At 72.1% G+C, this 56,818-nt stretch carries 50 protein-coding genes, 3 tRNA genes and 2 pseudogenes (1 of these 55 running past the window's edge); 20 read left to right on the top strand and 35 right to left on the bottom strand.

Annotated features, from left to right (window positions below):
* Together ACLQ22_RS03700 and ACLQ22_RS03695 are read left to right on the top strand one after the other, a co-directional pair.
* A protein-coding gene (locus tag ACLQ22_RS03700; RefSeq protein ID WP_425691050.1) for a YbaK/EbsC family protein crosses the window boundary here: on the top strand, window positions 1–105 show its 3' end. Its footprint begins 393 nt before the window's first position; only the last 105 of its 498 coding nucleotides appear in the window; the start codon falls outside the window, past its left edge; its stop codon occupies window positions 103–105.
* A gap of 3 nt (window positions 106–108) precedes the next feature.
* Window positions 109–597, top strand: a complete 489-nt coding sequence (locus tag ACLQ22_RS03695) for a pyridoxamine 5'-phosphate oxidase family protein (protein ID WP_425691049.1) — start codon at window positions 109–111, stop codon at window positions 595–597.
* A 28-nt stretch (window positions 598–625) separates the two neighbouring features.
* On the opposite strand, the gene ACLQ22_RS03690 is transcribed toward ACLQ22_RS03695, so the two are convergent.
* The 7 genes from ACLQ22_RS03690 to ACLQ22_RS03660 form a co-directional block, all read right to left on the bottom strand.
* Window positions 626–1,258: a transcriptional regulator gene (locus ACLQ22_RS03690; RefSeq protein WP_121396277.1), complete on the bottom strand. Its 633-nt coding sequence runs from the start codon at window positions 1,256–1,258 to the stop codon at window positions 626–628.
* Between the two features lie 3 nt (window positions 1,259–1,261).
* Complete coding sequence (locus ACLQ22_RS03685; RefSeq protein ID WP_425691048.1) at window positions 1,262–2,986, bottom strand: acyl-CoA dehydrogenase family protein; 1,725 nt, start codon at window positions 2,984–2,986, stop codon at window positions 1,262–1,264.
* Between the two features lie 98 nt (window positions 2,987–3,084).
* On the bottom strand, window positions 3,085–4,134 hold the full coding sequence (locus tag ACLQ22_RS03680) for a methyltransferase (RefSeq protein WP_425691047.1): 1,050 nt from the start codon (window positions 4,132–4,134) through the stop codon (window positions 3,085–3,087).
* Entirely contained in the window at window positions 4,131–4,874 is a 744-nt protein-coding gene (locus ACLQ22_RS03675) for an N-acetyltransferase (RefSeq protein WP_425691046.1), read from the bottom strand. The genes ACLQ22_RS03680 and ACLQ22_RS03675 overlap by 4 nt, the downstream gene beginning before the upstream one ends.
* A 17-nt stretch (window positions 4,875–4,891) precedes the next feature.
* Window positions 4,892–5,650, bottom strand: coding sequence for a leucyl/phenylalanyl-tRNA--protein transferase (locus ACLQ22_RS03670; RefSeq protein WP_425691045.1), 759 nt, complete (start codon window positions 5,648–5,650; stop codon window positions 4,892–4,894).
* A complete protein-coding gene (locus ACLQ22_RS03665) occupies window positions 5,650–8,664 on the bottom strand; it encodes an amino acid adenylation domain-containing protein (protein ID WP_425691044.1) in 3,015 nt (1,004 codons plus the stop codon). The genes ACLQ22_RS03670 and ACLQ22_RS03665 overlap by 1 nt, the downstream gene beginning before the upstream one ends.
* 245 nt (window positions 8,665–8,909) lie before the next feature.
* Window positions 8,910–9,776: a LuxR C-terminal-related transcriptional regulator gene (locus tag ACLQ22_RS03660; RefSeq protein WP_425691043.1), complete on the bottom strand. Its 867-nt coding sequence runs from the start codon at window positions 9,774–9,776 to the stop codon at window positions 8,910–8,912.
* Between the two features lie 178 nt (window positions 9,777–9,954).
* Between ACLQ22_RS03660 and ACLQ22_RS03655 the strand changes: the two genes are divergently transcribed.
* Complete coding sequence (locus ACLQ22_RS03655; RefSeq protein WP_425691042.1) at window positions 9,955–10,884, top strand: isopenicillin N synthase family dioxygenase; 930 nt, start codon at window positions 9,955–9,957, stop codon at window positions 10,882–10,884.
* Between the two features lie 89 nt (window positions 10,885–10,973).
* On the opposite strand, the gene ispH is transcribed toward ACLQ22_RS03655, so the two are convergent.
* Window positions 10,974–11,918, bottom strand: coding sequence for a 4-hydroxy-3-methylbut-2-enyl diphosphate reductase (ispH, locus tag ACLQ22_RS03650; protein WP_425691041.1), 945 nt, complete (start codon window positions 11,916–11,918; stop codon window positions 10,974–10,976).
* 198 nt (window positions 11,919–12,116) lie between these two features.
* Window positions 12,117–12,701: a TetR/AcrR family transcriptional regulator gene (locus ACLQ22_RS03645; RefSeq protein WP_366640364.1), complete on the bottom strand. Its 585-nt coding sequence runs from the start codon at window positions 12,699–12,701 to the stop codon at window positions 12,117–12,119.
* Window positions 12,702–12,806: 105 nt separating this feature from the next.
* Here ACLQ22_RS03645 and ACLQ22_RS03640 point away from each other — a divergent pair, with 105 nt between their 5' ends.
* Window positions 12,807–14,186, top strand: a complete 1,380-nt coding sequence (locus tag ACLQ22_RS03640) for an MFS transporter (RefSeq protein ID WP_425691040.1) — start codon at window positions 12,807–12,809, stop codon at window positions 14,184–14,186.
* A 114-nt stretch (window positions 14,187–14,300) separates the two neighbouring features.
* Here the strand turns inward: ACLQ22_RS03640 and ACLQ22_RS03635 are convergent, their stop codons facing one another.
* Both ACLQ22_RS03635 and ACLQ22_RS03630 read right to left on the bottom strand, forming a co-directional pair.
* Complete coding sequence (locus ACLQ22_RS03635) at window positions 14,301–14,618, bottom strand: hypothetical protein (protein WP_425691039.1); 318 nt, start codon at window positions 14,616–14,618, stop codon at window positions 14,301–14,303.
* Window positions 14,619–14,876: 258 nt separating this feature from the next.
* Window positions 14,877–15,236 carry an ArsR/SmtB family transcription factor gene (locus ACLQ22_RS03630; RefSeq protein WP_425691038.1) on the bottom strand — a complete coding sequence of 120 codons (360 nt, stop codon included), beginning with the start codon at window positions 15,234–15,236 and terminating at the stop codon, window positions 14,877–14,879.
* A 67-nt stretch (window positions 15,237–15,303) separates the two neighbouring features.
* Here ACLQ22_RS03630 and ACLQ22_RS03625 point away from each other — a divergent pair, with 67 nt between their 5' ends.
* Window positions 15,304–16,374: a cation diffusion facilitator family transporter gene (locus tag ACLQ22_RS03625; protein WP_425691037.1), complete on the top strand. Its 1,071-nt coding sequence runs from the start codon at window positions 15,304–15,306 to the stop codon at window positions 16,372–16,374.
* Window positions 16,375–16,672: 298 nt separating this feature from the next.
* Here the strand turns inward: ACLQ22_RS03625 and ACLQ22_RS03620 are convergent, their stop codons facing one another.
* Together ACLQ22_RS03620 and ACLQ22_RS03615 are read right to left on the bottom strand one after the other, a co-directional pair.
* Window positions 16,673–21,049 carry a trypsin-like peptidase domain-containing protein gene (locus ACLQ22_RS03620; RefSeq protein WP_425691036.1) on the bottom strand — a complete coding sequence of 1,459 codons (4,377 nt, stop codon included), beginning with the start codon at window positions 21,047–21,049 and terminating at the stop codon, window positions 16,673–16,675.
* Entirely contained in the window at window positions 21,046–21,396 is a 351-nt protein-coding gene (locus tag ACLQ22_RS03615) for a CU044_2847 family protein (RefSeq protein ID WP_366640375.1), read from the bottom strand. The genes ACLQ22_RS03620 and ACLQ22_RS03615 overlap by 4 nt, the downstream gene beginning before the upstream one ends.
* Window positions 21,397–22,206: 810 nt before the next feature.
* On the opposite strand from ACLQ22_RS03615, the pseudogene ACLQ22_RS03610 reads away from it, so the two are divergent.
* Window positions 22,207–22,386: pseudogene (locus ACLQ22_RS03610) on the top strand (VOC family protein); the annotation flags it as partial.
* Between the two features lie 36 nt (window positions 22,387–22,422).
* On the opposite strand, the gene ACLQ22_RS03605 reads toward ACLQ22_RS03610, so the two are convergent.
* From ACLQ22_RS03605 to ACLQ22_RS03590, 4 genes and pseudogenes are all read right to left on the bottom strand, one after another.
* Complete coding sequence (locus ACLQ22_RS03605; RefSeq protein ID WP_425691035.1) at window positions 22,423–23,313, bottom strand: bile acid:sodium symporter family protein; 891 nt, start codon at window positions 23,311–23,313, stop codon at window positions 22,423–22,425.
* A 522-nt stretch (window positions 23,314–23,835) separates the two neighbouring features.
* Window positions 23,836–24,404, bottom strand: a pseudogene (locus ACLQ22_RS03600) (kinase).
* A 14-nt stretch (window positions 24,405–24,418) separates the two neighbouring features.
* Window positions 24,419–25,081 carry a pentapeptide repeat-containing protein gene (locus ACLQ22_RS03595; RefSeq protein WP_425691034.1) on the bottom strand — a complete coding sequence of 221 codons (663 nt, stop codon included), beginning with the start codon at window positions 25,079–25,081 and terminating at the stop codon, window positions 24,419–24,421.
* Window positions 25,082–25,440: 359 nt separating this feature from the next.
* Window positions 25,441–25,516 (bottom strand) — tRNA-Lys (locus tag ACLQ22_RS03590).
* Between the two features lie 187 nt (window positions 25,517–25,703).
* Here ACLQ22_RS03590 and ACLQ22_RS03585 point away from each other — a divergent pair.
* The gene (locus tag ACLQ22_RS03585) at window positions 25,704–26,981 is read left to right on the top strand and encodes an Ig-like domain-containing protein (protein ID WP_425691074.1); all 1,278 of its coding nucleotides are present in this window, start codon (window positions 25,704–25,706) and stop codon (window positions 26,979–26,981) included.
* A gap of 301 nt (window positions 26,982–27,282) precedes the next feature.
* Window positions 27,283–28,578: an Ig-like domain-containing protein gene (locus ACLQ22_RS03580; protein WP_425691033.1), complete on the top strand. Its 1,296-nt coding sequence runs from the start codon at window positions 27,283–27,285 to the stop codon at window positions 28,576–28,578.
* Between the two features lie 50 nt (window positions 28,579–28,628).
* Here ACLQ22_RS03580 and ACLQ22_RS03575 read toward each other — a convergent pair.
* Together ACLQ22_RS03575 and orn are read right to left on the bottom strand one after the other, a co-directional pair.
* Window positions 28,629–28,701: transfer RNA gene (locus ACLQ22_RS03575), tRNA-His, on the bottom strand.
* Between the two features lie 125 nt (window positions 28,702–28,826).
* A complete protein-coding gene (gene orn, locus ACLQ22_RS03570) occupies window positions 28,827–29,417 on the bottom strand; it encodes an oligoribonuclease (RefSeq protein WP_366640405.1) in 591 nt (196 codons plus the stop codon).
* Window positions 29,418–29,493: 76 nt separating this feature from the next.
* On the opposite strand from orn, the gene ACLQ22_RS03565 reads away from it, so the two are divergent.
* Window positions 29,494–30,762 (top strand): glycosyltransferase family 87 protein, encoded by a 1,269-nt coding sequence (locus ACLQ22_RS03565; protein ID WP_425691032.1) that lies wholly within the window; start codon window positions 29,494–29,496, stop codon window positions 30,760–30,762.
* A 177-nt stretch (window positions 30,763–30,939) separates the two neighbouring features.
* Here ACLQ22_RS03565 and ACLQ22_RS03560 read toward each other — a convergent pair whose 3' ends face one another.
* The 4 genes from ACLQ22_RS03560 to ACLQ22_RS03545 form a co-directional block, all read right to left on the bottom strand.
* Window positions 30,940–31,998 (bottom strand): hypothetical protein, encoded by a 1,059-nt coding sequence (locus ACLQ22_RS03560; protein WP_425691031.1) that lies wholly within the window; start codon window positions 31,996–31,998, stop codon window positions 30,940–30,942.
* A 140-nt stretch (window positions 31,999–32,138) separates the two neighbouring features.
* Entirely contained in the window at window positions 32,139–32,867 is a 729-nt protein-coding gene (locus ACLQ22_RS03555; RefSeq protein WP_425691030.1) for a YcnI family protein, read from the bottom strand.
* Between the two features lie 16 nt (window positions 32,868–32,883).
* Complete coding sequence (locus tag ACLQ22_RS03550; protein WP_425691073.1) at window positions 32,884–34,548, bottom strand: copper resistance CopC/CopD family protein; 1,665 nt, start codon at window positions 34,546–34,548, stop codon at window positions 32,884–32,886.
* A 141-nt stretch (window positions 34,549–34,689) separates the two neighbouring features.
* Window positions 34,690–35,334, bottom strand: a complete 645-nt coding sequence (locus ACLQ22_RS03545) for a zf-HC2 domain-containing protein (RefSeq protein ID WP_121396306.1) — start codon at window positions 35,332–35,334, stop codon at window positions 34,690–34,692.
* Between the two features lie 107 nt (window positions 35,335–35,441).
* Between ACLQ22_RS03545 and ACLQ22_RS03540 the strand changes: the two genes are divergently transcribed.
* The 4 genes from ACLQ22_RS03540 to ACLQ22_RS03525 are packed head-to-tail and all read left to right on the top strand — an operon-like array spanning window position 35,442 to window position 38,457.
* Window positions 35,442–36,032, top strand: coding sequence for a sigma-70 family RNA polymerase sigma factor (locus ACLQ22_RS03540; protein ID WP_425691029.1), 591 nt, complete (start codon window positions 35,442–35,444; stop codon window positions 36,030–36,032).
* Between the two features lie 31 nt (window positions 36,033–36,063).
* A complete protein-coding gene (locus tag ACLQ22_RS03535) occupies window positions 36,064–36,588 on the top strand; it encodes a MauE/DoxX family redox-associated membrane protein (protein ID WP_425691028.1) in 525 nt (174 codons plus the stop codon).
* A complete protein-coding gene (locus ACLQ22_RS03530; RefSeq protein ID WP_425691027.1) occupies window positions 36,581–37,297 on the top strand; it encodes a DsbA family protein in 717 nt (238 codons plus the stop codon). The genes ACLQ22_RS03535 and ACLQ22_RS03530 overlap by 8 nt, the downstream gene beginning before the upstream one ends.
* Window positions 37,294–38,457, top strand: coding sequence for a hypothetical protein (locus ACLQ22_RS03525; protein WP_425691026.1), 1,164 nt, complete (start codon window positions 37,294–37,296; stop codon window positions 38,455–38,457). The genes ACLQ22_RS03530 and ACLQ22_RS03525 overlap by 4 nt, the downstream gene beginning before the upstream one ends.
* A 35-nt stretch (window positions 38,458–38,492) precedes the next feature.
* On the opposite strand, the gene ACLQ22_RS03520 is transcribed toward ACLQ22_RS03525, so the two are convergent.
* The 4 genes from ACLQ22_RS03520 to ACLQ22_RS03505 are packed head-to-tail and all read right to left on the bottom strand — an operon-like array spanning window position 38,493 to window position 41,127.
* Window positions 38,493–39,248: an energy-coupling factor ABC transporter ATP-binding protein gene (locus tag ACLQ22_RS03520; protein WP_425691025.1), complete on the bottom strand. Its 756-nt coding sequence runs from the start codon at window positions 39,246–39,248 to the stop codon at window positions 38,493–38,495.
* On the bottom strand, window positions 39,245–40,015 hold the full coding sequence (gene cbiQ, locus ACLQ22_RS03515) for a cobalt ECF transporter T component CbiQ (RefSeq protein WP_425691024.1): 771 nt from the start codon (window positions 40,013–40,015) through the stop codon (window positions 39,245–39,247). Before cbiQ ends, ACLQ22_RS03520 begins: the two co-directional genes overlap by 4 nt.
* 6 nt (window positions 40,016–40,021) lie before the next feature.
* Complete coding sequence (locus tag ACLQ22_RS03510) at window positions 40,022–40,414, bottom strand: PDGLE domain-containing protein (RefSeq protein ID WP_425691023.1); 393 nt, start codon at window positions 40,412–40,414, stop codon at window positions 40,022–40,024.
* Complete coding sequence (locus tag ACLQ22_RS03505) at window positions 40,411–41,127, bottom strand: energy-coupling factor ABC transporter permease (protein ID WP_425691022.1); 717 nt, start codon at window positions 41,125–41,127, stop codon at window positions 40,411–40,413. The genes ACLQ22_RS03510 and ACLQ22_RS03505 overlap by 4 nt, the downstream gene beginning before the upstream one ends.
* A gap of 197 nt (window positions 41,128–41,324) precedes the next feature.
* Between ACLQ22_RS03505 and bcp the strand changes: the two genes are divergently transcribed.
* The 3 genes from bcp to ACLQ22_RS03490 all read left to right on the top strand — a co-directional run bounded on the left by bcp (window position 41,325) and on the right by ACLQ22_RS03490 (window position 42,624).
* Window positions 41,325–41,801: a thioredoxin-dependent thiol peroxidase gene (bcp, locus tag ACLQ22_RS03500; protein WP_366640426.1), complete on the top strand. Its 477-nt coding sequence runs from the start codon at window positions 41,325–41,327 to the stop codon at window positions 41,799–41,801.
* A gap of 133 nt (window positions 41,802–41,934) precedes the next feature.
* Window positions 41,935–42,017 (top strand) — tRNA-Leu (locus ACLQ22_RS03495).
* Between the two features lie 67 nt (window positions 42,018–42,084).
* On the top strand, window positions 42,085–42,624 hold the full coding sequence (locus tag ACLQ22_RS03490) for a GNAT family N-acetyltransferase (protein ID WP_425691021.1): 540 nt from the start codon (window positions 42,085–42,087) through the stop codon (window positions 42,622–42,624).
* 191 nt (window positions 42,625–42,815) lie between these two features.
* Here the strand turns inward: ACLQ22_RS03490 and ACLQ22_RS03485 are convergent, their stop codons facing one another.
* From ACLQ22_RS03485 to ACLQ22_RS03475, 3 genes are all read right to left on the bottom strand, one after another.
* Window positions 42,816–43,304, bottom strand: a complete 489-nt coding sequence (locus ACLQ22_RS03485) for a hypothetical protein (protein WP_425691020.1) — start codon at window positions 43,302–43,304, stop codon at window positions 42,816–42,818.
* 399 nt (window positions 43,305–43,703) lie between these two features.
* Window positions 43,704–44,528 (bottom strand): MOSC domain-containing protein, encoded by an 825-nt coding sequence (locus ACLQ22_RS03480; protein ID WP_425691019.1) that lies wholly within the window; start codon window positions 44,526–44,528, stop codon window positions 43,704–43,706.
* 91 nt (window positions 44,529–44,619) lie between these two features.
* A complete protein-coding gene (locus ACLQ22_RS03475) occupies window positions 44,620–45,453 on the bottom strand; it encodes a class I SAM-dependent methyltransferase (RefSeq protein WP_425691018.1) in 834 nt (277 codons plus the stop codon).
* Window positions 45,454–45,619: 166 nt separating this feature from the next.
* On the opposite strand from ACLQ22_RS03475, the gene ACLQ22_RS03470 reads away from it, so the two are divergent.
* Complete coding sequence (locus tag ACLQ22_RS03470; protein WP_425691017.1) at window positions 45,620–46,669, top strand: LCP family protein; 1,050 nt, start codon at window positions 45,620–45,622, stop codon at window positions 46,667–46,669.
* Window positions 46,670–46,780: 111 nt separating this feature from the next.
* On the top strand, window positions 46,781–48,331 hold the full coding sequence (locus tag ACLQ22_RS03465; protein WP_425691016.1) for a sugar transferase: 1,551 nt from the start codon (window positions 46,781–46,783) through the stop codon (window positions 48,329–48,331).
* 33 nt (window positions 48,332–48,364) lie between these two features.
* Here ACLQ22_RS03465 and rfbD read toward each other — a convergent pair whose 3' ends face one another.
* Complete coding sequence (gene rfbD / locus ACLQ22_RS03460; protein ID WP_425691015.1) at window positions 48,365–49,228, bottom strand: dTDP-4-dehydrorhamnose reductase; 864 nt, start codon at window positions 49,226–49,228, stop codon at window positions 48,365–48,367.
* The gene (gene rfbB, locus ACLQ22_RS03455; protein ID WP_425691014.1) at window positions 49,225–50,238 is read right to left on the bottom strand and encodes a dTDP-glucose 4,6-dehydratase; all 1,014 of its coding nucleotides are present in this window, start codon (window positions 50,236–50,238) and stop codon (window positions 49,225–49,227) included. Before rfbB ends, rfbD begins: the two co-directional genes overlap by 4 nt.
* Before the next feature lie 86 nt (window positions 50,239–50,324).
* On the opposite strand from rfbB, the gene rfbA reads away from it, so the two are divergent.
* Together rfbA and ACLQ22_RS03445 are read left to right on the top strand one after the other, a co-directional pair.
* The gene (gene rfbA, locus ACLQ22_RS03450) at window positions 50,325–51,212 is read left to right on the top strand and encodes a glucose-1-phosphate thymidylyltransferase RfbA (protein ID WP_425691013.1); all 888 of its coding nucleotides are present in this window, start codon (window positions 50,325–50,327) and stop codon (window positions 51,210–51,212) included.
* The gene (locus ACLQ22_RS03445) at window positions 51,209–51,832 is read left to right on the top strand and encodes a dTDP-4-dehydrorhamnose 3,5-epimerase family protein (protein WP_425691012.1); all 624 of its coding nucleotides are present in this window, start codon (window positions 51,209–51,211) and stop codon (window positions 51,830–51,832) included. The genes rfbA and ACLQ22_RS03445 overlap by 4 nt, the downstream gene beginning before the upstream one ends.
* Window positions 51,833–51,958: 126 nt before the next feature.
* On the opposite strand, the gene ACLQ22_RS03440 is transcribed toward ACLQ22_RS03445, so the two are convergent.
* The 3 genes from ACLQ22_RS03440 to ACLQ22_RS03430 form a co-directional block, all read right to left on the bottom strand.
* Entirely contained in the window at window positions 51,959–53,218 is a 1,260-nt protein-coding gene (locus ACLQ22_RS03440) for a DUF1501 domain-containing protein (RefSeq protein WP_425691011.1), read from the bottom strand.
* 1 nt (window position 53,219) lies between these two features.
* Window positions 53,220–54,485: a DUF1800 domain-containing protein gene (locus ACLQ22_RS03435; protein WP_425691010.1), complete on the bottom strand. Its 1,266-nt coding sequence runs from the start codon at window positions 54,483–54,485 to the stop codon at window positions 53,220–53,222.
* 163 nt (window positions 54,486–54,648) lie between these two features.
* A complete protein-coding gene (locus ACLQ22_RS03430; RefSeq protein WP_425691009.1) occupies window positions 54,649–56,700 on the bottom strand; it encodes a S8 family serine peptidase in 2,052 nt (683 codons plus the stop codon).
* Window positions 56,701–56,818 lie beyond the last annotated feature (118 nt).

Genomic DNA, 56,818 nt, shown 5'->3' with positions numbered 1-56,818 from the left:
GCCCGGCTCGACGTGTCGATCGCCCTGGACACGCGCGACTACGTACGCCTGGCCGGGCCGAGGATCGCGTACATCGCCGGAACGTCGCTCGCGGAGGTGGGCTGAACCATGGACCTCGTCGACCGGCTGCACCGCGTCCTCGCCGACGCGAAGTACCTGTCCCTGTCCACCGTCTCCCCCGACCGCCGGCCGTGGACGGCGGTGTTGCAGTACGCGTGGCTGCCCGACCCGCTGCGCTTCCTGTTCGGCTCCGCGACGCAGTCCCGGCACAGCCGGCACGTGGCGGCCCGCCCGGCGGTGAGCGGGGCGCTCTTCGTCACCGGCGACGGCGGGCTCACCGAGGTCGACGGCGCCCAGTTCACCGGCACCTGCCGGGAGCTGACCGCCGACGAGGTGCGCGCCCACCACGGCACGTTCTACGACGCGCTGCTGCCGGACGAGACCAGCAGGGCGGAATACACCCTGCCCGTGTCGGCGCTGCTGCCGCCAGCGGAGCACCGCATCTACCAGATCTCGGTGGACCGTGTGTGGCTCGTCGACACCAGCACCTGGATCGAGGACCGGATCGACCGCCGGATCGAGGTGGACCTGCCCTGAGCGGGGCGGGTCCACCCCGGTCCCGGGGTCACTCGGCCATCGTCGCCCAGAACACCGCCTCGTAGGCGTGCACCATTCGCGCCGCGCGCAGGGCCTCCACCGGGTCGTCGCCCGCCGAGAGGCCGGCCGACACCACCCCGGCCGCCTGCTCCAGCACCTCGTCCGGCGTCTCGGCGAAGTAGCGGAAGTGCGCGACCGCCTCGTCGGGGAACCCGTACCGCGCCTGGAGGGCGTCGGCCACCCGGGCGTAGAAGCCGCCCGACTCCTCGACGTTGACGAGCAGGGCCAGCGGGATCGCCGACCGCGGCCCGAACACGGCGGTCCGGACGATGAAGGCGGGGTACGCCTGGGCCAGCGGTCGCGGCTCGTGCGCCCGCAGCTCCTTCTCCCCCAGGCCGACCGCGGCGGCGAAGGCCGGCAGCAGGCCCAGCGCCTCCTCCTCGGCGCCCGCCATGGCCAGGAACAGCGGCTCGGGGAAGCGGGCCGCCAGGAACGCGAAGCTGCTCCGGTCGCTGGACACCAGGTGGTACAGCTCGCCGGCCAGGGCGCGCAGCCGGTCGACCGGCACCTCACCGCGTTCCAGCAGCTCCAGGAACCGGTTGGGCGCCAGCTCCAGCGACCGCCGGCCCTGTGCCACCAGCTCTGCCACGTGCTCGTCCACTAGTCACCTCCGAATCGTGCGGTGCAGGTTCGGGCCGCTCGCCGGTCCCGGTTCGGGCTCGGCGATCCACGGCCCCTCGATGGACGCGTCGAGCACGCCCTCTTCCAACCAGGTGAAGCTGCCGCCCAGCACCCGCCGGGCGACCGCGACGTCGTCGCCGTCGGTGTTGTCCCCCAGCCGCCGGCGGAGCTCCGCCACCCGCTGGCGGGACTGTCGGCAGAACGCGTCGGCCAGCTCGATTGCGGTGCCGCCGAGCGCCTTGGCGTACACGCAGGCGGCGGTCATCGCGTACAGCTCGGCGGCGACGTCCACGACGCGGCCGAGGAAGAGCTGCCGCTGGGCGACCGCCTCGCCCCACCGTTCCCGGCCGTCGGCGAGGTGCCGGGCCAGCTCGGCGCTCGTGGCGTCGACGAACGACAGGTGCCCGGCCAGGTCGCCGAAGCCGGGCGGCGGCGTGAACGGCGTGGACCGGTCGGCCGGGCCCCGTTCGTCCGCCAGCGCGTCGGTCCCGACGAACACCCGCAGCGCCTCGCTGGAGCCGTCGAAGATCCGACCGATGCGCAGGTCCCGGAAGAGCTGCTCGACGGGGACGCCGCGCTCACCGCGCGCGGCGGCCGACTCCGCGGTCTCGTACCCGCGACCGCCCCGGATCTGCATGAGTTCGTCGACGATCCGCCACGCCTGCTCCGACGCGAACAGCTTCGCCAGCTCGGCCTCCGTGTGCGTGTCCAGCACGCCGGCGTCGGCATGCCGGCCGGACACCTCGACCATGGCCTCCAGGGCGAAGGCGGTCGCCGCGATGTAGGCGATCTTGCCCGCCACCGCCTCGTGCTCACCGATCGGCCGGTCCCACTGCACGCGGACGCCCGACCACTCGCGGGCGATCCTGAGGCTCCACTTGGCGGCGGCGGCGCAGACGGCGGGCATCGACAGCCGGCCGGTGTCCTGCGCGGCGAGCGCCACCTGGAGCCCCTGCCCCTCCGGCCCGATCCGGCGGCTCGCGGGCACCACGACGTCGTGCAGCCGGACGACACCGTTCTCCAGGCCGCGCAGGCCCAGGAAGGAGCTGCGGTGCTCCACGGTGACCCCGGGCGCGTCGGCCTCGACCACGAACGCGGACATGCCTCCCGGGCCGCTGTCGGAGGGCGGGACCAGGGCCATCACCACGATCAGGTGGGCGATGGTGCCGTTGGTCGTCCACAGCTTCACCCCGTCGAGGCGGTAGCCGCCGTCGTCGGTGGGGGTGGCGGTGGTCCGCATCCGGAAGGGGTCGTTGCCGATGTCCGGCTCGGTGAGGGCGAAGGCGGAGATCTCGCGTACGCACCTCGGCAGCAGCTCACGCTTCTGCGCGTCGGTGCCGAACAGCCGCAGCGGCTGGATGAGGCCGATCGCCTGGTGCGCGCCGAGCAGCTCACCGAGCGAGGAGTGCGCGGTACTGACGATCATCAGCGCCCGGTGGTAGCAGACCCCCGACAGGCCGAGCCCGCCGTACTCCCGGGGGAGCTTGATGGCGAACGCGCCGAGGTCGCGCAGGCCGTCGACCACCTCGTCGGGGATCCGGTCCTCGCGCTCGATGAGCCGGCCGTCCACCTTGTCGGCGCAGAACGCGCGCAGCCGCGCGAGGAACGCCTCGGCGTCGGCGTCGAGCCCGGCGTCGGGCAGTGGGTCGAGCAGGTCGACCCGCAGCCTGCCGCGCAGGAGTTCGCTGCCGAAACTCGGTCTGGACATCGTTGCCTCCCCGGTCGCCGGGTGCTCTGGATCGGGACACGGACGGGCCACGCCCACCCCGCCCGGGGCGGTGCGGACATGGCCCGTACTCGACGTGCTCAGCTCGCCGGAACGGCCTTGATCAGGGAGAGCGGCCCGGCGGCGCCGTGTCCGCACCACTCGACGGTGAAGCCGGTGTCGGCGAGCAGCGCCCGGAACTCGCTCTCGGTGCGCTCCCGGCCGCCCGCGGTCACCAGCATGTTGATGTCCGTGTAGAACATCACCGGGTTGTCGGTGTTCGCGGTGTCCGGCAGTACCGAGCCGACGATCAGCAGCGTCGCGTCGGCGGGCATGTGCGCACGCACCGTGCTCAGCAGCTTCCGGGCGTTCTCGTCGTTCCAGTCCTGGAAGACGCTCTTGATGATGTACAGCTCGCCGCCCCCGGGGACCGACGAGAAGAAGTCGCCCGCCACGATCTCGCAGCGGTCGGACACCCCGGCCGCGGCGAGCACGCCGGCGGCCTCGGCGACGCCCGCGGCGCTGTCGAAACACACCCCGGTCAGGTGCTCGTGGGTGCCGAGGATCGCGGCGAGCAGCGTGCCGTCGCCGCCGCCGACGTCCACGACGGTACGGACGCCGGAGAAGTCGTACCCGTTCGCGACGAGCTGGGCGGACACCCTCGACTCCTGCCCCATCGCCACGTTGAACAGCGCGGACAGCTCGGGGTGATCGGCGAGGTGCTCGTAGGCGTTCCGGCCGTGCACGTGGTCGAAGGCGCACTCACCGGTCTCGATGGTGTGCCGCACCTGCTGCCAGGACGAGAACAGCGTGGGGTTCGTGAAGAACCGGGTGAACGCCCACAGCGAGTTCGGCGAGTCGGTGCGCAGCTGCTCGCCCACCTCCGTCAGCCGGAACTCGCCCGGCGTCGGCTCGGCCAGCAGGCCGACCGCCACGAGGGTCCGCAGCAGCCGGTGCAGCGACGGCGCGTGGGTGCCCGTCGCCTCGGCGAGCTGCGCGCTCGTGACGCGGCCGTCGTGGATGTGGTCGGCGAGCTTCAGCTCGGCGGCGAGCGCGAGCGACTGCGAGGCCATGTACCCGCCGATGATCTCGATCAGCGCGGCACGGTTGCGGATCTTGGAGGCCAGGGTGGTCGGGACGGTGCTGGTCATGAGGCATGCCTTTCCGCGAGGGAGTGTCGGACCCACACGTTGGGTTCGACGTAGACGGCGTGGTCGTGGTCGACGTTCACCTCGACCGGGGTCAGGGCACCCGGCACGACGACCGGTCCGCTGGTGTCGAAGGGCAGCCCGGTCCAGGCGCGCCACTGCGCGAGGCTGCCGGAGATCGTCATGGAGGCCGGGCAGACGTCGAGGACCTGCCCGCCCGCCCGGACGTGGACGCGCAGCCACGGGTCGGCCGGCAGCCCGTCGTCGCGGGTCCGGGCGGCGTAGCCGGTCATCGGCTCGTGCGGCTCGGCGTGCTTGCCGCTGGGCCGGACCGGCCCGACGACGTCGCGGTAGCCGTGCCGGCGGGCGTTGTCCTTGACCGCCGCCAGGACGCGCCCCGACATGTTCCGGGCCTGCATGCCCGGCACCACGGCGATCTCCAGCGCGCACAGCGCGGTGAGCTCGCGGCCGGCGGAGGTGTCGAGCATGCTCATCCCCAGCACCGCGTCCCAGCCGGTGTCGGGCAGGCTCGCCGGGTCGCCGTCCCACGCGAACGGCACGGCGGCCGCGCGGGCCACCACCTTGTCGTCGGATTCGACGACGACGAGCTGGTGCTCCGGGTACCGGTCGAAGGCCCAGCCGATCACCATCGGCTCGGGCGGGATGTACTCGGGCCACGAGGCCTCCATGTGGAGCATCGCGTCCCGCAGGTCCGGTCGCTCGGCGAGCGTCAACACGCGCACGGGGTCACCTCCGTCGGTCAGGCGGCCAGGCTGCGCGCGGGCAGCGGGTCCGCGGGCATGGCGCAGTGGTCGTCGGCGTGCCTGCGCAGCAGCGCCAGGTATTCGGCGCGGGGCACCGCGACCGCGCCGATGAGCTTCGCGTGGTCGCCGTCGTGCTGGACGTCGACCGCCACGCCGCCGCTCTCCGCGACGCGCCGCACCAGGCACGCGACCGCGACCTTCGCGGCGCCGCTGCGCAGGGCGAACTGGGAGTCGGCGCTGAACACGCCGCCGACCCGTACGCCGAACGTGCCGCCGACCAGCTCGTCGCCCTCCCACACCTCGACGCTGTGGGCGTGCCCCGCCGCGTGCAGCTCGCGCAGCGCCGACACGAGCCGGTCGGTCAGCCACCGGGGCTCGCGGCCCACGCGGCAGTGCTGCACCACCCGGTCGAAGCAGACGTCGAGCGTCGTCGTCCACTCGACCTTGTTGCGCAGCTGCCGCCGCAGGCTGCGCTGGATGCGGGCCCGGTCGACGTGGATCACCGGGCGCGGGTCGGGCGAGCACCAGGCGACGGCGTACGGGTCGGTGCTCCCGGCGAGCACCGCGATCCGACCGGCGGCGACGTCCGCCTCGTAGGTGAACTCGCTGACGATCTTCCGCTCCTCGGTGTCGGCCGGGAACGGGAACAGCCCGTGCCGGTAGGCGCCGAGAAGCGTCGTCGCGGACAGGTCGTCGCCGAACGCGACCGGACCCTCGGTGGGGGCGTGGGTGAGGTCGAGCGTCTCCCAGCCCATCACGCGGCCCGCAGGAACTCGGTGCGGGTCAGGTAGCCGATGTAGCGGTCGAGCATCTCCGCGTCCACAGTGGGGATCTCGATGCCGCTGCCGCGCAACGCGTGCTCCACGTTGGTGCGGGAGAAGACGGGGAACGTCGTCTCCAGGTACATCTCCGCGACGCTCATCTGGCCCGTCGCGCAGCGGTCGATGAACAGCGGCGCGAAGGGGGTCATCGGATGGTCGGGCTGTTCGACCGCGACCCGCACCATCTCGTCGAGCCACTCGGCCCAGGACACCTCCCGGATGTCGTGACCGTGCGCCCGCAGGCGCTCGACCAGCACCGAGATGTTGACCTTCCCGGGGTTGGTGAGGTGGTAGACCTCGCCGGCGGGCCGGGACGACCGGGCGATGTGCGCGACCGCGGCGGCGAACACGTCGACCGGCGTGTAGTCCAGCGGCAGCTCCGCGACCGGGGCGGTGCCGGTGTCCACCACGAACTTCTTCATCGCGCACATCTCCGTGGCGATGTTCCACGCGCCGTTGACCCGGTCGCCGGAGATGTCGGCGGCCCGGTAGATCGCCACCGGCAGCCCCTGCTCGGCCGCCCGGTGCAGCAGCGCCTCGGCCACCCACTTGCTCTCCACGTAACCGACGGAGAGGTGGTCGGCGTACGCCAGGGGGGTGTCCTCGTCGACGTGCCGGACGCCGGCGGTGCCGAAGCCCGCGACGACGGCCATGGTCGACGTGTAGTGGATCGGGACGTTGCGGTGCCGCGCGGCCATCCGGATGATCTCGCGGGTGCCGTCGACGTTCGCCGGCCGCATGTGCGAGTACGGGTAGATGAAGTTGACGGCCCCGCCGGGGTGGTGGATGACGTCGACCGTGCGCGCCAGCTCGTCGAAGGCCGCCTCGGACAGGCCGAGCCCGGGTGCCGCGAGATCGCCGGGGACGGCGACGATCCGACCCGCCGCCTGGTGATCGGTGAGGTCCTCGCCGAAGTAGTGCCGCGCGTTGGCCTGGATGCGGGCCAGGCACTGCTCCGGCCCGTCGGCGCGCACCAGGCAGTGCACCACCCCGTCCGTGCTGGTCAGCAGCTCCCGCAGCAGGTAGATGCCCAGGAAGCCGGTGGCGCCGGTGAGGAACACGTGGCGGGGGTCCCGCCAGCGCGGCTCGTCGGGCACGTCACGCCGGATCTCCACGTCCAGCTCCGTCTCGGCGGCGAAGTCCACCCGCCTGCGGGTGTCGTCGCCGGCGAGCGTGCCCTCCCGGGCCTCGCGCACCGCCCGCGCCAGGCCGCGCGGCGTCGCGTCCTCCAGCAGCAGCCGGATCAGCGGACGTACCTGGGTGATGAGCACGCCGAAGGAGCCGCGGATCTTCGCGAGCAGCTCGGCGGCGAGGATCGAGTTGCCGCCCTGCGCGAAGAAGTTGTCGTCCGGCAGCACCCGGGGCACGCCGAGCACCTGCCCCCACAGCCGGGTCACGCCGCGCTCCACCAGGTCGACGGGCGTGTCGTCGCCGCTGTCCGACGCGACCGCCGTGACCCGCGGCGCGGGCAGCGCGGCCAGGTCGACCTTGCCGTTGGTCTTCAGCGGCAGCTCGTCGAGGGCGACGAACGTCGTCGGCACCATGTAGTCGGGCAGGTGGCGGCCGACGAACTCGCGCAGCTCCGCGACGTCCAGGGGCCGCGGGCCGGTGTGGTACGCGACCAGGCGCCGCTGGCCGTCGTGCTCGTACGTGGTGACGGCGACCGTGTCGACGCCGTCGTGCGCCGCCAGCGCCGCCTCGATCTCGCCGGGCTCCACCCGGAAGCCACGGATCTTGACCTGCCGGTCGATGCGCCCGACCACCTCGAGGTTGCCCTCGGCGGTCCAGGCGCCCAGGTCACCGGTCCGGTACATCCGCGCGCCCGGCTCGGACGCGAACGGGTCCGCGCGGAAGCGGCCGGCGTCATCCTCGGTCAGGTAGCCGCGCGCCACGCCGCGACCGCCGATGTGGATCTCGCCGCGCTCGCCGGGGCCGACCGGCCGGTCGTGCTCGTCGAGGACGTACACGACGGTGCCGGGCAGTGGCCGGCCGACCGGGGCCGCGCCACGGGCGGGCAGCACGTCGGCGGTCAGGTCCATCAGGCAGGAGGTGATCGTGGTCTCGGTGAGCCCGTAGGCGTTGACCAGCCGTACCCCGGGCATCAGGCCCAGCGCCGTGCGGCAGTCCTCCGCGTTGACCGCCTCGCCGCCCACGATGACCATCCGGACCGGCAGGTCGCGGGCCCCCGCGCCGGCCTCGGCGAGGAAGCGGCGCCAGTACGCCGGGGTCAGGTCCATGACGGTGACCCCGTGGTGGCGCAGCCGCTCCGGCAGCTCGCTGGGCGCCCAGCTCAGCTCGGGCAGCACCAGCGTCGCCCCGCCGAGCAGCGCGACCGTGATCTGCTCGATGGAGGTGTCGAAGGAGAGCGCGCCGAACTGCAACACCCGGTCGTCGGGGGTGACGCCGTAGCGGCCGGTCAGTTCCCCGCACAGGTAGCTCAGCGAGTCGTGGTTGACCACGACGCCCTTCGGCGTACCCGTGGAGCCCGACGTGTAGATGATGTAGGCGGCGTCCCCGCCGCCCACCGTCACGGCCGGGGCGGTCGCGGCGCCGTCCGCGGCGCTCACGGTGAGCGCCCTGACCGGCAGGTCGGCGAACCGCGCCACGTCACGCCCGTGGGTGATGACGGTGGTGCAGTCGGTCTCCTTCACGAACGCCTCGACCCGGCTGTCCGGCAGCCCCGGATCCACGGGCAGGTAGGCCGCGCCCGCCTTCCAGATGGCGAGCAGGCCGACGATGGCGTCGATGGAGCGTTCCAGGTGGACCATGACCACGGAGTCCGCGCCGACGCCCTCGTCGACGAGGTGGCGGGCCAGGCCGTTGGCCCGGCGCTCCAGGTCCGCGTAGCTGAGGTGCGCGTCGCCCTGCACGACCGCGGTCCGGTCGGGCTGCGACGCCGCGCGGACGGCGATGAGTTCGTGGACACGCGGTTGCGTACGGATGTTCATGTTTTCCCTCGGGTGTGAGCACGGTCGTACCCGTGGATTTACCTGCCGCTGACCCAACGAAATTCGATACGGGCGACACTACTGCCTGACGGCGGTTCCCCCGACTACCAGAATGAGCACGGGACCCGAATTGACACTACTCATCAGGGTAGTCCTTTGGACGCGGTCGACCCTTCGTCGAATTGAGCGTGAACGGCACCGGAAAACGCAATGTGGCAGTGGTGTCCGGAAGGTCCGGACCGCCCCTACGCCGCGGAGGAGACCGGCACGTGGCGGACGAGTTCCGCCCGCGAGGAGATGCCCAGCCGGCGGAACAGGCCGCGCAGGTGGTAGTTGACCGTGTGCGGTGACAGCCGCACCCGGGTCGCGATCTGCCGGTTGGTCATGCCCTCGGCGACGAGTCGCGCGATGGCCCGCTCGACGCCGCTGAACGACTCCCACGCGCCGCCGGCGTCCGGACGGTGCTCCCGGGCGGCGGGCGCGGAGCGCAGCCCGATCCTGCGCCGCAGGTCGGCGGGGGCCACGGGCTCGGCCGACGGGTCGGCGGCGCGGGACGCACCGGCCACGGCCCGGCGCAGGCGCAGGCGGTCGCGGTCGGCGCGAAGCGCCTGCCGCACGGCGGGCGGCAGGGCGTCGAGCACCGCCCACCACACCAGTTCGTGCCGGAAGGCGAGGTCGTCGCCCACCCAGTCGAGCAGTCCGGCGTCGAGCAGCGCGTCCAGGTCCGGCAGCATCTGGGCGGTGTTCCGCCCGGTCATCGCCGCCAGCTCCGCCAGCTGGCAGGAGCGGCCGAGCACGGCGGCCACCCGCAGCAGCTGCCAGGATCCGGTGGGCGCGCCGCGCAGCGTGGCGCGGACCAGCTCCTGGACCCGCCTCGGCGTCCGTGCCCGGCCGGGCCCGTCGGTGACGCCCTCGACACGGATCCCCTCGCGCAGGGCGGCCAGCAGCAGCGGGTCCCCCTGCGCGGCGGCGACGAGCAGGCGCACGGCCGGCTCCGCCACGACACCCGACGGGTCGGCGACGAGCCGACCCACGGCCTCCCCGGAGAGCGGGCGGCCCGCGTCGGCGAGCGTCCCGACCATCTGCGACAACTGCTCGTCCTCGTACGCCACGACGCAATCGTGCACGTGAATGTCTGCCGGTCTCAACATTGCCTTACCACCAGGTACGCCGAGCAATTACCCGCACGTGGGGGAAGCGGGGCCGCAGCGGCTTCCCGGCGGGTGACTCGGGATTGCTTCGATCGATGTAATGACGTCGCGAGAGAGGCGGGCAGTTGTGGAACCCGTTGTGGTCCAGGATTTCGTACCGGCGATCGACCTGTCGGGCCGCACCACCGCCGAGGGGCGCGCGGCCATCGCGGCAGCCGTCGGCAAGGCGTGCGAGGGTTCGGGGTTCTTCACCGTCGTGGGGCACGGCGTGCCCCGGGACCTGGTGAACCGCATGTACACCACCACCAAGACCTTCTTCACCCGGCCGGAGGAGGAGAAGGACCGGAGCGCGAACCGCGGTTCCGGGGTGTCGGGGCTGCGCCGCCCGGGCGGCCCGTACGAGGCGTTCGCCGCGCACGTGACGGGCGACCTGAGCGACGAGGAGCGCGCGCGGCTCGGCACGCACCCGGCCACCTGGAAGGCGGCGAACATCTGGCCGGACGACGACTTCAAGGCCGTCTGGTACGAGTACATCGCCGCCATGACCGAGCTGTCGGCGGACATCATGCGGCTGTTCGCGCTCGCGCTCGGGCTGCCGGAGGGCTTCTTCGACAGCAAGTTCGACGAGCACGTGTCCCTGATCATCGCCAACTACTACTACCCGACGCCCGACGACGGCGTGCTGCGGCGGGAGATGCACACCGACTGGGGCAGCCTGACGGTGCTCTACGTGGAGGACGAGCTCGGCGGGCTCCAGGTGCGGCGCGGCGACGACGACTGGCTGGACGTGCCCGCCATCCCCGGCAGCTTCGTGGTGAACATCGGCGACCTGATGGCGTTCTGGACCGGCGGTCGGTGGGCGTCGACCGTGCACCGGGTGGTGAACCCGGAGGGGACGGACGCGCCCTCGCGCGTCTCCATCCCCTTCTTCTACCTGCCCAACCACGACACCACGATCGAGCCCATGCGCCCGCTGGCCCAGGAGAGCGCCGAGGCCGGGCTCGACCGGGTGACCGTCGGAGAGTGGTTCTCGCACAAGATGCAGTCGACGTACCAGGCTTCCGCGTAGCCGAGCCGCTCCGCCGCCCCGCCCCGCACGCGCGGTCCGGCGGGGCGGCGGCGCGCCGGTGCGGCAACCCGACAGGCTGCGGTCCGGCGTCAGAGGGAACGCACCGCGCCCGGCATGGTGAACTCGATGGTCTCGCGGGCGACCTCGCGCTCCACCACGGTCACCGGGCCGCGCGCCCGCAGCGCCTCGACCACCCCCTCGACCAGGCGCGGCGGGGCGGACGCGCCCGCGGTGACCCCGACCGTGGTGACACCCGCCAGCCACTCCGGCAGGATCTCCGCCGCGTCCTCGATGAGGTGGGCCGGTCGGCCCGCGCGGCGGGCCAGCTCGACGAGTCGTTGCGTGTTCGCCGAGTTGGTCGAGCCGACCACGAGCACGAGGTCGGACTCCTCGGCGACCATACGCAACGCCGTCTGCCGGTTGGTCGAGGCGTAGCAGATGTCGGCCGAGGACGGCCCGCGCAGCGCCGGGAACCGTTGGCGCAGCACGTCGAGCACCTCGGCGGTCTCGTCCACGGCCAGCGTGGTCTGGGTCAGGTACGACACCCGCTCCGGGTCGGGCACCTCGACCGTGCGCGCGTCCTCCAACGACTGCACGAGGAGCGTCCGGTCCGGCGCCTCGCCCAGGGTGCCCTCGGTCTCCTCGTGCCCCGCGTGCCCGACGAGCAGGACGGTGTCCCCACGGTCGGCGTACCGGCGCGCCTCCGTGTGCACCTTCGCCACCAGCGGACACGTCGCGTCGAACACCTCCAGGCCGAGCCGGGCGGCCTCGGCGCGCACCACGGGCGACACCCCGTGCGCCGAGAACACCACCGTCGCGCCGGCGGGCACCTCGTCGAGTTCCTCGACGAACACGGCGCCGCGCGACTCCAGGTCGGCGACGACGTGCGCGTTGTGGACGATCTGTTTACGGACGTACACCGGGCTGCCCCGGCTGGCGAGCGCACGCTCGACGATCTCGATCGCACGCTCGACACCGGCGCAGAACGCACGCGGTGCCGCGAGCAGTACCGTTACGGACTCGGCTACGGACATCGCGCACTCCTTCCCACGCATCTCCGCAGTATCGAGCCGCGTCCTCGCAATCCGGTGGGGTTCCGGTGGAGCACCAGGGACGACGCCCCGCGCCGACCGCGCCGGGGCCGGTGGTAGCGGGCCCGGCGCGGTCGGACCGCGACGATACGACGGTGCCGCCGGTGGCGCCAGCGCCCGTCGGCCGTGCCGACGTGTCCGCTATCCGTCGACCCGGTAGGCCGCGAGGACCGTCTCGGAGATGAGGCGCGGGGCGTCCGCCCGGTCCACCTGCCCGCTGGCCACGTCGACGGCGGCGCCCTTCATGATGTGGTGCAGGACGCTGGTCAGCCAGCTGGCCGGAAGGTCGGCCCGGAACACCCCTTCGTCCTGACCCCGGCGGATCAACTGGTCGACGCGCCGCGCCGGCTCGGCGTGCAGCTCGTGCACGCGTTCGGGCGGCAGCGACGCCTGCGCCGCCTCCAGGACGGCACTCGACTGGGCGATCAGCAGCCAGCTCGACCGGATCAGCACGCGCAGCGCGTCGCGCGGGTCGCCGGTGAGGTCGAGGCCTGCCAGGAGCTCCTCCCCCTCGGCCAGCACCCGGGTCAACGCGGCCTCGACCAGGGCGTCGCGGGACGGGAAGTGACCGTAGAGGGTCACCCGGCCCACCCGCGCCGCCTGCGCTATCTCGCTGACGCTCGCGTCGGGGTCGCGGCTCAGGCAGCTCACCGCCGCCTCCAGGATCCTCTCCACGTTCTGCTGGGCGTCGGCCCGGCGGGTCGGTTTGGCGAGTGGGCGAGTCATGGAACGTCCCCTAAGTCGAACAGCCTTGCATGAGTTAACGTGACTCCGTAACTTGAACACTACCGTTCAACTTGGCGGAGGAGCCTGGCAGCCATGGCGGAACCTGTGACCGCAACCGAAACTTCCACACCCGCGAGTCCGCACCCGCAGCGCTGGCGGATCCTGGGCCTCGTCGGCATCGCCCAGCTGATGCTGATCCTGGACGTCACCGTCGTCGCGATCGCCCTGCCGCACATGGGGACGGACCTGGGCATGGAGCGGGAAGCCCTCACGTGGGTGGTGAGTGGATACACCCTCACGTTCGGCGGCCTGCTGCTGCTCGGCGGTCGCGCCGCGGACCTGTTCGGCGCCCGACGCCTCGTCCTCGCCGGGCTCCTGCTGTTCAGCGCCGCGTCCCTGACGGCGGGCCTGGCGACCAGCGGCCCCATGCTGCTGGGCGGTCGCATCGGGCAGGGCCTCGCGGCGGCGATCCTCTCCCCCGCCGCCCTGTCCCTCGTCGTCACGATCTTCGACGGCGACGAGCGCAACAAGGCGCTCGGCATCTGGTCGGCGCTCGGCGGCGGTGGCGCCGCCCTGGGCGTCCTCCTCGGCGGCCTGCTCACCGCCGGGCCGGGCTGGCCCTGGGTGTTCTTCGTCAACGTGCCGGTCGGGATCATCCTGCTGCTGGCCCTGCGGATGCAGCTTCCGCCCCAGGCGCGCACCGGTGCGACGGCCCGGCTCGACGTGCCCGGCGCGGTGCTGGTGACGGCGGCCACCGGATCGCTGATCTACGCGCTGATCCGGGCCGGCGACGTCGGCTGGGGCAACCCGACGATCCTGCTGCTGCTGGTGGCCGCCGTGCTCCTCTACGCCGCGTTCGTCGTCCGCCAGCGCCGCGCCGCGAGCCCGCTGATGGACGTACGGCTCCTGCTCCGCCGGCCGGTGGCGACCGGGGCGCTGCTGATCCTCGTCGCGACCGCGCTGATGATCACCGTCTTCTTCCTGGGCACGTTCTACCTCCAGGACCACCAGGGCTACGGCGCCCTGCGCACCGGGCTGCTCTTCCTTCCCGTGGCGATCACGACCATGCTCGGCGCGAACGCCGCCGGCCGCGTCATCGGCCGGATCGGGGCACGGGCCCTCGGCGTCCTGGGCCTGCTCGTCTCGGCGGCCGGCATGGCGGTCCCCGCCGCCGTCGACGGGACCGCGGCCCTCGTCGTCGGGGTGAGCGTCGCCGCCGCCGGCACGGGCGTCCTCTTCGTCGTGGCGTCCGCCGTCGCGCTCGGCCAGGTCGCGCCGCAGGAGGCCGGTCTCGCGTCCGGCATCGTCAGCACCTTCCACGAGTTCGGCGCCTCGCTCGGCGCCGCCGTCGTGTCGAGCATGGCCGCGGCCAGCATCGCGGGCACCAGCACGGCCGGCTTCTCCCGCGGCTTCACCACCGGCGCCGTCATCGCCGCCGCCGCCGCGGTCCTGGCCTTCTTCCTCACCCCCCGGCCGACCCACTGAGCCCCGGCCCGGTGGTCGGTCGGGGGCCCGCCCGCCGACCACCGGGTCGGACACCGGCAAACGGTGGGGACGCGCGGGCACGCCGTCCCCACCGCCGCGTCGACGAGCCGGCACTCAGCGGCGTAGCCGCGGCGCGATCCAGGCGCCGAGGCTGTCACCGTGGCACTGCTCGACGCTGGTGGTGCTGACCCGCAGGGACACCTGGGTCGAGTCGCTGACGTCCACCAGCACGGAGACGCGGTCAGCACCGCCTGGTGCCGCTTCCCGGCCACGGTCAGCGGTTCCCCGCTCCCAGCCCTCGAAGTCGCCCAACTCGCGCATCTCGGTCAGCGGGACCACGTCGCGACGACCGGAGACCGGAACCTGTGCGGCGAGGTCGCGCTGGAGAGCGACGCCGCGCTCTACGAGTTCCTGTCCGGCACCATCGGCCAACTCCCCGGCCTCCAGCACGCCGACGTGGCCGTCGCCCTGCCTTCCGTCAAGCGGGCGGGGATGATCCTGCCGCCTGCGCCTCCCGCAGGCGAAGTGAGCCGTCGCAGCGTGGGCGCGGCGCAGCCGGCAGCACACAGATCCGGAGCGGGCAGGGCTGAACGGCCGGGACCAACCGGCCACCCCGCCGGGGACGACCGGCACCGCCAGCGGCCGCCGACCGTTTCGCCGCCCTCGCCGGACTCCCGCCTCTCCGGGCCGTCAGTCGTGGTCGGGGATGCCGGCCACCCGGTGCGACGCGGCGTGCATCACTTCGGTTGCCAGCCGACGCACGTGACCTCCCCTGGCGCGGTATAGCGCGCGTCGGCCGTCGCGCCGCATGGTGACCAGTCCTGCCAGCCGCAGCTTGCCCAGGTGCTGCGACACCGCCGGCCGCGCCACTCCCAGCGCCGCCACCAGCGCGGTCACGTCGTGCTCCCCGTCGACGAGCAGCCACATCAACCGCAGCCGCGTGCCGTCCGCGAGCATCCGCAACATCTCGGTTGCCGCCTCGATCTGGCTGTCGGCAGGGAGACGTTGTTGCAGGTCGTTGGCACCTGCACCATTGTCGCGTGCGTACATGAGCACATATTATCGCCACCGTCGGGGATACCGGTCCGCTATGCCGTCAGGGACGTTGGGAGACGCGGTGAACGACCACGAGCACGGGCACACCCAGGACCACGACCATCCGCACGAACACGGCCACCACCACGGGGGCCGGCTCGCCGCGTGGCGGCATCGGCTGACCCACGCGGTCGTCCCCCACTCGCACGACTCCCGCGCGAAGATCGACCCGGCGTTGGAGTCCTCCCGCGCGGGCCTACGCGCCCTGTGGATCTCACTCGTCGGCCTCGGGATCACCGCCGCCGCCCAGGCCGTCATCGTCGTGCTGTCCGGCTCGGTCGCCCTGCTCGGCGACACCCTGCACAACGTCGCCGACGCCCTGACCGCCGTACCGCTGGCGATCGCCTTCCTCCTCGGCCGGCGTGCCGCCACCCGCGCCTACACCTACGGCTACGGCCGCGCCGAGGACATCGCCGGGATCATCATCGTCGCGGTCATCGCGGCGTCCGCCGTCGCCGCCGCCTGGACCGCCGTCGCCCGGCTGCTGCACCCGGCCGAAGTGACCCACCTGCCCTGGGTGGCCGCCGCCGGCTTCGTCGGCTTCATCGGCAACGAGCTGGTCGCCCGCTACCGCATCCGCGTCGGCCGCCGCATCGGCTCCGCCGCCCTGGTCGCCGACGGCCTGCACGCCCGCACCGACGGCTACACCTCCCTCGCCGTGCTCCTCGCCGCCGGTGGGGCCGCCCTCGGCTGGCGCTGGGCCGACCCGGTCGTCGGCCTGGCGATAGCCGTCGCCATCGCCTTCGTCCTCAAGGACGCCACCCGCGAGGTCTACCGACGGCTCATGGACGCCGTCGACCCCGCCATCGTCGACCAGGCCGAAACCACGCTGCGCGCCGTCGACGGCGTCCGCGACGTCACCACGGTCCGGCTCCGCTGGATCGGCCACCGCCTGCACGCCGAAGCCGAACTCGTCGTGGACGCCCACCTCAGCCTCGTCGCCGCCCACGAGATCGCCGCCGACGCCGAACACCAACTCACCCACGCCGTACCGCGACTGACCAGCGCCACCGTCCACACCGATCCGGACTGCCACCCCGGCGCGCACCACCACGCCGACCTGTCCCACGAGCGCCGGCAGCCGACCCGCTGACGCTGACCGGCTCACTGACGGCGGTGGGCGCCCCTCGCCGGCGGGCGACCGCTCGTTCGGAGGCGGTCAACCCGATCGGGACGGCGTCTTCTCCTCGCCGAACTGGTCGGCGAAGTCGAGCCAGCCGCTGGCGCAGGCACGGGCGACCGCGTCCAACGAGTGCCGGCAGTGGACGGGTGCCACGCCGAACCCGCGAGGGGCATGCAGGGCGGTCGGGCACCGCCCGGCACGCCTGAGGGTTTGTTTGCGGGTCGACCCCACAAGTCGATTCAGGTGGCGTCGGCAGGCAGGCCGTCGGTCAACAGGGCGAACCGGCACCGACCGAGTCGAGCTCCTCCCGGTCGACCTCGGTCGCCCCGCCGTGTGCCCGGCACACCTGTTCGTGCCAACTGAGGGGATCGGTGCTGACGCGTCCCCACCCGGCATTCTCGTAGGACACGAGCAGCTCCCCACCCTTCGGGGAGAGCTGTACGGCGGTACCCGCCACCGGCAGGACGACCTGTGCCGCTCCGTTGCCACGTAGCCTGTCCATGACCGTCGCGGGCTCGGTGCGCTGCACCACGAGACCTGCCCCGGTGGACAGCGCGATGCGGCCCGGCATCGCCAACCAGTGCGGGTTGGTCCCGTTCGCCTCGAAGCGTTGGGCCTCCCGGCCGCCGTCCGTGCTCTGCAGAAGTAGCGGGCCGTCGCTGTAGGTGATCGCCAGGCGGCTCCCGTCCGGGTGCAGGGCCAGGCCGTAGACCGACCGCCCCCGATCCTCGGGGAGCGGCTGCCAGCCACCTTCTCGGCGGCCGGTGGCGAGGCTCCAGGTTTCGATGAAGTTGTCCGGTCCCGTCAGGACGAACAACACCGGCCGCGTCGGATGGGGCACCGCAAGTACGTAGCTGTCCGCGATGCGGAACGGTCCACCGCGTGGCGCGCCGGTGCGGGCGTCCCACACCGAGGTCGTTGCATTGCAGGTGACCACCAGTGTTGCCGCGGAATACGCCCAGTCCAGTGAGGGTAGGTGACCGGACAGCGCGGTCCTGGCGGCGCATTGCGGCACGGCGATCGTCGCCAGTCGCCGCATCGTCCGGGTCTCCCACACCGCAAGCGAGCCAGGTGCGGTCGCTGGGGTGGCCACCAGGGTGCCGTCGCGGTTGAAGGCGAGTGAGTTGTGCAGCTGCCAACCCGTGGTCCAGCCCGGCGTCACCCGCTCGGTGCTCACTGCCCGTCGCCGGCCGGTCCCTCTGTCCCACGCGCTCAGCGATCCGTCCTGTCCCTGCACCACGACGAAAGTGTCCGTCGGGTCGTACGCCGCAGCCCGGGCGGCGGCCAGCGCGAAGTCGACAGAGTCGACCGCGGGAAGCTCCAGCACCGCGATCCCGCCGGGACCGTCCACGGTCAACACGCCGCTGCCATCCGGGGTGGCTTGCAGCCGGAGCAGGGAGTCGGGCCCGTCGAAGTAGCTGGAGGGTGCGGGGAACGAGGCGACCTGACGGCGGGCGCGGTGGTCCCAGATCTCGACAGCCTCATCCAGTAGGCGCGAACGCTGGCCGTCCTCCTCGAACGGCCCGTTCTCGAGAAGGGCGGTGAAGCCTCGGGCCAGGTCCACCGCGGCGTAGGCGCAGTGGCCCCGGTCCGCCGATCGGGGTACGTCGGCGAGCAGGGGCCGCTCACGGCCCGTCTCCAGGTTCAGCAGCAGATAGTCCACCCGCTGGGCCGCGCCGCCGAGCCCGTTGCGCGGACGGCACAGCACGAGCTCGGGGCGGTCCGGAAGGGAGCCGACGACCTGGGTGCCGGCTGCCATCGGGACCACCGGCCCTCGGGACGGCCGGAACAGTCCGTGACGGATGCTGTTCTTGTCGTCGTACGTGACGACGCCGAGGCGGCCGTCCGGACCGAGGCGGAGCGACGCACCGTGCCGGAACTGCGGCTTTACCGGCAGGCGCGAACGCTCGCCCCGGTCGGCGCCGGTGGCAGTGTCGATCACTCCGGCTATGTCGCCCACGACGTATCCCAGACTGGTGCCGGTGTGGTCGAGTGCGAGCCGAACCGGCCGGTCGGTGAAGAGGTCCGCCACCGGCCGGGCCAGCGGACGCCGGGCAACCGGCTTCCCGTTGGTCGCGTCCCACAGGGTCATGACGTTGTCGGTCAGGGTCGCGACGGTGCGTCCGTCGCCGCTGATGGCAGCGGCCCTGGCCGTCGTGGGCAGGACGACGGCCCGGGGCGGGTGGCCGGCGGTCAGGGTGTCCAGCCGCCACACCTCGACTCCGCCCTTGCCGCCGTCATAGGCCAGCTGGGCCTCCTGGTTGGCGCTGGTGGTGAGCATCTCGTGGCCGGAACGCCAGCTTCGCGCAGACGGCGACACCGACCGTACGTACCGGTAGCTGCGGTAGGCCTCCGCCAGAGCTTGCCGGGTCCTGGGTGTGTCCGCCCGGGTGAACGCGTCAGCCGCCACCAGCGCGCCGGTACGCCCGCCCTGAGCGAACGACGCGCGTTCCAGAAGCCCGTGGGCCGCCGCGACGGCAGCCTGCTGCTTGCTCGTCCGGTCCCGCCACCACCACAGGCCGGTGGAGGCGACCACGCCGGACAGCAGCACCAGGACGACCGTGAGAACCGCGGCCGTCACCACCCGGGCGGTGCGGCGTAGGCGGCTGCTCGCCATGACGAACTCCCGCTCCGGCACGCTGAGGTCGCCGTGGTTCGCGTTCATCAGCGCCTCGGCCCGCCGGAGCTCGCTGCCTTCGAGCAACGCGGGTTGGTCGTCGGCGCCACCGGCCCAGGCGAGGACCCGGTGGCGCACGTCGCTGCGCCACCGGAGCAGCTCCCGCGATTCGGTCAGCCACCCGGCCAGGCGGGGCCACTGGGCCATCAGGGCGTCGTGGGTGAATTCCACTGTCTCGTTGCCGTCCACCGCGACGCGCAGCACCAGCATCCGGGTGGTGGCCAGCACCTGGGCCAGCTCCCACTGGGTACGGTCGAGTTCGTCGCGGTGGGCGATGCGGCGGGCGTGCCCACCGTCCTCGAGCGGCAGGGCCAGGTGCAGAGCGAGGCGCCTCGTCTGCTCGCGCTCCTGCGGACCGAGGTCACGGCTCCACACCTCGTCCAGGTGCTGGGCGATCGGGCCAGCGCCCTGCTGACTCTGCTGGTATGCCTCGTGGGTGAGCAGTCCGTCGGCGGTCTGCCGTTCCCACAGGTACGTCAGGGTGGCCTGGAGTACCGGAAGACAGTACGGCTGGTCGCGCAGGTCGGCGATGATCCGCTCCGCCAGTGCCGGCTCGTATCGCACCGTCCCGGCGGCGCGCACCGGCTCGGTCACGACCCGGTGCAGTTCCTCGGTGTCCATGGGGGTCACGTCGATGACAGTGGTCGCCACCCGGGTGAGCCCTTCCCCGGCAGCGGAGCTGTCACCGTCGGGGGACGTGCCGGTGAGGTCGGCCAGCACATCCGTGCGGGAGGCGATGACCAGCCGGACGTCCGGCGGTCGCTGGGACGCGCCGACCTCGGCCAGTCGCACCAGCATGGCGAGGAAGCGTCGGGCGGTGGTCGGATCCGCCGCCGACAACTCCTCGAACTGGTCGATGATGAGAACCAGGCAGCGGTACTGGAGTCGGTCGAGCAGCCCGTGGACGTAATCCTCGGGCGGCGCGTCCCTGAGTAACGCGGCGACTCTGCCCTCCGCCTCCAGCGCTTCCGCCGGCTCCCGCTGGGGGGCGACCAGTCGCTCCATCGCCGACGCGAGCGCCAGCCATGGATCGCTGCGGGCCGCCGGGCGAACCACGACCGGAAGGTAACCGTCCCGCCTGCGTAGGGAAGGCAGGATGCCCGCGTGCAGCAGTGACGTCTTGCCGGCTCCGGACGCGCCGCTCACTATGCAGACGCGACCGGCCACGATGGCCGCGACGGTCCGGTCGATCAAGCGTTCGCGTCCGTGGAAGTTGCCGGCATCGGATTCGTCGAACGGTGTGAGCATCCGGAACGGACAGGCGGCGCGGACGCGGTCGGCCAGAAGTGGCCATGCGGTGAGCACCGTGTCGGCAGGCAGAGCGAATCCCTCGACCGCCACACCCCGGTGTCGCCGTACCGCGCGCACCAGGCCCACAACCTGGCCACGATGGCGGTCCCAGAGCGGCGTGCCGCTGAACCCGGGCTCCACCCGCGGTGCGTCCGCGGTGGCGTCGGGTGCGAGTTGAAGCCAGCCGTGCCGGACGACACCCCGGATCTCGCCGACGACCCAGGTGCCGATGCCCACCGTGTCCCGCGCGGAGCTGCCGTAGGCCACGAATCCGTGGCCAATGACCCCGGCCGAGCGAGCCAACGGTGTGGGATGGGCGCCCTCGGGCAGGGCGCCGTACAGTCGCAGTCCCGCTACGTCGCCTGATTCGTCTTCGGCGATCGGCTGCCAGATCTCGACCCGAGCGGTGAGAATACGGTCCTTGGCAAGGAGCGGGAACTCCAGGAGCACCGGGGCGTCAGGCAAAGAGGCCGACGCCTCGGGAAACCGTTCCGCCAGCCCCAGGGCTCGAGCTACGACATGGGCGCACGTCACCACCTCGCGGGGACCGACCAGTAGACCGAGTCCTACGCCGTTCCTGTCCGCGTCGAGGATACGGACGATCGACGCACGCAGCGGATACGCGGAAACACCGTCGAGCGTGGGCAGGCGATCTTGCTCTGATGGGGACCGGCTCACTCGTCGTCAGCCGATCCCCCCGGCGTGACCCCGCTACGTTGCCACTCGAAGAGGACCTTCAGCTGTCCCTCGACTCCGGTCTCGGCCAACACCAGCTTGCCCTTGGCAGTCACTTTGACACCCAACTCGATGGCCACCCGCTCGGGCGGGTGGGCCTGGTTCCATGCCTGCCGGGCCACCCCGGCGGCCATCGTGCGGAATCGGGCGAAGGACTCCTCGAATGACTCGGTCACGCGACCTACGACGTCGCTTGCTCGACCTGCTGAAACAACTCCTTCCACCTGCTCGGTCACTTCAGCGAGCACGACCGAGCCGTCGGGCAGGGGTACTTCAACATAGAACGCCACTTGATCAGATCCCTCCGATGACCACCGAGTGTCCGAAGCTAGCATTGTCGATGGACGCAAGAATCCGAGAGGCCGACCGGATCTTTCCGGGTCGCAGGCCCTGCGGCGGACCCTGCCCAGCCCCTCCCAGGTGCTAGTCGCAATGCGAGTGTCACCATCCGAAAGCCGGGCAGCTTCTGGAATCGACCGCCGCAAGCCGGAGGTCACAGCTGGGTCAGCTGAGGACGAGCCCAGACCGCACCAGTAATCGTTCGGTCAGTCGCCAGCGTGCCCGGGTACCACAGTTGCTACAACGCGGCGTAGGCCTTTGTCGCGACGACAGCCGCCGTACGGCCGCACGGTCACCCATGTCCTGATGACCCCGCCGAACATCAACCGCTCATAGCCATTTCGATCGCCCATCACGCAAAGTGATGGGTACCCGTCGCCGCGGACGGCCACCAGGATCATCTACACCGACATCGGATGCCGGATGGACTGCCGAATGAGACGCCGACGGACCCCGTCGAGTGCCCGCACCCTCCTGATCGTGGTCTTGGGACGGATTCTGGAGATCACTGTTCAGTGAATCAACCGAAGAGACGAGCGCAATAACGCCGGCAAAGCACACAGCGGGTCTGTAGTTGACCTCACGTCGCGGGCTGACCGAGCGCGACCTCACTGTCAATGAGAGCTGGCGTGGTAGGGCGAGCTCCATGCCGTCACAGTCGCCGTGCTTGAGGGCTGTCTGACCACGCGGGACCGGCGTTGGCGAACGGTGCGCCGGATCGGCGACACCGGTAGCCGGCTTTGGCTGCTCCACGGGGACGGATGACATCGGTGAAGCAGTTTCAGATCGCCTTCGACTGCGCCGCCCCGGAGCGCGTCGCCCGCTTCTGGTGGAGGTCCTGGGATACGTCGTACCGCCGCCCTCGAAGGGGTTCCTTTCCCCAGTTCGGAAGAGTTCGCGCGCTCCCGGCCGACCGTCAGGGCAACGAGTTCTGCCTCGACTGAGCGGCCCAAACGACCACCTCGCCGGTGTCCGGCTCACGCAGTCCGGCCCCTGCCGGCCTCGACCGGGCTACGTCCCCGGCTGACCAGGTAGCCGAAGACGGCGGCGGTGAAGAACATGACGATGCCGTAGACGGCGGCCGGGACCGCGATCTCGGTGCTGTTCAGCAACGCCGGGCTGATGGCGATAGTGATGGCCAACGTGCTGTTGTGGATACCGACCTCCATGCCGGCCGCGATCGACTCGCGCCGGCCGACCCCGACCAGCCTCGGCACGCCGTACCCGACCAGCAGGCTGATCACGTTGAAGGCCAGCACCACCGCGCCGACCGCGAGGAAGTAGTCGGCGAGATTGGCCCGTTCCTTGAGCACCGTCCCGAGAATCACCGCGACCAGCACCACCACCGAGAGGATCTTCACCGGCCGGCCGAGTCGGTCGGCGAACCCGGGGAAGCGCGACCGCAGGGCCATTCCGAGGGCGACCGGCACCAGCACGATCGCGAAGACCTGGAGCACCTTGCCGAATTGGAGCCCGATCGGCGCCGCGCCGCCCAGGAAGTGATCCGCCGACAGGTTCACCACCACGGGCAGGGTGAACACGGCGAGCACCGAGTTGACCGCGGTGAGCGTGACGTTGACGGCGACGTGGCCGCCGAAGAGATGGCTGTAGAGGTTGGCGGTGGTTCCGCCGGGTGAGGCGGCGAGCAGCATCATGCCGACGGCCAGCTCGGGCCTGAGCCCGAAGAGTAGGACCAGACCGAAGCAGAGCGCCGGCAGCAGCAGCACCTGGCAGCCGAGGGCGACGAGCACCAGCCTCGGGTACGCCGCCACCCGCCGAAAGTCACCGATGGTGAGGCCCAGCCCGAGGCCGAGCATGACGATGCCGAGCGCGACCGGCAACCCGACCGTCGTCAACCAGGAGTCCATTCGCGGATTGTGCTGGTCGACGCGGCCTGTCGACATCGTCCGTATCGCTGGTTCTCGATAGCGCCCCGAGCGGGGCAGCGCGCCCGGCGGTGCTTCGGGGTTCACGGTCTCCGAGCCGAGCCGGTTCCACCGGTCGGCCAGCCGGCGAGCCGGTAGCGGCGCCGGGTGGGGCAACCCTCCCCGCAACGCCTCGACCGGTACGCCGCCCGGCCCGAGTCACGGCCTCCCTGGAGCCGCGACGAGACCAGAGAAGTTGTTTCAGCAGCCCGGAGAACTCGCTCAGTTCATCGATCTGCTGGTTGCTGAGTGGTTGCTCGTCGAAGTCTGCTGCATCGGGTCGATCCATGTCGCGGGCTGACCGAGCGCGACTTCACTGTCATTGAGAGCTGGCTCATGCGGGCGTGGTAGGGCGAGCTCCATGCCCTCGCAGTCGCCGTGCTTGACGGGCTGTCTGACCACTCGGGGCCGGCGTTGGCGAACGGTGCGCCGGAACGGCGACACCGTTAGCCGGCTTTGGCTGCTCTACGGGGACGGAACGCTCGGAAGCAGGTCGTCGTCGCGTCCGGTCTGGGTAGCCCGACGGCAGCGGCGAGGGCCTCGACGGCGTCGACCAGGGTGGTGGTCTCGGGGAGGACGAGTTCGTCGGGCCAGCCCAGGACGTCATAGGCGGCGTACCAGCCGCTCATGTGCTCGGCCGTGAACTCAGTGGCCTGCGGGCGGGTGAGATGCCGGCGCAGGGTCTCGGCCAGGGACACATCGAGGTAGCAGAACAGGGACCGCCCTCGGTGACCGTCCCGCAGGGAGGTCAGCATGCTTCGGTGGCGGCTGCTGTGCATGATGCCCTCCAGCACCACGTGGTAGCCGTGGTCCAGCGCGAACCGAACGGTCTGCCCGATCAACGCCGGTGCCGCGCCGCCGGGCTTGTCCCGCTCGCGCAGCAGGATGCGGCGTAGGTAGTCCTGCTCGACAAGGGCGCAGCCCCGGCCGTGCCGGCGTCGTAGCTCGCGGGCAATGCTGCTCTTGCCCGAGCCGGAGTTGCCCCGGATGCAGACGAGGATCGTGTCCGGGCTGCCAGTGGGTTCAGCGAGCACGATGCCTCCTCGGCTCAGTTGCTGCGGACGGTGAGGTTGAGGGCGGCGACGGTCAGCTGAGTGAGGTCACGAAGTTGGTCCTCGCCGAGGCAGACTCCGCGCAGGTTGTCCAGCGGCGTCTTGAGGCCGTGGAGGCGGCTGCCCCGCAGGTCGGTGCCGTCGAGGTGGCAGGAGTCCAGTTCCAGGTCGGCGAGGTCACATGACCGCAGTGCGATGCGCGGTAGGCGGCAGGAGGACCACGCACCGTTGGCGAGAGTGCAGTCGGTGAACGCGACCGAGCCGGCGGCGGTGACGCGGTGGAGGGTGGCGTAGTCGAAGCGGCATCCGTCGAACAGGACGTCCTTGAGGCGTACGTCGGTGAGTCTGGTGCCGGTGAACCGGGAGCCGGTGATCGCGCAGCGTTCGATGGTGATGCCGGTCAGGGTCGCGCCGGAGAAGTCGGTGCGGGTGATCTCACAGCCGTAGAGGCTGCCGGCTTCCCAGGTGCTCTCGCTCAGGTCCACGCCGGTGATCAGGCTGCTGCGGATGCTGACGTCCTCCAGGTGCGAGCCGTGCCACGCCGCACCCTCGACGAGGGCCTCGGTAAGGCCGCCGTCCAGGTCCGACGTGGTGTCGAGGTCGTCCGGTTCGAGGTCCGGCAGCAGGACCTTCACGTCGCCGATCGTGGTGGTACGCATGTGTCCTCAACCTGTGTGGGCGCGGGGCGGGCACGCCCCCCGGGCGTCCCGTCGCGTCGGGGACATCCACGGCGTGGATCCTCCCGCAGGATCCATTGGACGCCACGCCCCGGAAGGGGCCAGAGCCAAATATCGGCCATGGAAACCCCACGGACGGCCGACGTCTCCGCCGGCATCCGGCTGCCGGAACGCGCACCGCCCACCGGCTGGATAGCTTGTGTCCACGATCACGGCACCGCGTCCATGGCTTACCGGAACCGTCCAACCGCTCCCGAGCACCCGGCGAGCACCCAGCCATCGCCACGGACACGAAAAAGGCTCCGGCCGGGTGGAAACCACCAGGCCAGAGCCTTTATTGCTGGTGCGCCGCCAGGGACTCGAACCCCGAACCCGCGGATTAAGAGTCCGCTGCTCTGCCAGTTGAGCTAGCGGCGCTCGCTGGCAACGGGGAGAACATTAGCACGCCCCCCGAGGGGGGTTCCAATCCGATCCCCGGCTCCCCCCTTCGGCCGAGCTTACCGGGCATTCAGGGGCAAAATCACCAGGCGGACGACGTCAGGGGGCGGACATCGGGCGACCATGCGGCACGATGTGCGCCAGGTACGCGAGAACAGAGGTGGGGATGGGCATGTTCGCGCGGGCCGGGGCGATGGTGGGCGCCCTCGGCCTGGTGGCGTCGCTGGCTCTGACGGGCTGCGACGCGGAGCAGAAGAAGCAGGCGGAGTTCGTCGGCGGCACCGCGCCGGCCACGTCCGCCACACCGGGGGCGGCGGGCACGGCGGCCGACCCCGGCACGCCGGCCGCGCCGAGCGGTCCGCCGCTGACGGTGAGCCCGGCCGACGGGGGGAAGAACCGGCCGGTCAGCTCCGAGATCAGCGCCGAGGTGCCCGGCGGCGGGAAGGTGTCCAGCGTCACGCTGACCACCGCCAACGGCGGTCAGGTCGAGGGGCGCCTGCGCGCCGACGGCTCGTCCTGGGTGCCCTCGAAGCCCCTCAAGTACGGCACCCGTTACACGGCCACGGTCACCGCCACCGGCCCCGACGGGGTGACCAGCCAGGGCACGAGCACCTTCACGACGATGGCGAAGCCCAAGTCGATGATCAGCTCCGGCCTCTACCTCTTCGACGACAAGACCTACGGCGTGGCGATGCCGGTGGTCACCGAGTTCCACCCGGGGATCCCGAAGAAGGACCGGGCGGCGGTGCAGAAGCGCATGTTCGTGCAAACCGATCCGCCGCAGCCGGGCGCCTGGCACTGGGTGGAGAACGGCACCCAGGCCTACTACCGCGCGCCGGAATACTGGAAGCCCGGCACCACGCTCACCGTCCGGATCGCGCTGGCCGGCATCCCGCTGAGCAACGGCCGCTACGGCAACGTCGACCGTACGGCGACCGCGAAGATCGGCCGGGCGTTCGAGATGAAGGTGGACAACGCCACCAAGAAGATGACGGTGTACGAGGACGGCCAGGTGGTCCGCACCCTGCCGGTGAGCCTGGGCAAGAAGAAGACCCCCTCCTCCAGCGGCACGATGGTCGTGATGGAGAAGAAGGAGTCCACGGTCTTCGACACCCGCGACGATCCGGACCCGGCGAACCGCTACGTCACGGAGATCGACTTCGCCCAGCGGCTCACCTGGGGCGGCGAGTACATCCACGCGGCGCCCTGGTCGGAGCACGTGCAGGGCCGGCAGAACGTCTCGCACGGCTGCGTCAACGTCTCGATGGCGAACGCCCGGTGGCTGTTCGGGAAGACCAAGGTGGGCGACCCGATCACCATCAAGGGCACCGAGCGCAGGCTGGCGCCGGGCAACGGCTGGACGGCGTGGAGCCTGAGCTGGTCCGACTTCGTCAAGGGCAGCGCCGTGCCGGTGCCCGAGGCAGGCGAGGGGTCGGCCTTCTGAGGCACCCGTACCGACGATCCGGCGACCGGCCCGCGCCCGCGGGCCGGTCGCCGTCTTCGTGGCCCGCCCGCGACGCCGTCGGGGCCCGCGATGCCGGCGACGCCCCCAGGAACCCGCGCCCGCGCCGCCGGGCCCGTACGGCGGGTCGGGAAAGGCGAGCGGGCCTCGACAAAGCCCCGGATCTTATCAACATTCGGACATCTCGCGCCGCGTGTTTCGGTTCACCTTGCGGAACGGGTACCTGTGTCTGTGCGTCAGTGAGGGACGATGGGCAACCGGGGACCACGACTGTGAGGGAATCATGCGAGCTGTCCAGGACCAGCTGATCCGGCGCGGAGGCGACCGGCGGGGTGGCCGACGCCGCGGGTTCGCGGCGGCGGTGCTCGCCGTGACGCTCGCGCTGGCCTCCGCCTGCACCGACGGTGGCGGGGGCAAGCCCTCGGGCTGGCAGAACGGCGACGACCAGCCCGCCGCGCCGAAGGCGGCGGCCACCATCGTCGAGCCCAAGGCCGACGCGAAGGACGTGCCCGCGTCGACCGGCATCACCTTCACGGCGACGGAGGCCGAGGAGACCAGCGTCGAGCTGAAGGACTCCGCCGGCGCGGCCGTCGAGGGTGAGCTGGAGGCCGACGGGAAGAGCTGGCTGCCCGCCGGCGCGCTGAAGTACGGCGAGACGTACACCGCGACGGTGACCGCTACCGGCGACGACGGCCGGCCGGCCACGGCGACCAGCACCTTCACCACCATGGCGAAGCCCGGCAAGCAGGTCCGGATCAGCAGCTTCCTGGGTGATGACCAGGTCGTCGGCGTCGGCATGCCGCTGATCGTGAAGTTCAGCCGGGCCGTCCCGGAGGACTACCGCGACGACGTGCAGAGCCGGATGAAGGTCACGTCCTCGCCGGCGCAGGAAGGCATCTGGCACTGGGTCAGCCCGACCGAGATCCGCTACCGCCCGAAGGAGTTCTGGCAGGCGAACAGCACGGTCTCCTACCGGGTCCAGGCTGGCGGCCTGCCGCTGGGCGACGGCTGGTACGGCCGGGCGGACCTCAGCGTCGGCATCAAGGTGGGCCCGGCGGTGGTCATGACGGTGGACAACAAGACCAAGCGGATGACCGTCACGAAGGACGGCTCTGTGATCAAGACCATCCCGGTCAGCCTCGGCAAGAAGAGCACCCCGTCCTCCAGCGGCACCATGGTGGTCATCGAGAAGCTGCGCAAGACGGTCTTCGACACCTTCGAGGAGCTGGGCCCCGAGGAGGGCTACCGCACCAAGATCGACTACGCCCAGCGGCTGACCTGGGGCGGCGAGTTCATCCACGCCGCGCCCTGGTCGGAGGGGCAGCAGGGCCGGGTGAACGTCTCGCACGGCTGCGTGAACGTCTCCATGGCCAACGGCGCCTGGCTGTTCACCAACACCCGCGTCGGCGACCCGATCACCGTCAAGGGCACGGAGCGGAAGCTCCAGAACGGCAACGGCTGGACCGACTGGAACATGAGCTGGGAGCAGTACGTCAAGGGCAGCGCCCTGCCGTACGAGCCGCCGACCGAGGCCGCCCCGGAGGAGACCGGCGAGCCCACGGCCACCCCGACCGCCTGAGCCCGGAACGCCGAAGGCCCCCTCCGCGAGGAGGGGGCCTTCGGTCAACGGGTGACTGATGGGAATTGAACCCACGACAACCGGGACCACAACCCGGTGCTCTGCCAACTGAGCTACAGCCACCATGCCGTTCACACCCGATGGATCCGCGCCCGGTCGATCGCCCCGGGCGGGGTGCGGACCAATAATAGCCCCACCCCCGCCCGCCGCGTCCAGCGGGTTCCGCCGAGCGGGTTGTGCCCGGCGGCTCAGAGTCCGGCTGCTATTGCCTTGGCGGTCTCCACGTCCGGCCCGGGCAGGGGCACGAAGACGGTCCGCCGGTAGTACTCCAGCTCCCGGATGCTCTCCCGGATGTCGGCCAGGGCCCGGTGCGCGAGCCCCTTCTGGGGCTGGCCGAAGTACACCCGGGGGTACCAGCGGCGGCACAGCTCCTTGATCGACGAGACGTCGATCATCCGGTAGTGCAGGTGCGCGTCAAGGCGGGGCATGTCCCGGGTGATGAAGCCCCGGTCGGTGGCGATCGAGTTGCCGCACAGCGGGGCGGTGCGCGGGTCCTTCACGTGGGCGGCCACGTAGTCCAGGACCATCTCCTCGGCCTCGGCGAGGGTCACCGTCGAGCGCCGGACCTCGTCGGTCAGCCCCGACTTGGCGTGCATCGTCGCCACGATCTCGGGCATCGCCTCCAGCGCCGCCTCGTCGGCGTGGATCACCACGTCGACGCCGTCCCCGAGCACGTTGAGGTCGGGATCCGTGACGAGCGCGGCGACCTCGATCAGCTTGTCCCTGCCGAGGTCCAACCCGGTCATCTCACAGTCGATCCAGACGAGAAGATCAGCCACCGGGACAGCCTACGCGCAGCCCACCCGGCCGCGCGCCCGCGCACCGGGGCGCGCGGTGACCGCTAGGGTTTCCTCCGTGCCAGCCGAACCCGCCGCACCGCCCGCCGTCACCGACGACGATCCCGGCGGCCGTACGGTCCGTCGGCTCGTCACCCTGCTGGCGCTGGCCGCCGTGCTGCCGGCGCTCTACCTGCCCGGCCTGGTGCACGACTTCTTCGACCTGAAGATCTACATGCGGGCGATGGACTGGTGGGCGGCCGGGAACCCGCTCTACGACTACGTGCAGCCCGACCGGGTGCAGGGCGAGCTCTACTTCACCTACCCGCCGTTCAGCGCGCTGCTGCTGCGCCCGTTCGCACTGCTGCCGCTGGGCGCCACCGTGGCGATCTTCACGGTCCTGACGGGACTGGCGGTGGTGGTCACCACCCGGTGGCTGCTCGCGCCGGTGATCGCCCGGCACGGGCTGCCCCGTGTGTTCAGCCTCACCGTGGCGGTCCTGCTGGTGCTGGCCGTCGAGAGCACCCGCGAGACGATCACCTTCGGTCAGATCAACATGCTGCTGGTCGTGCTGATCCTGGCGGACCTGCTCTTCGCCGTACCCCGGGCGAGCCGGTGGGCCGGCGTGGGCGTCGGGCTGGCGACGGCGCTCAAGCTCTTCCCGGGCATCTTCATCGTCTACCTGCTGGTCACCCGCCGGTGGCGGGCAGCGGCGGTGGCGAGCGTGACGGCCGCCGCCGCGACCCTGTTGGCCGCGGCGGTCGCGCCGCGCGACTCGTGGCGGTTCTGGACCCACGAGCTGTGGGCGACCGACCGGGTCGGCCGCACCGACTACACCGGCAACCAGTCGCTGTTCGGCCTGCTCAGCCGCATCACCGCGCCGGAGAAGCCCCACCAGCTGCTCTGGCTGCTGCTGGTGGCGGCCGTCGCCGGGTACGGGCTGTGGCGCGCCGCGCGGGCCGCCCGCGCGGGGGACACGCTGACCGGCCTCGCCCTGACCGGCCTGGTCGGCTCGCTGGTCAGCCCCATCACCTGGACCCACCACATCTACTGGTTCATCCCGGCGGTGGTGGTGCTGACGGACGCGGCGCTGAGCGCCGACCCCACGACCGGCGAGGGCGCCCGTCGGCGACGTCGGCTGGCGGCGCTCGCCGTCGGCACCTCCGCCCTCATCGTGTACGGGGTGGTGACCTTCCACGACTGGGGCATCGCCCCGGTGCGTACGGACTCGCCGGGCGAGTTCCTGGTGCGCAACACGTACGTGCTGCTGAGCCTGCTGCTGCTGGTGACCCTGCCGGTGCGACGGGAGGGCCGCAAGTCGCGCCAAATGGACAGTCTTCCCAAGTAGCGCCCTTCATCGCTAATCTGGTCGCAACTACTCAGGCGTCTCTCGGGTAGCACCGATCCCCCGGTGAGGGCGGCCCTCCGCGTCGGCAGCGCGGAGGGCCGTTCGCCGTCCGGGCCAGCCAGGGCGATCGTCGCCTCCCTGGCCCGCCAGCTGGCGGGCCAGGGAGGGGACGCGGGGTCAGCGGGAGTCGTCGGGCGGCTGCCGGCCGGCGTCGGGAGCGGCGGGGCGGAGGCGGTCCGCCGCGGCGACCGGGTCGGCCGTCTCCTCGGGGGCGACGGGCGGCCAGGCCAGCGTGAGGTTCACCTCGGGCGGCCGGGGCGCCGGGTCGCCTCCGGCGAGGTCGGCGAGCGTCGCGGGGCGGCGGGCGGGCACCGGCCCGATCGCCGGCCGGGCCCCTGCGGGAGTGGCGCCGACCGAGGCGAGCTGACGCCCGGCGGCCCGGGACCGGTCGGTGTCCCGGGTCGGCTGCGCGCCGAGGCCGCTGAGCGAGGTCACCCCGAGGCGGCCGGCGAGCACCGGCACCTGGTCGGGCTCGACCACGAAGACCACCTCGCGGGGGCGGACCGGGCGCAGCAGGAGCAGGGCCAGCGCCACCGCCAGCACCCCGCCGGCCAGCAGCCCGGCGGTCGCCGGGGCGGTCCAGCCGGCGCGCAGCCCCGCGCGCAGTTCCAGGCTCAGGTCGGCCCGCCCGTCGGGACGCATCACCACCAGGCTCAGCCGCCGGTCGGCCAGCTCCGCCGGGGTCCACTCCAGTGCGCCGATCCCCTCGCGTACCCAGAAGGGCTGGCCGATCGGCGCGGCACCGGCGGACGGCGCGGGACCGGCGGACGGCGCGGGACCAGCGGACGGCGCGGGACCGGCGGGCTGCAGCCGGACCGGCAGCGGCCCCCGGGCCAGCGCCACCCGGCGCACCTCGGCGTGCGGGACCGGGTCGAGCCAGCGACGCACCTCGTCGGCGGGGGCCAGCCCGACGAAGGCCGGGCCGTCGGGCGTCCGCGCGTCCAGCCGGAGCCGGGCCTGCCCGGCGCGCGCGAACGGCGCCTCGGCCCGCAGCAGCTCGTCGACGTCCCGGACGACCATCGCGTGCCCCGGGGTCTGCACGGTCTCGAACCGGGCGCTGAAGGCGCCACCCGGGTCGGCCTGCCGGGCGAGCAGCGTGAGCGCCCCGCCGCCGAGCAGCGCCGTGATCCCGACCGTCAGCAGCAGCATGGCGGTGAGCACCCGCACGAACCGCATTCGCCTCGTCCCCCTCCGTAGCCGGATACCCGGCCGACCTTACCGACGCGGGGCGACTCATCAGCGGATATCCACGGCACGGGCCCGGAAAGCAGCCGGCCCGCCGGATGGTCCGACGGGCCGGCGAGGGTACGACCGGGTCACTCCCGCGACGTCGGCGCCCGCCGCGTACGCGCGAACGCGAGCCCGCCGAGCACCAGGCCGCCCACGCCGGCGACCAGGCCGGCGACCGCGAGCCCGGTGGCCACACCGTCGCTCTCGGCGTCGTCATCGTCGTCGGCCTGCGGCGCGGCGGCGCCGGTGGGGGCGGCCGACGGCGAGCCCGCCGTGAGGGCGAGCACCGGGGCGGGGCTCTCCGGCTCCTCGCCGCCGGGGAGCGGCTCCTCGATCCACCGCTGCACGTTGCCGTCGGAGTAGGTCTGCAGGGCCTTGAAGACCATCGTCTCGACCTGCGGCAGCGGCCCCATCGAGACCGGGAACTCCTGGAACTCGCCCGGCTTGACCCCCGCGTTGCCGCTGGCCGTCCAGGTGATCTTGGAGACAACCTCGCTGAGCTGGCTGCCGTGCACCTCGACCGGCGGGTCCACCTTGCGCTTCTGCACCGCCACCGTCCAGCCGGGCACCGGCATGGTCGACACGGAGCCGACGGGCGCGTTCTCCGGCAGCACCACCTCCACCTTGGTGGTGGAGGCCGTGTCGCTCTCGTTCGGCACCCGGAAGGCGAACCGGCCGTAGCCGCCCTGGGTCGCCTCCTGCGGGTTGACCGTGACGTGGGCCGAGGCGGGCGCCGCGAAGCCGAGGACGGCGGTGGCGACGGCGCCGAGCGCCAGGGCTGCGGCGGCGCTTGCGGTACGCCGGTGACGGATCATGGTGCGAGCCTTCCTGTTACCTGATCGGCACGGTGGCGGTCACCGTGGCCTGGTCGATGTCCGACGTGCGGACGGTGATGCGCAACTGCCACTCCCCCGACGCCGGGAAGTTGATCTCGCCGGTGGCGTGGTTGTCGGTCAACGGCAGCAGCGGGACCTGGATCGGCTCGATCCCCGCTGCCGGCAGGGCGACCGTGGCCCGCCACTCCACCACCGGCTGGGGCCGGTTGTCCTTCGTGTACGCGTAGAAGTGCACGGTGTTGTTGCCCCGCTCGGCCGGGTCCAGCTCGACCTGGACCGAGAAGTTCGGGCTGGACAGCGTCGTGGAGAAGAAGCCGCCCCTCGCGCCCGCCACGTCGGCGCCGGCGGTGCGGGCCGGGGTGGTCTGCACCAGGACGGCGGACAGGCCGAGGACCACCGCCGTGATCGCCAGCTCCGCCCAGACCGCCCGCCGCATCGACGTCGGCCGGCCGGCCGCGGCGCGCCGGCGCACCAGGTGCCGGGAGTACGCGGCCACCGCGATCACCAGCACGAAGAGCCCGATCTTGCCCAGCACCAGCCGCCCGTAGAAGGTGTCGACGAGCGCGCGGGGGGTGGCCACCTCGATCAGCGCCTGCACGGTGCCGGCGAGCAGCAGCGCCGAGACGGCCAGCGCCGCCCAGCGCGACCAGATCGGCAGGATCGCGCCCAGCTCCCGCTCGTCGGCCCGGGGCAGCAGGAAGGCGGCGAGCATCACCAGCCCGCCCATCCAGACCGCCATGCCGCCCAGGTGGACGGCGTCGACGACCACGGAGACCGCCGGGGCGGGCGAGGCGGCCGGGTGCCCGGCCAGCGGCCAGGTCACCAGCGCCGCCGCCCCGATCACGCCCAGGATGACCAGGTCGCTCCGCTCGACCGGCCCCGCCATCAGGGGCCGGAGCAGGAACGCCGCCGCGGCCAACAGCCCCAGCCGGACCAGGTGCGCCGCGCCGAAGGAGCTGCCCAGTACGTCGCTCAGCCCCTCGCCGGTGACGTCGAACACGCCGCCGCCGGCGGTGTAGGGCACCTGGAGCAGGAGGTTCGCCACCGTGGAGACCGCCAGCAGGCCGAGTCCCGTCCAGGCCAGGCGGGCCGGACCGCGCCGGGACAGCCGCCGGGGCCAGAGGGCGGCGAGCACCAGCGCCGGGCCCACGAGCAGCAGCAGGCCGGCGTAGCCGGCGTACTTGGCGACCTTGACCGCGTTGCCGACGAACGGGTCGGCCCGGCTGTCGTCCCCGCTGTCGACCGGGGGCGTCGAGGGCGCGCCGACGGAGTAGGTGAACGCGCCCGAGACGGGGTGGCTGTCGGCGGAGATCACCCGGTAGCTGACCAGGTAGGTGCCGCGCGCCCCGGCCGGGTCGACCGGGACGGTGACCACGGTGCCCTCGAAGGTCGGTTCGCCGCGGTCGGCGCGGGAGCCGTCCGGCGCGATCACCCGGATCTTGCCGGGCACCTTCCGCACGGACTCGCTGAACGTGAGCACGACCTCCGCCGGCCCGTTCGACACCACGGCCGAGGCGATCGGGCTGCTGCTCACCAGCACCGCGTGCGCGCTGGCGGGGCTGGCGGGGGCGATCAGCAGGGCGACGACGGTGACCAGCAGGCCGGCGGTGGCGATCAGCCGGGCGATCCGGCGGCGGTTGGCGACACTCATGCCGGCAATGCTCTCGAATCCGACCCGCCCGGCGCGACTCCGACCATGCCCGGCGCAACTCCGACCATGCCCGGCGTCGCCGGGACCCGCCCGCCCCGCGCGACTCCGGCCACGCCCGGCGCCGCCGGAACCCGTCCGGCCGGCGCCACGTCAGCCATGGCGGGCCAGGAGTGCGGTCGACGGCCGGCGGTCCGGTTCGTCGCTGACCCGTCCCAGCGCCCACAGCAGCGCCGCCTGCACCACGGCGGCCAGGTGCCCGACCTCGTGCACCAGCGCGGTCGTCGAGTTGGCGATGTCCACCGCGCTGGTGCCGGCCAGGCAGACCGCCAGCACCAGCGCCACCGGCACGAACGCCCGGGCGCGCTCGGGCCGCCACGCGGCCAGCGCGAAGCCGACGGCCAGCGCCACGTCGAAGGAGGCCATCTCGCGACTGGTGTGCGGGTCGACGGTCACGCCCAGCCCGGCCAGCAGCACCGGCAGGGCGATCGCCAGCTGGGCGACCGCGGCCACCGCGACCGCCACCCGCAGCACCTGGCGGCGGGCCGCCCTGGCCGCCGCCCGGGTGCGCCCGGCCGCCAGCGGGTCGGCGGCGACCGCCGCCAGCACCGACGCGGTCAGGTCGGGCACCGCCACCGCCTGCACCCGGACCAGCCGGGTGACCTGCTCGGCACGGGTCAGCCAGGCCCGGCAGCCGGGGCAGCTCTCCGCGTGCGCGTCCAGCACCGCCGGCGCCGCCAGCGGGTCCTCGCCGTCCAGCCGCGCCGACAGCGCCGCGCGTACGTCGTCGCATGTCATGTGCGGGTAGTCGCGCGACGCACCGGTTTGGTTCCCGGGGTGGCGCAGGCCATGGAAGGGCCGAAGGACCCTCCCCGGCCCGGCCCCGCCGCGTAACCTGGACTGTCGTGATCCCCGCCCCGCGCGAGACCTCCGCCGCCAGTCCGACCGGTGACGCGGGCGTCGCTGCGCGGGAGTCGGCGACCGAGTGGGCGCTGGCCGCCCGCGACGGCGACCCCGTGGCCCAGGCCGCCTTCGTCCGGCTGACCCAGGCCGAGGTGTGGCGCTTCACCGCCGCGCTGGTCGATCCGGACAGCGCCGACGACCTGACCCAGGACACCTACCTGCGGGCGTTCCGGGCGCTGCCGGCGTTCGAGGGCCGCTCCAGCGCGCGCACCTGGCTGCTGGGCATCGCCCGCCGGGCCTGCGCCGACCACCTGCGCACCGTCGTGCGTCGCCGCCGGCTCGGCGAGCGGCTCGTCGCCGACGCCTGGGCCGACCGGTCGCACCCGGACCCCGCCGGTCAGCTCGGTGCCGCCGACCTGGTCCGCCGCCTGCCCGCCGAGCGACGCGCGGCGTTCGTGCTCACCCAGCTGCTCGGCCTGTCGTACGCCGAGGCCGCCGCCGTGGAGGGGGTGCCCGTGGGCACCATCCGCTCCCGGGTGGCCCGGGCCCGAAACGACCTCGTCGAGGCGGTCGGCGACGCCCTCGCCGGATGACCGGGAACTTCCGCCGGGGACGGGACGACCAATGATCGTGACCGCACCGCACACCCGGGTCGCCCGCTGGCCCGCCGTCCGTCCCTGGCTCGGCGTCGCCGTCCGGCTGGGCCTGGCCGCCGTGTGGCTGGTCGCCGGCGCCAGCAAGGTCGGTGACCTCGCCGCCTCCGGCCGCGCCGTCAACGCGTACCAGGTGATGCCGTACGACCTCGCCACGGTGATCGGCGCGGCGCTGCCCTTCGTCGAGCTGACGCTGGGCGTGCTGCTGCTCCTCGGCCTGGCCACCCGGCTCTCCGCCGGGGTCTCCGCAGCGCTGCTGGTGGTCTTCATCGTCGGCATCGTCTCGGCCTGGAGCCGGGGCCTGGCCATCGACTGCGGCTGCTTCGGCGCCGGCGGGGAGCTCGCCGAGGGCCAGACCCCGAGCTACCTCCCGGAGATCCTCCGGGACCTGGGATTCCTGGCGCTGGCCGGGTTCCTGCTGATCTGGCCCCGCACCCCCGTCTCCGTGGACGGCTGGCTGGCGGGGGACACATCCGTGGAGGACGAGGATGAGTAGTCGCAAGGGGCAGAAGGGCTCCGCCCGGGTGGTCCGCGAGCAGCTGGCCCGGGAGCGGCGACGCAAGCGGACGCTCTGGGTCTCCGTGGCCGCCGTGACCGTCCTGGTCGTCGCCGGCCTGATCGGCTGGAGCGTCTACTCCAGCCAGCGCTCCGACGACTTCACCCCGCCGACCGGCTCGAACGAGGCCGGCACCGGGGTCGTCGCCGGCTCGGGCCCGGTCACCATCGACATCTACGAGGACTTCCTCTGCCCGGCCTGCAAGCAGTTCGAGCAGGCCAGCGGCCCGACCCTCGACCAGCTGATCAGCGAGGGCAAGGTCCGGGTCGTCTACCACCCGGTGGCGTACCTGAACCGCTTCTCCAGCACCCAGTACTCGACCCGGTCCTCGGCCGCCTCCGGCTGCGCGGCGGAGGGCGGCCGGTACCGGGAGTACGCCAAGGCGCTGTTCGACCGGCAGCCGCCGGAGGGCGGCGCGGGGCTCAGCGACGAGGAACTGGTCGACATCGCGGCGGGCACCGGCCTCGACCGGGACGGCTTCGCCTCGTGCCTGCGGGAGGGCACCTTCAAGCCGTGGACCGAGCACGTGACGGAGGAGGCCAGCAAGGCCAACGTCACCGGCACCCCGACGATCCTGGTCGACGGCGAGGAGATCGCCGACCGCAGCCCCGAGGGGATCAAGTCGGCGGTGGAGGCGGCCGGCAGGTGATCCGCGACCTGGTGACCCGCGCCGGCCTGGTGCTCGCCGGCACCCTGACCGCGACGGTCGCGTTCGCCGCCCCGGCCGCCGCGCACGGCGCGGACGCCCCCGACGGCACCGACTACCGCACCGAGGTGACCGCCGTCGCCCCGGCCCGCCCCGGGCTGAGCGTACGGGTGATCGAGGCGGGCGCGCGGCTGGAGCTGACCAACACCGGCGACCGCGCGGTCGAGGTGCTCGGCTACTCCGGCGAGCCCTACCTGCGGGTCGGCCCCGACGGCGTGTACGAGAACGCCCGCTCCCCCGCCACGTACCTGAACCGGACCATCGCCGGGGACACGCGGCTGCCGGCCGAGGCCGACCCCGCCGCCGCACCGGACTGGCGGCGCGTCGACGACTCCGCCACGGTGCGCTGGCACGACCAGCGGGCGCTCTGGCGGGAGTCGGCACCGCCACCGCAGGTGCGTGCCGCCCCCGACCGGGAGCACCGGGTGCGGGACTGGACGGTGCCGCTGCGCGCCGGCACCGAGACGGGGGAGATCCGCGGCACCCTCGACTGGGTGCCGCCGCCGGACGCGTACGTCTGGTGGGTGGCCGCCACGGTCGGGCTGCTGGCCGTGGGGGCGCTCGGGCTGTTGCCGGCCCGCTCCGGGCCGGGCGCGCGGGCGCTGGCCGGGCTCGGCGGGCTGCTGGTCCTCGGCGGGGTGGCCGCGGTGGTGTTCACCGTGGGCCGCGAGGTGGACGCCGGCGCGCGGGGCGTGGGCGGGGTGCTGACCGGCCTGCTCGGCGGGCAGGTCTGGGCGCTGCTGACCGGGCTCGGCGCCGTCGCCGCGGGGGTCTTCGCGGTGGCCCGCCGGCCGGCCGCCGACTTCGCGCTGGCGCTGGCCGGGGCCTGCCTGGCGCTCTTCGCCGGGGTGGCCAACGCCGCCGTCTTCGCCCGCGCCGTCGCCCCCGTGCCCTGGTCGGCGACGACGGCGAGGATCCTGGTCGCCCTGGTCATCGTCGCCGGCGCCGGCGCCACCGCGGCCGGCGCCCTCCGCCTCCACGCCGCCCGCCCCTCTCCCCCGGCTCCCTCCCCACCCCCGTCCCCGCCCCCCGCTCCGCGCGTCGATCATGGAGTTGTGCTGGGTGACGAAACAGAGCAGAACGGACCAGATCGGGCATCGTGAGTGCATGATCGACGTCTTGAGGGGGCGGGGAGAGGTCAGTACGGGGTGAAGCCCCGGGGGAGTTCCAGGCGGTGGCGGGCCAGGAGGTCGGCGTCCGCCAGGAGGTCGGTCGTGGGGGCGTCGGCGACGACGCGGCCGGCGTCCAGGATGACCGAGCGGTCGCAGAGTTCCAGGGCGTACGGCAGGTCGTGGGTGACCATCAGCAGCGTGACCGGCAGGGCGCGCAGGATCCCGGCCAGCTCGCGGCGGGCCGCCGGGTCGAGGTTGGACGACGGCTCGTCGAGGACGAGGATCTCCGGGTGCATGGCGAGCACGGTCGCCACCGCCACCCGGCGCCGCTGCCCGAAGGAGAGGTGGTGCGGCGCGCGGTCCCGGTGCTCGCCCATCCCGACGGCGGCGAGGGCCTCGTCCACCCGGGTGGACAGCTCCGCCCCGCGCAGGCCCAGGTTGGCCGGCCCGAACGCCACGTCCTCCGCGACCGTGGGCAGGAAGAGCTGGTCGTCGGGGTCCTGGAAGACGATGCCCACCCGGCGGCGCACCTCGGCGAGCGTGGCCCGGTCCTGGCTGACCGTCAGCCCGCCGACGCTCACGCTCCCCTGAGTCGGGGTGAGGATGCCGTTGAGGTGCAGCACCAGCGTGGTCTTGCCGGCGCCGTTGGGGCCGAGCAGCGCCACCCGTTCCCCGCGCGGCACGCTCAGGTCCACCCCGTGCAGGGCGACGTGCCCGTCCGGGTACGCGTAGCGGACGCCACGAACGTCCAGGGAGAGGGCGGTCTGCACGGCACCGATCATGTCAGCACGACGGCCGCGGCGGCGATGCCGGCCGCCAGGACCGGCACGGTGGCCGCGACCAGCCACTGCCCCGCGGTCGCCGCGCCCGCGCCCTGCCACACCGCCGGCATCCGCCCGGTGTAACCGCGCGACAGCATCGCCAGGTAGACCCGCTCGCCGCGTTCGAACGCGCGCAGGAAGAGCGCGCCGACGCCGGCCGCGAAGCCGCGCAACTGCCACAGGAAGCGCGGGTCGTCGCCCCGGGACACCCGCGCCACCCGCATCCGGCGGGCCTCGCCGACCAGCACGTCCAGGTAGCGCAGCATGAACGTGGCGATCTGCGTGAGGATCTGCGGGCAGCGCAGCCGGTCCAGGCCCACGATCAGGTCCCGGGTCGTGGTCGTCGCGGCGAGCAGCAGCGAGGCGAGCACGCCCAGGGTGCCCTTGGCGACGATGTTCCACGCCCCGAGGAGCCCGTCGGACGACAGGCTCAGGCCGAGCACGTCGACGCGCTCACCGGCGCCGAGGAACGGCAGCGCGACCGCGAACAGCACGAACGGCAGCTCGATCAGCGACCGTCCGAGCAGCCAGCCGGGCCCCACCCGGGCCAGCGCCGCCACCACCGCGACCAGCAGGGCGTACGCGCCGAAGGCCCAGAACGCCTCGCGCGGGGTGCCGACCACGGCGAGGGTGAACACCACCATCGCCGCGATCTTGACCTCGGGCGGGAGCCGGTGCACCGGTGACGCGACGTCCCGGTACAGCACGTGCGCGTGCCCGGCGCCCACTCGTCGCTACTCCCGGCCCGCCGCGCCGGCGGGGGTGCGCTCCCGGTCGGCCGCGTCCTCCTCCCGGGGGCCGCGGCGGCGGACCAGCCAGAAGGCCCCGCCGGCCACGGCGAAGGTGAGCAGCACCCCGACCACGCCGGACAGGCCGGTCGAGAGGAACTCGTTGTCGACCCCCGCCACCCCGTAGTCGGCCAGCGGCCCGCCGACCTCGTGTTCCCGCTCCCGCTGGGCGGGGCAACTGCCGCCGGTGATGTTGTCGTCGGCGTCGAAGGTGCAGCCCTCGCGCAGCGACGAGTCCAGCCCGTCCGGGTGGGACGAGGCGAAGTTGCTCACCACCCCGGCGAGGAGCAGGGCCACCAGCAGCCCGCCGACGACGAATCCCCAGGAACGCTTCCTCACCGGACACCTCCGACGGCCGGGACGGCGGGTGTGGACGCCGCACGCAGCCCGCGCAGCGCGTAGACGAGATCGGGCCGGACCTTCGCGACGGTGACCACCGTGGTCGCGGTGATCAGGCCCTCGCCGATGCCGATCAGCAGGTGCACGCCGGCCATCGTGCCGGCCAGGCCGCCCAGGTTGCCGCCGAGGTCGGTGGTGCCGCCGAGCCGGTACTGGAGCACGAAGCCCATCGACGCGACGACCACGCTGACCAGCGCGGAGACGAAGGCGGTCACGCCCAGGCCGGCCGGGGTGCGCGGCAGCACCCGCAGCAGCAGCGCGATCAGCAGGTACGCCGCGGCGGTGCCGAGCAGCGCCATGTTGGTGATGTTGAGCCCGAGCATGGCCACGCCGCCGTCACCGAAGACCAGCGCCTGCACGACCAGCACCACGGCCACGCAGAGCGCGCCGACCCACGGGCCGACCAGCATCGCGGCGAGCGCGCCGCCCAGCAGGTGACCGCTGACACCGGCGGTGAAGATCGGGAAGTTGAGCATCTGCACGGCGAAGATGAAGGCCGCGACGAGCCCGGCCATCGGGGCCAGCCGGTCGTCCAGGTCGCGCCTGCCGCGCAGGACGCAGAACGTCATCGCGATCAGCGCCACCGCCGCGAACACCGCCGCGACGGGACCGTCGATGATCCCGTTCGAGATGTGCATCGCCAGGATTTCCACGCGACCTCCCACGCGTCGGCCGGCCCTCCGGGCCGTCGACGTCAGCCTATTTCCCGAGCTTGGCTGTTGCCAATACTTGGCAACTGGCGTACGCCCGATTGCGCGCCCGCCGCCGATCCGGCATGCCGGCCGGGGCGGCGTTCCGGTCGGTCGGCGTGCCGCCCGGGGGTGGCCGGGGCCGGCGGTAGGGTCGTGCCATGACCGCGCCCGACCGCCTCTCCCCCGGTGACCCCGCGCCGGAGTTCAGCCTGCCCACCGACACCGGCGAGACGCTCTCGCTGACCGACCTGCGCGGCCGCAAGGTCGTGCTGTACGCCTACCCGGCGGCCATGACGCCCGGCTGCACCAAGCAGGCCTGCGACTTCCGCGACTCGCTCGCCTCGCTCCAGGCCGCCGGCTACGAGGTCGTCGGCATCTCGCCCGACAAGCCGGAGAAGCTGGCGAAGTTCCGCGAGCGCGACGCCATCACCTTCCCGCTGGTCGCCGACGCCGACAAGTCCGTGCTGACCGCGTACGGCGCCTACGGCGAGAAGCAGTCGTACGGCAGGACGGTGACCGGCGTGATCCGCTCGACCTTCGTGATCGACCCCGAGGGCAGGATCGAGCGGGCGCTCTACAACGTCAAGGCCACCGGTCACGTCGCCAAGCTGCGCCGCGACCTCGGGCTGGACTGAGATCACCGGCGTACGCCGTCCGCCCGGTTCGCGGACTCGGGGCCCGGTCGCGTTGCCGGCCGGGCACCTGAGGGTCGACCCCGTGGCCGGGCCCACCACGGATGCGGCGTGACACTCTAGACTTTGCGGGTCGGCGGGAGTGGCGTAACGGCAGCCGCGGTAGGTTTAGGTCCTATTGTCCGAAAGGACGTGGGGGTTCGAATCCCCCCTCCCGCACCGAGCGTCCTGTCGCGCACGTCACGATCGCGGGTCGGCGCGGGGCCGGCACGGTCAGGATTGCCGGGTGAGCCTGCGCTTCGTCCTCGATCCCGAGCTGACCCCCGAGTTGCGGGACCGGATCGTCGCCCTCTGGGTCGACGTCACCAACGCTGGCGGGGCGGTCGGTTTCGTGCCGCCGGTCACCGCCGCCGACGTCCGGCACACGGCGGACCCCACCTTCGCCGGCATCGCCGAAGGCCCGGACCGCCTCCTTGTGGGGTACGCGGGCGAACGGCCCGTCGCCGCGTTGATCTTCTGCGACAACCGGTTCGACCTGAAGGCGCACTGGTGCGTGCTGAAGCGGGTGATGGTCCACCCGGACACCCAGGGCAACGGGTACGGCGCCGCGCTGATGCGCGAGGCCGAGCGCCTCGGGCGTGGAATGGGTTGGGAGGCGCTGCACGTGACCGTCCGGGACGGCCTGGGGCTGGACCGGTTCTACCGGCGGCTCGGCTACCGGGAGATCGGTCGGCTGCCCGGCGCGCTGCGGGTCGCCCCCGGCGACGACCGCGACGAGATCCTCATGTGGCTGGACCTCACCGCCCCGCCGGCACCCGCGCGCTGAGCCGCGAGCCCGGCCTCATCCCCCGCAGCTGCGCGGCGACGTGGACCCGGGCGCGGAAGGCGCGACCGCCGCGCCCGGGGCTTGCCGCTTGAAGACGTGTGGGGCTCCGGACAGCGGAGCCCCACGCGGAAAGCGAGCCGTACCACCCCGAGAGCAACCCGAGGTCCCAGGACACCGACTGGCTATCCGGATCAGCCCGTGACCCGCAGCTCGAGCAGGACGGCAGGGGGCAGGCTGTCGTCTTCTCCCACCCCGACACCGACCCAACCGTTCTTGGGGAGGGCAACCGTCTGGGTTTCGCCGTCCACGCTCACCCTGGCGGATGCCGTGTGACTGTCACCACGGATCTGGTAGACATCCGAGATCTCCAGGGTCAGGTAGCCGGGTGCGCCCTTGACCGTGAAGCAGTATCCGCTGAGCCTCGCGTAGCTCCGGACGATGATCTGGTTGGTGGCGCCGGCCACGCATTCGGCAAAGACGACCTTCCCGTCACCCTTGATCAACTTGATGCCGTCGCTGGCTTCGATCTGGGCGGCCCCCGGGTAGCTGAAGTCCTCCTCGATCGAGGGCGGCGTGTCCTCCAAGGCAGCGCTGGCGGCGCCGGAGACCAGCGTCATGCCGCCTGCGATGGCGACGCCGGCGACCAATCCGGTGACGAGCAACGCCCGAAAGTTCTTCACTCATGACCTCGCTTACCTCGAACATGGCCCAACAGGAATCGGTGGCTTGGCGTTGGCCGCCGTCGTCGCGCCGCCCGCAGTCCAAATCGGGCGACGGACGCTCCGGGGAGAAGCTACGACCATCCTATCGATGCACATGAGTTATCAGAGGCCCCCGTGAAGCCTCGGAACAAGCTGCGATCGTCGCAGGATTCCGACCTTAGAGCACGCCAGGCAACGCCGCTGCCCCGTCGATCGCCCCCGGAATCGCCATGTGCACCGGCGAGGAAGGACGGCGTCCAGGTCGCCTACGGAGATCGACGCTCGCCCACAGCGATCACGCGCGGCCGCCCTCGGCACGGCCCCCCGCTGGCAGCGGACCCGGCAACGTGATGCGGCGGAGCCCGCCGTGCACCCAGCTCACGCGGGGCGATCGGGCACGAGCGGATCGCCGACCGCGATACTGCCCGTTTCCTCGGGAACCAGGTGCAGTCCGAAGAGGAGCTTCCGGTTGACGTTGCGGTGGCGGCCCAGGGTGCGCAGTGGTTCCTTCCCGCGTACGCCCGTCTCCTGGTCGGTGGTCGTGACCACGCAGCGGTCGCACGGCCCGGCGGCGCGGAAGCGGACGCCGCCGATGCGCAGCGGGCGGCCGGCCCAGTCGTCCTCGGCCCAGGCCGGCGCGCCCTCCACCACCAGGTTGGGGCGGAACCGCGCCATCGGCACGGGCTCCTCGCCGGCCTCGGCGAGCCACCCGTTGAGCGCGTCGAGCGAGGCGGCGGTGGCCAGCAGCAGCGGGTAGGCGTCGGCGAAGCTGACCTGGTCGCCGGTGTCGTGCTCCCGGTCCCCCGGCGGGATGTGCCGGGTCGGTCGGGCGAGCCAGACCAGCCGGACGGCGCGGCCCAGCAACGCGCTGATCCAGGCGTCGGCCGCCGGTCCGGCGGGAAGCGCGGGCACCGGCAGCTTGCGGTTGCGGAAGGTCCGCACCGCGACCGGCTCGCCGTCCGTCGGCTCGGGCACGTCCAGCTCGGGATGCCCCTCGGCGCGCAGCAGCAGCCCGCCGCCGTGCGGCGTGGCGTGCAGGGCGACCAGACGCACGGTCTCCCGCTGGGTGACGCCGACGCCCTCGGCGTCGACGATCATCCAGCGCCGGTCGCCGGCCAGGCCCCACGGCTCGACTCCCGCGACGTCGTGGTCGAGCCGGTGGCAGCCCTTGACGGGGTACGTGTGGATGGCGCTCAACCGCATTTGCCCACCCTGCCACGGCTCACGGCCGACCGGTGCCCCGGAGAGTGCTGGGCTGCTCACCCGGACGCCCGCGCCGAGCCTGAGTGGCAAATCACCAGGCGACGCCGATGCCGTCTCCCGGGTACCAGTGGTTGGCGGGCGTCTCCCGGTAGGCGAGGAACCGCCGGCCGGTGCGCTCGGCGTGCTCGGCGAGGACGTTGGTGGCGGTGACGTTGTCGGTGAGCAGGATCGCGCCCGCGGCCAGCTTGCCCTCGACGGCCTCGAACTCGCGCTTCTCGTGGGCCCGGCTGTGGTCGCTGTCGTGCAGGAAGAGGTCGACCGGCCGGTCCAGCGCGGCGATGGAGGCGATGGAGTCACCGATGACCAGGTCGACCACCTCGGACCAGGGCGCGGTGCGGGCGAGGTAGCCGGCCTCGGGATTGATGTCCAACGAGGTGACCCGGCCGGGATGGCCGTCGGCGGCGTTGCGCAGCAGCGCGGCGGCGAGCACACAACTGCCGAGCCCCTTGTCGACGCCGGTCTCGACCACGTGCGTCGGCTTCGTGGCGCGCACGATGGCGTACCAGCCGATGCGGCGGGCGTAGCGGACCTGCCGGTCGGCCAGGCCCCGGCGGGCGGCTCCGGCGGTGGCGGACTCGATGTGCCGGCGCAGCACGTCGTCCGACTCGATCTCGGCGAAGTACGCGCGGACCTGCTTGACGGGCACGTCACAGACCACGCTGACGAACCAGGCGAGGTGGTGGCGGCTCAGCTTGGTCAGCTCGTACGTGTAGTTGTGGTGCTCCCGCGAGGTGACCAGCCAGCGGGCCGACGTGCGCAGCACCTTGGCGTCGTGGCGGGCGACGCGGGCCAGGCGCTTGGGGAAGGCCGCGACGGGGGCGAGAGGGGTGCGGGCGATGGCCCGTCGAAGCTTCGTTGCGTCCACGGAAGGGTTCTACCAGCCGGAAGCGAACAGGTGTAGGGGAAAGCTCCGTTGGCCCGGGTCAGGTGGCCGGTGTGCGACGGGATGGGACGAGTTCGGCACGGACGGGGGCCGTCACCAGCCGGATGAGGGTACGCGCACGTCCTCGCGGATAAGTAGCATCGCCGCCATGCCAGTTCCACAACAGTTCGTCGAGCCGGACCCGGTCGCCGACCAGACGGGACCCCAGCCGGGGAAGCACGCGAAGCCCCGTCGTCGGTGGCGACGCATCGCCCTCATCAGCCTGCTGGTGGTGGCGCTGCTGGGCGGCGGCGGCCTGATCGCCGGCGGGCTCTACCTGCGTTCCGTGGAGTCGGACATCGAACGCGTCGACGCCTTCGCGGACGTGCCCGAGCAGGGCCGCCCGCAGGCGGTGGCCAAGGGCGCGATGAACATCCTGATCCTGGGCAGCGACACCCGCGACCCGGAGAGCACGTCGGGCTCCCGCACGGACACGATCATCCTCGCCCACCTGCCGAAGGACCGGTCGAGCGCCCAGCTCGTCTCGATTCCCCGGGACACCTGGGTTTCCGTGCCCCGGTCGAAGGACGGCAGCCAGGGCGGCCGGGACGCGAAGATCAACGCCGCGTACGCGTGGGGTGGCGTGCCGCTGATGGTGCAGACCGTCGAGAAGTTCACGAGCGTGCGGATCGACCACGTCATGATGGTCGACTTCGCCGGGTTCAAGGAGATCATCGACGCCCTGGGCGGCATCGACATCGACGCGGAGAAGACCTTCACCTCGATCCACCCCCCGTTCCGCACCTTCCGGCAGGGGGTGCAGCGGATGGACGGTGAGACGGCGCTCGACTACTCACGCCAGCGCAAGCAGTTCCCGGACGGGGACTTCGCCCGCATCCGGCACCAGCAGCAGGTCATCAGGGCGATCCTGGACCGCGCCGTCTCCGGGGGCATCGTCACGAACCCGGGGAAGCTGAACTCCTTCGTCAAAGCGACGTCGAACGCGGTGTCGGTGGACGAGAAGATGTCCCTGTTGGGCATGGCGACCGACCTGCGTGGCCTGCGCGGCAACAACCTGCGCTTCATCACCAGCCCGACGAAGGGCACCGGTCGGGTGGGTAGCGAGAGCGTCGTGTTCGCGAACACCGAAAAGGCCCGGTCCTTCTACGACGCGGTCCGCCGCGACGCCGTGGCGGAGATCCTGAACGCCGGAAAGTAGGAGGTCGTACTGCCGTCCCGGCTCTGGTGACGCGCGCGGACCGGTCGTATCCTTCGTTCGCCTCGAAGCTGCCGCGCGCCGCCGGGGCAGTCAACGGGGGAAGGACCGACCATGTCCAGGCAACAGGCGATGGGCCACCACGCCACCACACCACAGCGCGACGACATGGCGGCGCAGGGCATGAGGGCGGAGGCGCGCGGCGGGGCCGACGCCGGAGGCGGTGCCACCGGACCGCTGCCCAACTCCGCGCCGCCGGCAGGCGGTCAGGCGAGCGAGACCCCGCCCCGCCCCGGCCTCGACGTGACGGCGGTGCTGCCGTACGCGAGTTCCCGTGCGTCCACGCGCACCCGGGGGCTGCGGGCCTGGATGATGACGGCGCCCGTCGACGTGGCCGCCCTGCTGGCGCCCCTGCTGATCAGCCTTCAGTACTGGCGCGGGACGCTGGCCATGGCCGGCCTGACGGTGGCCATCTTCGCGGCGGGCGGGCTCTACCGGGCCCGTCGCCACGTGAGCATCCTCGACGAGCTGCCGAGCCTCTGCGGGCGGCTGCTCGCGTCCGCGGCCGTGGTCACCATCCTCGCGGCGCTGCGTCACGACTCCGAGCAGTACGTGGGCGGGTTCGCCCGCGGGGTGCTCATCGCGGCCGGGCTGGTCCTCGTCGGTCGTGTCTTCTCGCGGGAGTTCGCCACCATCGCCCGCAAGCGTCGGTGGGTGGAGCACAACGCCATCATCATCGGCAGCGGGCCGATCGCCGTGGAACTGGCCCGGCTGTTGCGCCGCTACCCCCAGTACGGGCTGCGCTTCGTCGGCTGCGTCGACTCCACGCCCCCGCACGTGCCGGCGGCGCTCCCCCTGATCGGCACCCTGGACCAACTGGAACCGCTCGTCCGGATGGTCGAGTGCGACGTGCTCATCATCGCGGACCCGAGCTGCCCGGAGCTGACCCTGATGGAGGTCCTCCGGCAGCCACGCAGCGCGAGCTGCGACCTGTGGGCCGTGCCACGGCTCTGGGGCTCCCGCTCGCACGGCGACCACATCGGCGCGATCCCGATCGTCAAGGTCGGCGACATCACGCTGTCCGGGCCCCGGTGGGCGCTCAAGCGCGCGTCGGACATCCTCTTCGCCGCCACGGCGTTGCTGCTGCTGAGCCCCGTCCTCCTGCTCTGTGCGATCGCGACGCTCCTCGACGGCGGCCCGGGCATCTTCTTCTACCAGGAACGGATCGGCCGCCACGGCAAGCCGTTCCACATCATCAAGTTCCGCTCGATGCGTCCCGTAGACGAGCACGAGTCGCAGACGAACTGGTCGATCGCGCACGACCAGCGGGTCGGACCGATCGGCCGCTTCATGCGCCGCACGTCCCTGGACGAGCTGCCGCAGCTCTGGAACATCCTGCGGGGCGACATGAGCGTCGTCGGGCCGCGGCCCGAGCGGCCGTACTTCGTCGAGAAGTTCTCCGCCGAGTACCCCAACTACGCCATGCGCCACCGGGTCGCGGTGGGGCTCACCGGGCTGGCGCAGGTCAGTGGCCTGCGCGGCGACACTCCGATCTCCGACCGGGCGCGGTTCGACAACTACTACATCGAGAACTGGTCGCTGTGGCTCGACGCCAAGGTGCTCATCCGGACGGTGTCCGAGGTCTTCCGCGGTGGGGGTCGTTGACCAGGCACGGCCGACGCCAGACTCGACCGCCCGCTAGTGGACGGTGTCCAGTGCCTGGGTGAGGGCCGAGCGCCAGTCCGCCAGGGGCCGCAGGCCTGCCGCCGCCCAGCGGTCGTGGGCCAGGACGCTGTACGCGGGACGGGGAGCCGGGCGCCGGTAGCGGTCGCTGGTGGTCGGTCGGATGCGGTCGGCGTCGAGGCCGCGGAGGGTGAACACGGCGCGGGCGAGGCCGTACCAGGTGGTCTGGCCCGATGCGGTGCCGTGGTAGACGCCGGGGGCTGCGCGGCCGGTGAGCGCCGCGTCGGCCAACGCGACGAGCTGCTCGGCCAGCGCATACGACCAGGTCGGCTGCCCCCGCTGGTCGTCGACCACGTCGAGGTGCTCCCGCTGATCGGCCAGCCGCAGCATGGTCGCGACAAAGTTCGGCCCGTGTTCGCCGTAGAGCCAGGCGGTGCGCACGATGTATCCGCTGTCGGGGAGAAGCCGGGTGACGGCGAGTTCCCCGGCGAGCTTGCTGCGCCCGTACGCGTTGACCGGGAACGTGGTGGCATCCTCCGCATACGGTTCGGTGGCGTCGCCGGAGAATACGTAGTCGGTGGACAGGTGGATCATCCGCGCGCCGGTGGCGGCGCAGGCTTCGGCGAGGTGGGCGACGGCGTGGCCGTTGACGGCGGTGGCGGCCTCCTCCTGCGCCTCGGCCCCGTCCACGTCGGTCCACCCGGCGGTGTTGATCACCATGTCGTGCCCGGCGACGGCGGCTCGCACCGCCTGCGGGTCGGTGATGTCGAGCTCGGCGCGCGTGGTGGCCCTGACGGAGAGGTCGCCTCGGGAGCGCAGGACGGCGACCAGGTCCCTGCCCAGCATGCCGCCAGCGCCGGTGACCAGCAGCCGGCTCACGGGGCGACCGGCGGCTTGGTGCCCGCCTTCAGCGGCTCCCACCAGGCCCGGTTGTCCCGGTACCACTGCACGGTCTGCGCCAGGCCGCGCTCCAGGTCGATGCTCGGGGCGTACCCGAGCTCGGTGCTGATCTTGCTGATGTCCAGGGAGTAGCGGCGGTCGTGGCCTTTGCGGTCGACGACGGGCACGACCTGGTCCCAGCTGGCGCCGCAGGCCTCGATCAGCCGGCGGGTGAGTTCGACGTTGGTGAGTTCGGTACCGCCGCCGATGTGGTAGACCTCGCCGGCGCGGCCCTTCTCCTGGACCAGTGCGATGCCCCGGCAGTGGTCGTGCACGTGCAGCCAGTCCCGGATGTTGCCGCCGTCGCCGTAGAGCGGCACGGTGCCGCCGTCGAGCAGGTTGGTGACGAACAGCGGGACGACCTTCTCGGGGTACTGGTACGGCCCGTAGTTGTTGGAGCAGCGGGTGACCACGACGTCCATGCCGTGGGTGCGGTGGTAGGCCAGCGCCAGCAGATCGGAGCCGGCCTTGGAGGCCGAGTACGGCGAGTTCGGCGCCAGCGGCCAGTCCTCGGTCCAGGAGCCCTCTGCGATGGACCCGTACACCTCGTCGGTGGAGACGTGCACGAACCGGGAGGTGCCGTGCCGCAGCGCGGCGTCGAGCAGGTTCTGGGTGCCGAGCACGTTCGTGGTGACGAAGGGGGCGGCGCCGTCGATCGACCGGTCGACGTGGGATTCCGCGGCGAAGTGCACGATCACGTCGTGGCCGGGAACGACCTCGTCGACCGCGGCGGCGTCGCGGATGTCCCCGTGCACGAACCGCAGCCGGGGATCATCGGCCACCGGTGCGAGGTTGGCGAGGTTGCCCGAGTACGTCAACGCGTCGAGCACGGTCACCGCCGAGGGTTCGACGGCCGGCACCCCCGCGGTGTCACCACCGGGCACGCCCAGCAGCGTCCGAACGTACTCCGACCCGATGAAGCCGGCACCGCCGGTGACGAGGACCCTCACGGGTCGGAGATTGTACGCGAAAGCCCAGGACAACCGGCGCAGCGAGCCCATTCTCAGGTGCCCGCCGGTGCGGGTAGTCTCCCCCGGTGCGCGGAATCCTTCTCGCCGGTGGCACCGGGTCCCGGTTGTGGCCGATCACCCGTGCCGTGTCGAAGCAGCTGATGCCGGTGTTCGACAAGCCGATGGTGTACTACCCGCTCTCCACCCTGATCATGGCAGAGGTGCGGGAGATCCTGATCATCACGACGCCGGAGGACCAGGCGCAGTTCCAGCGGCTGCTCGGTGACGGCAGCCAGTGGGGCCTGCGGTTGGAGTACCGCACGCAGGCCCGCCCGGAGGGCATCGCGCAGGCGTTCCTTCTGGGCGCGGACTTCATCGGTGACGAGTCGGTGGCCCTCATCCTCGGCGACAACATCTTCCACGGCGTCGGCCTGGGCCGGCAGCTCCCCGGCCACGGCGACCTGGTCGGTGGGCGGATCTTCGCCTACCCGGTGGCCAACCCTGGAGAGTACGGGGTGGTCGACTTCGACCCGGCCGGGCGCGTGCTGTCGATCGAGGAGAAACCCGCCCGCCCCAGGTCCCGCTACGCCGTGCCCGGCCTCTACTTCTACGACAACCGGGTGGTGGACATCGCTGGCAAGCTGACCCCCAGCGCCCGTGGCGAACTGGAGATCACGGCGGTCAACGAGACCTACCGCGAATGGGGCGAGCTGTCGGTGACGGTGCTGGACCGGGGCACCGCCTGGCTCGACACCGGCACCTTCACCTCGATGATGCAGGCCGCCGAGTTCGTACGGGTCATCGAAGAACGCCAGGGCCTGAAGATCGGATGCGTCGAGGAGGTCGCCTGGCGGGCCGGCCTGATCGACGACCACCACCTCCGCACGCTCGCCCAGTCCCTGAGCAAGAGCGGATACGGCGACTACCTGCTCGGCCTGCTCGCCGAACACCATCCCGGGGACACCCACCGATGAAGATCCGACCGCTGAGCATCGACGGGGCTTGGGAGATCAACCCGAAGCAACACGGCGACCCGCGCGGGCTGTTCATGGAGTGGTACCGCTTCGACCAGCTCGCCGCCGCGGTCGGGCATCCACTCCGACTCGCCCAGGGCAACCTCTCGGTCTCCGCGCGCAGCGTGGTCCGCGGCATCCACTTCGCCGACGTGCCACCCGGCCAGGCCAAGTACGTGACCTGCGTACGCGGTGCCGTCCTCGACGTGGTCGTGGACATCCGCGTGGGCTCGCCGACCTTCGCGCAGTGGGAGGCGATCCGCCTCGACGACGTCGACCGGCGCGCCGTCTACGTCAGCGAGGGGCTGGGCCACGGCTTCTGCGCCCTCACCGACGACGCGACCCTGAGCTACCTCTGCTCCACCACGTACAACCCCGCCGCTGAGCACACCGTGCACCCCCTCGACCCCGAACTGGCGATCGACTGGCCGGCGGAGTCACCGCAGCTGTCGGCCCGGGACGCAGCCGCGCCGAGCCTGGCCGAGGCGCGGGAATCGGGACTGCTGCCGAACTACCAGACCTGCCGCGCGTTCACCGCCAGCCAGGATGTGGGAGCTGACCCCGCCTGCGGCGGAAGATAGCCGCTTCCGCCCTGACGGTGACCAGCGTCCCTGGCGGGTGGGCGGGCCGGTGTGCGGTGTCGCGCCCGCTGCGGGACCGGTGATCGTCGCCGCGCGCCCGGCTGGGGCGCTCACCAGGGCCAGGTTTCAGTCGCGCGGGAGGAACGGCAGCATCTTCGGCTCGTACCCGCCGAGATAGCGTGCCGGGTCCGCGTCCAAGACCGAGGCCAGCAGCGTACCGAAGACATCCCGGAAGTCCGTCGTCGCCTTGAGGTCGCCGTCGTCCAGGTCGGTCAGGCTCGGCTGCTCCCCGTAGAGCCCGCCCGCGACCTGAGGACCCAGAACGAAGACGGGCCCGGCGGTTCCGTGGTCGGTGCCGTCGGAGGCGTTCGCACGAACCCGCCGACCAAACTCGCTGTACACGACCACGGTCACCCGTTGACCGGCCTCGGTCTGCGCCAGCCTGCCCGCGAAGTCGGCCAACGCCTGGTCGAGCTGGCGCAACAGCAGCTCGTGGCCGGGCCTCTCCGCCGCGTGCGTGTCGAACCCACCGAGGCTCACCGAATACACGCGGGTGGGGACCCCCGCTTCGACGCAGTGAGCCACCCGGGAAAGCTGTTCGGAAAGAAGGTTCGCCCCGCCCGTGCCCGTCGCCGCGATGGCCGGTTCGGCGGGGAGGTCCGCCCCGGCGTCCACCGCTTCGGCGTCCCGGATGAGCTGGTCGATCTTGATGAGATTCGCATAGGCGTCCGCAGCCCGTGCCTGCATCTCGGATTCGTTCGGCTCCCGCCGCCCGAGCACCGCGATCATCTCGGTGGTGACTCCGGCCGGCAACTTGAGCCCACCGATACTCACACAGGCCCCGGTACGGGTCTCTCCCACGAGCAGGGGCGGGAGCATGGGCTCGAAGCTCACCGCGGCCTCTGGCGCGGCCTTGATGCCGTCCAGCCATCGGCCGACCCAGCCGGAGGTGGTCGGATCGCTCGGTGAGGCGGTCTGCCAGATGTCCATGGACCGGAAATGGCTGCGGTCCGGTTTGGGATATCCGGCCCCGAGAACGACAGCCAGGCGCTGCCCACTCCACAGTCGGCTCAGGCCCTTCATCACCGGATTCAACCCGAGCGAGTCGTCGATCCGAAGCACCCGATCAGGCTCGTAGGCCAGCTCAGGTCGGGCCGCGTGGTACGCCGGATCCGCGTAGGGGACGACCGTGTTGAGCCCGTCGTTGCCGCCGTAGAGCGTGACGATGACCAGCTTGCGTGTCTTCCGGTGGTCTTCCCCGGCAGACGCGTCGCTCGCGGTCCGCAGGAGTTCCGCCAGGCCCAGACCCCCTACCCCGGCGGCGATGGCGCTGCCGCCGACGACGCCGGAAGCCAGGAGAAACCTGCGCCGGGTCAATGCGTCCATGTCACGTCACCAGATATTCCGGGCTGACCAACCCGAGGGTCAGCAGGCGCTGCGGATCGGTAGTGCCCTTCAGGGCCGAGTACGTCCTGTTGGTCCACGTCTCGACAGCCAGGACGTGTGCCACGTCTTCCGGAGTCAGCCGCTGGGCCGGGACCAGTTGGGCGATCCGACCGGCAAGGTTCAGGCGGACCTGCGCCGCCCCGACCGTCAGCCACTCCGCTCCTGCGGCCCATCCCTCGACACTCGGGGGCGCGAACGGCAACTGCCCCATTCGCTCCAGGGCGTTGAGGGCGTACGTCAGCATCTCGTCGGACAGCCTTCCCGGCCGCAGACCCAACTGCCGCATCGCGCCGACGAACCACTCCGTGGGCTGCTTGACCAGCTTGCCGGCGCTGGCCTGGAACGCGTCGTCCTCGAAGAGCTTCCGCAGCATCGCCATGGAGTCCGGGAACGCGCGAACCATGCTGTCGCGGGTGGACATCGGGATCAGGTCGGCTGACGAGGCGTACCGGAACCACAACCGCTCGGCGATGAACCCCGGGCAGGCCTCGTGCTTGAGCAGCAGATCCACCAGCGAGTGGGCGTCGAAGTCCTTCGTGACTCCGAGGATCCTCTTCCTGCCGCTGTCGTGTGAGGCAGGACTGAAGTACGCGCGCCCGCGGTCGTAGTCGATCTTCCAGCCGGTCAGCGCACGGCCCGCCTCCTTCACGTCCCGTTCGGTGTACCTGCCGATGCCGAGCATGAAGAGTTCCATCAACTCGCGGCCGAGATTCTCGTTGGGCGCGGTCCGCGTGTTGAGTTGCCCGTCGAGCCAGTAGATGAGCGCCGGGTCGGTGATCATCCGATGTGCCATCGTCGCGAAGTCGAGCGAGCTGCGCAGCGTCTTGTGTTGCACGAGCATCAGTTGCGGGCGGATCACCTTCCGGACCGAGGTGGCCCAGTGCCCGTGCCAGAAGAACCACAGCTTCTCGCGGGTCTGGTGGTCTGCGACGGTGAGACGATCCAGCCACCACTGGGTGATCCGCTTCGTCTGCTCCCGGCGCTCCTCATCCCCCTTGCTCCGCTGACTGGGAGTGGGGTTCGACAACCCGGCGAAGGGATCCGGGCCGAGTCCCGGCACGGGAGCCTTCAGGGCCCCCACGTCCGGCGCCGCCGGCGCTGTCAGGGCGGCGACCGTCGCCTCGTACCCTGCCTTCTTCGCAGCAGCCAGCTCGGCGGAGGTGGGACCGAAGCCGGCGCGGCGAAGTAGCAACGAGGCGTCGGCCATGCAGCAAATGTATGCGAAGCCCATGACGCGGGCGGACCCCGGGGCCCGGTACCAACCGGTCAGTGTCGCGGTGACGCGGATGGGCCGCCGAGACGCGCATCGCACGTGTCTCGGCGGCCCACTGGATCCGTCACGTCAGGACGGGGCCCTCAGTCGCTGGTGTTCAGCCGACCTTCAGGACCTCGTAGGTGAACATCGTCGACGGGCCCGGATCGGCCACGAACGGATCGAAGCTGGCGATCAGCGGCGAGCCGCCGTTGTTCGGCGCCTGCACCAGGTTGTAGTTGGTCTGGGACTGGAACAGCAGGTTGCCGTCACCCCAGTGGAAGAGCCAGAAGGACTGCGCCGTGCCGATGGCGGTGGCATTGGCGATCAGCGGCTGGGCGCCGCCCGACGGCGCGCTGACGAAGCGCTTGTTGACGTGGGACCGCAGCGCGATCGCGTCGGCGCCCATGTCGAGCATGTCGAACTTCTGCCAGTCGCTGGTCGCGGTGGTGGAGTTGGCGATCAGAGCGCTCCTGCCGGCGTCCGCCGCCGTCACGAACTTGCCGTTGACGGTTGCTCGCAGCACGACGACCGCAGCGGGTGAGGCCCAGATGAACTTCTCGGCCACACCGATGGTGGTGGCGTTGTTGACGAGGGGCAGGGTGCCGCTGGACGGGGCGGTGACGTACTTCCCGTTGATCTTGGCAATCAAGCTGGTGGTGCCGTCGCCGTTCATGACGACCTGGAACCGCTGGGCGTCGGTGATGGTGCTGCTGTTGGCGTACAGTGCGGCGGTACCGCCGGCGGTGGCGGTGACGTGCTTCCCGTTGGCCCAGGACGCGAGCGCGATGTAGCCGCTGCCGGCGTCGATCACGGTGAACTTCTCCGAGTCGCCCATCTGGTTCATGGGCTGGCTGGGGGTCAGCGGCTGGGTGCCGCCGGCACCGACCGAGACGTTCTTGCCGTTGGTCAGGGACCGCAGGCCGGTGACCTGCGGCACGGCGGTGGTGCCGATGCGCAGCATCACGTCGCTGGTGTTGTAGGCGGCGGTGTTCCGCACGACCCGCCGGGTGCCGCCATAGACGATCACGTTGCGCACCTGGGTGGGCGCCCAGGACGGGTTCGCCGACAGCAGCAGCGCGGCGGCGCCGGCGACGTGCGGGCTGGCCATCGAGGTGCCGCTGTACCGGTCGATCGCGGTGTCGTTGGTGGCCACCGACGACGGGATGTGGTGCCCCGGCGCGTGGATGTCCACACACGGCCCGTAGTTGGAGAACGAGGCGCGGAAGTCGACCTCGTCCGTGGCGCCCACCGTGATCGCCGAGGCCGCGCGGGCGGGCGAGTACGAGCAGGCGTCGTCCTGGCTGTTGCCGGCGGCGACGGCGTAGGTGATCCCGGAGGCGATGGACGCCTCCACCGCGGCGTCGATCGCGGCGCTGCCCCCGCCGCCGAGGCTCATGTTCGCCACCGCCGGCTTCACCGCGTTCGCCGTGACCCACTCGACACCGGCGATGACACCGGCCTCCGTGCCGCCGCCCTCGCAGTCGAGCACCCGCACGCCGACCAGCTTCACTTCCTTGGCCACACCGTAGTTGGTGCCGCCGATGGTGCCCGCCACGTGCGTGCCGTGCCCGTCACAGTCGTTCGCGACCGGGTCGTTGTCGACGAAGTCGTAGCCGTTGCTGGCCCGCCCGCCGAACTCCTGGTGCGTGATCCGGATGCCGCTGTCGATGACGTAGGCGTGCACGTTGCTCGCCGTGTTCGGGTACGTGTACCGCTTGTTCATCGGCGCGAAAATCTGGTCCAGCCGGTCCAGCCCCCACGACGGCGTATCCAACTGGGTGTCGCTCTTGGACACCTTGCGGTTCTGCTGCACGTACGCCACCTCGGGGCTGGCGGCCAGCCGCTTGGCCTGCGCCTCGTTCATCCGCCCCGCGAAACCCCGGATCGTGCGCGTGTACGTGCGCGACACCGTGCCGCCGTACCGCTTGGTCAACGCGGTGGCGTTCGCACCGACCTGGGCCGGCGTGGCCTTGCCGTCCTTGAACACCACGATGTAACTGTCCTTGATGGCCCCCATGTCGGCGGCACCCAGGATCCCCGCAACCTTCTTGTCGTCCGGCGGAGCCGCGGACGCGGCACCCCCGCCGGACACGGTTGCCGCGGTCGCGACAGCGGCGAGCGCGAGCCCCGCCACGACCGACCGACAAGCTCGACGAACTTGATACACGCCAGACTCCCCGTGGGATGAACGTCCACCATTGACAATGGACGGTGTTGCCCTTCGGCACAGACGCAGCCCATCTTCGTCGATCAACGTCATCGGCGGCTCAGCCGTTCGGACTATC

The organism is Micromonospora sp. DT178 (assembly GCF_049841695.1).
In the GTDB taxonomy this organism is placed as follows: domain Bacteria; phylum Actinomycetota; class Actinomycetes; order Mycobacteriales; family Micromonosporaceae; genus Micromonospora.
This window is presented reverse-complemented; position numbering and strand designations above follow the sequence as displayed.

Excerpts from the sequence above, each read along its gene's own strand:
- ACLQ22_RS03445 (WP_425691012.1), top strand. The coding sequence starts at position 51,209 with ATGAAGATCCGACCGCTGAGCATCGACGGGGCTTGGGAGATCAACCCG.
- ACLQ22_RS03580 (WP_425691033.1), top strand. The coding sequence starts at position 27,283 with ATGCGAGCTGTCCAGGACCAGCTGATCCGGCGCGGAGGCGACCGGCGG.
- ACLQ22_RS03630 (WP_425691038.1), bottom strand. The coding sequence starts at position 15,236 with ATGTACGCACGCGACAATGGTGCAGGTGCCAACGACCTGCAACAACGT.
- ACLQ22_RS03530 (WP_425691027.1), top strand. The coding sequence starts at position 36,581 with ATGAGTAGTCGCAAGGGGCAGAAGGGCTCCGCCCGGGTGGTCCGCGAG.
- ACLQ22_RS03680 (WP_425691047.1), bottom strand. The coding sequence starts at position 4,134 with ATGACCAGCACCGTCCCGACCACCCTGGCCTCCAAGATCCGCAACCGT.
- ACLQ22_RS03545 (WP_121396306.1), bottom strand. The coding sequence starts at position 35,334 with ATGACATGCGACGACGTACGCGCGGCGCTGTCGGCGCGGCTGGACGGC.
- bcp (WP_366640426.1), top strand. The coding sequence starts at position 41,325 with ATGACCGCGCCCGACCGCCTCTCCCCCGGTGACCCCGCGCCGGAGTTC.
- ACLQ22_RS03435 (WP_425691010.1), bottom strand. The coding sequence starts at position 54,485 with ATGGCCGACGCCTCGTTGCTACTTCGCCGCGCCGGCTTCGGTCCCACC.
- ACLQ22_RS03595 (WP_425691034.1), bottom strand. The coding sequence starts at position 25,081 with ATGCGTACCACCACGATCGGCGACGTGAAGGTCCTGCTGCCGGACCTC.
- ACLQ22_RS03555 (WP_425691030.1), bottom strand. The coding sequence starts at position 32,867 with ATGATCCGTCACCGGCGTACCGCAAGCGCCGCCGCAGCCCTGGCGCTC.
- ACLQ22_RS03645 (WP_366640364.1), bottom strand. The coding sequence starts at position 12,701 with ATGACTCGCCCACTCGCCAAACCGACCCGCCGGGCCGACGCCCAGCAG.
- ACLQ22_RS03470 (WP_425691017.1), top strand. The coding sequence starts at position 45,620 with ATGCCAGTTCCACAACAGTTCGTCGAGCCGGACCCGGTCGCCGACCAG.
- ACLQ22_RS03465 (WP_425691016.1), top strand. The coding sequence starts at position 46,781 with ATGTCCAGGCAACAGGCGATGGGCCACCACGCCACCACACCACAGCGC.
- ACLQ22_RS03520 (WP_425691025.1), bottom strand. The coding sequence starts at position 39,248 with ATGATCGGTGCCGTGCAGACCGCCCTCTCCCTGGACGTTCGTGGCGTC.
- ACLQ22_RS03560 (WP_425691031.1), bottom strand. The coding sequence starts at position 31,998 with ATGCGGTTCGTGCGGGTGCTCACCGCCATGCTGCTGCTGACGGTCGGG.
- ACLQ22_RS03670 (WP_425691045.1), bottom strand. The coding sequence starts at position 5,650 with ATGGGCTGGGAGACGCTCGACCTCACCCACGCCCCCACCGAGGGTCCG.
- ACLQ22_RS03480 (WP_425691019.1), bottom strand. The coding sequence starts at position 44,528 with ATGCGGTTGAGCGCCATCCACACGTACCCCGTCAAGGGCTGCCACCGG.
- ACLQ22_RS03440 (WP_425691011.1), bottom strand. The coding sequence starts at position 53,218 with ATGGACGCATTGACCCGGCGCAGGTTTCTCCTGGCTTCCGGCGTCGTC.
- ACLQ22_RS03535 (WP_425691028.1), top strand. The coding sequence starts at position 36,064 with ATGATCGTGACCGCACCGCACACCCGGGTCGCCCGCTGGCCCGCCGTC.
- ACLQ22_RS03685 (WP_425691048.1), bottom strand. The coding sequence starts at position 2,986 with ATGTCCAGACCGAGTTTCGGCAGCGAACTCCTGCGCGGCAGGCTGCGG.
- ACLQ22_RS03605 (WP_425691035.1), bottom strand. The coding sequence starts at position 23,313 with ATGGACTCCTGGTTGACGACGGTCGGGTTGCCGGTCGCGCTCGGCATC.
- ACLQ22_RS03665 (WP_425691044.1), bottom strand. The coding sequence starts at position 8,664 with ATGAACATCCGTACGCAACCGCGTGTCCACGAACTCATCGCCGTCCGC.
- ACLQ22_RS03695 (WP_425691049.1), top strand. The coding sequence starts at position 109 with ATGGACCTCGTCGACCGGCTGCACCGCGTCCTCGCCGACGCGAAGTAC.
- ACLQ22_RS03585 (WP_425691074.1), top strand. The coding sequence starts at position 25,704 with ATGGGCATGTTCGCGCGGGCCGGGGCGATGGTGGGCGCCCTCGGCCTG.
- ispH (WP_425691041.1), bottom strand. The coding sequence starts at position 11,918 with ATGTCCGTAGCCGAGTCCGTAACGGTACTGCTCGCGGCACCGCGTGCG.